Raw genomic sequence first — 57,671 nt, forward strand, 5'->3', positions numbered from 1 at the left:
CTGACCGGCACCGCCTGAGCCTCTGCGCTCAGGCGGTGAGCCGCAGGCCCGCGCCGGGGCCGCCGCTCTCGTCGATCGCACGCAGGATCGACACCAGGTCGGTGACGACGGCGGGGCCGATGCAGGGTGCCACGAGGTAGGCGTTCACCATGCCGACCACGGACGTTCCCCGCACCACCGGCGCACCGGAGTCACCGGCGTTCACGCACACCTGAGCGAACACCTGCTGGGAGTTCAGGACGTCACCGTAGGAGACTCCGCACGTCGCACCGGTCGTACGACCCTGCTTGCACACGGTCTCGGCCAGCCGTGCGGGATCCCCGACAGCCGTGATGGTGGCGCTGCCGACGGAGGCCACCGGGGCCACCCGCTCCGCGTCGAACTCGATGATCGCCGTGTCGTACGCGGGCAGAACCGCGACGACGGAGCCCACATCTCCTGCGGCGGAATCGCTCTCGCTCGCCACGGTGTCGCCGACCCGCCCGCAGTGACCTGCGGTGAGCCCGATGGTGCGCCCGGCGGTGTCCGCACCGATCACGGTGAGACTGCACAGGGTCTCTCGTCCGTCCTGCGTCAGGACCAGCCCGGAACCCCCGCCCAGCTCCACGCGCTCGGCGGCGGAGGCCTGAGCCCCGCCGCCGAGAACGAGCGAGCAGAGGACGGCGAGACCGACCAGAAGTACTCGCATCGGTGTGACTACTTCTTCACTGCGGGCGGCGCCTCGAGCAGCGTGACGAACTGCTGCGCATTGGCCACGGCGGAACCGAGACCACCGATGGCGGTACCGGCGAGCGATCCACCGGCGCCGAGCAGCAGGGCGCCACCGATGCATCCGGCGATCGGGCCCGCACCGAAGAGGAGCGCGACGGGAGCGGAGACGACGCCGGCCGCGGCCGCACCGAGGAGGCAGCCGCCGACGAGACCGGTTGCGGCACCGAGGAATCCACCGACCGTGGCGGTGAGCGACAGGTTGTCCTTGACGCCGGCGACCGCGGCGGGCAGGTCCACCTGGTTCAGGCCCGGAATGTCGTAGACCGGCGCGGCGGGCGCAGCGGCGTCGACCGCGAGGGTCGCGGTGTTGCCCTCGACCTGAGCGGACACGGGATGCGCCAGTCCGTCGACGGCGAGAGCCAGCGGCACCGAATCGACGACGACACCCGAGTCGTCGCGGATGACCAGGTGGTTGTTCTCGTTGCTCAGGGTTCCCGAGTCGGTGGTCACGAGCAGCCCGGTGCCCGCGGCCACGGCGTTCCAGTGCACCTCGGGAGCAGCGGCGGGTGCCGGATCGGCGTACGCGGTCGCGGAGGCGGTGCCCAGCGACACGATCGTCATCGCGGCGACAACCGCGATCTTGTTCATCTTCATGCCCGTCGAGTCCTTTTCGCAGTGGGAGCGAATCCGCGCTGATCGTCGGATCCGTCAAGCGGCGAGTGCCGAGCAGGATTCAACGGTCACGGTGAGACGGTGTCAATCGACGTGCGAGACAACGGAAAGCGAACCGCGAGGGACGGGCCGACACACGGACCGGGCGCGGCCGGGGCACCGAACGCCGGGTCCGATTCGGTGCCGGGCACGACCGGCGCGGCGGCAGGCGAGCGGGCGCCCCCACGGTCCGCGTCGACGACGGCGCAGGTCAGAGCGTGGAAAGCCTTCCCGCGCGGGCGCGGCAGCCGAGCGACCGTGCGTCACGCTTCTTCCGATACGACCGATTCCGTTGTGACGCACACAGACTCGATGGAGGTCCGATTCGTCCGCGCTGTCGCGTGTGGTCGATCGACACGGGCGGGCGTGACAGACACCCCGCGCCCCGGACGGGTCCCGACGCGTCGTCGGGCGTTCACGAAGAGTTCATGCGGTGCGACGAGAGATCTCCCACCGCGAATCGGACATCGCGGTGGGAGATCACAGGAACCGTGGCCGGTCGCCCGGCGGCGGCGTGGGTCAGACGGCCGACTGGTGGTGACGCTGGGTCTCGAAGAACTCGGCCCAGGAGTCCACCTCGGGGTGCTGCTTGATCAGGGCCCGGCGCTGACGCTCGGTCATGCCGCCCCAGACGCCGAACTCGACACGGTTGTCGAGGGCGTCCGCTCCGCACTGCATGAGCACAGGGCAGTGACGGCAGATCGTTGCGGCCTTGCGCTGTGCGGCGCCGCGGACGAACAGTTGATCGGGATCCACTCCCCGGCATCGCGCCTGCGATACCCATGCGATGCGCGCTTCGGCTTCCCCGATGTCGAGCGCTGCATTCGGCGTTCCTGTGTGCATTAGTTGACCCCTTACCGTCGGCGAACACCGTTTCCCTGGCGTTCCGGGCGTCCCACCCGCCGACGCAGCTCACGCTGCACAGCGAACTGAGGAGCACCCCACTAACTGATGTGATTGTTATCTGAATCACATCGTGTCCATCAATGTAGGGGAAAGGCCGCGCGGGAAGCAAGGTGGGGGATCACTTTTCTGGTACGCCCGTGCGATCGGTCACATCGGAGCAGGTCAGCCGTCCACATGTCCGGTACGGGCTGTGTCCCGGAGGAGCCACGTACTCTGTTGTTCGTGCCGATCGCCAAGACTGTCGCCAAACTCGCCGGGTGCTCCGCCCTGGCCGGCGCGCTGCTCGCCGGAGTCATGTTCCCGCTCGCCGGCGGGTTCGGATTCGCGTCCAACCGCGCCGCCGACACCGTGGACAACGTCTCCGCGGAACTCGTCGAGGGAACGGTGCCCGCCGTGTCCACGATGGTGGACTCCGCGGGCAACCCCATCGCGTGGCTCTACGAGCAACGACGCTTCGAGGTGCCGAGCGACCGCATCTCGAACGAGATGAAGCTCGCCATCGTCTCCATCGAGGACCGCCGGTTCGCCGAGCACGAGGGCGTCGACTGGCAGGGCACGGTGCGCGCCTTCCTGACCAACACCACCAGCGGACAGGTGGAGCAGGGCGCGTCCACCCTCGACCAGCAGTACGTGAAGAACTACCAACTGCTCGTCGTCGCCAAGACGGACGCCGAACGCCGCGCCGCCATCGAGACCACTCCCGCGCGTAAGATCCGCGAGATCCGCATGGCGCTGACGCTGGACAAGCAGCTGACCAAGGACGAGATCCTCACGCGCTACCTCAACCTGGTGCCGTTCGGTAACTCGTCCTACGGCATCCAGGACGCGGCACAGACGTACTTCGGCATCGACGCGAGCCAGCTGAGCCTGACGCAGGCGGCGATGCTCGCGGGCATGGTGCAGTCCAGCTCCGCCCTCAACCCGTACACCAACTACGACGGCGTGATGGCGCGACGGAACACCGTTCTCGACACGATGATCCAGAACATCCCGGACCGCGCGGCGGAGATCGAGGCCGCCAAGGCCGAGCCGCTGGGCGTGCTGCCGGAGCCCAACCAGTTGCCGCGCGGCTGCATCGCCGCCGGTGATCGTGGCTTCTTCTGTGACTACGCGCTGCAGTACCTGGCCGACGCCGGCATCAGCAAGGACCAGGTGGACAAGGGCGGTTACCTGATCAAGACCACTCTCGACCCGGCCGTGCAGTCCTCCACGAGCGCCGCCCTGTCCGGGAACAGCAGCCCGGATCTCGACGGTGTAGCGACGGTCATGAACGTCATCGCGCCGGGGCAGGACTCGCACCGCATCCTCGCGATGGGGTCGTCACGGCGCTACGGCCTGAACGGCGACGCCAACGAGACCGTCCAGCCGCAGCCGTACTCCCTGGTGGGCAGCGGTGCCGGGTCGATCTTCAAGATCTTCACCACCGCCGCCGCGATGGAGAAGGGCCTCGGCACGTCCGCGGTCCTGCAGGTGCCCAACCGCGTCGAGGTCAAGGGACTCGGCGACGGCGGTGCGCGCGGGTGCCCTCCCTCGACGTACTGCGTGACCAACGCCGGCAACTACCCGCAGTCACTCTCGGTGACCGACGCGCTGGCACAGTCCCCCAACACCGCCTTCGTGAAGCTGATCGAGTCGGTCGGCGTCACCCCGACGGTCGACATGGCCGTCCGCCTGGGTCTGCGCTCGTACACGCTGCCCGGCACAGCCGGCCAGGGCACCGACCAGAGCCTCGCCGACTACCAGAAGGAGGCGAACCTCGGCTCCTTCACGCTCGGACCGACCTACGTCAATCCGCTGGAACTGTCCAACGTGGCCGCGACCCTCGCGTCCGGCGGCAAGTGGTGCCCGCCCAACCCGATCGACAGCGTCTTCGATCGCAGCGGCAAGCAGATCCCCGTCACGCAGCAGGCGTGCGAGCAGGTCGTGGAGCCGGGACTGGCGAACACACTGGCCAACGCGATGAGCAAGGACGATCAGCCCGGCGGCACGTCGGCGTCCGCCGCGAGCTCGGTGGGCTGGTCGTTGCCGATGTCCGGCAAGACCGGCACCACGGAATCGCACCGGTCCTCGGGATTCCTCGGATTCACGAACCGGTACGCGGCCGCCGCCTACACCTACGGCGATTCCCCGACTCCCAGCGAGATCTGCTCGTTCCCGCTGCGCCCGTGTGGTTCGGGCAACCTGTTCGGCGGTAACGAGCCTGCACGGACCTGGTACGACGCGATGGATCCGGTGGCCACGAACTTCGGCGACGTCGGACTCCCGGCCGTCGACCAGAAGTACGTGCGCGGATCGGCCAACGGCCAGGTTCCCGACGTCACGGGCCTGACGCAGAACTCCGCGACCTCGCAGTTGCAGGCCGCAGGGTTCCGCGTGCAGGTGGCGACCACCGCGTCGTCGGAGGGTCGGGGCACCGTGGTCAGCACGTCACCCTCGGGTTCCGCCATTCCGGGATCGACGGTCACGATCTACATCAGCGACGGGTCCGTCCGGGCGGCACCGGCGGCACCCGCGCCGGGGATCCAGCTCCCGGCGTTGCCGCCCGGGGTCACCCTGCCGGCGATCCCCGGGCTGACGGCACCGCCGCGCTAGCTGCGGCAGTGCCGTGCGGCGGCGAGTGCCCTACAGCCGAGCCTTGACCGCGGCCGAGATGCGGGAGCCGTCGGCCTTGCCGGCGGCGATCGCCGTGGCGGCCTTCATGACCTGTCCCATCTGTCGCATCGCCGGGCGCTCACCGAGTTCCTCGGCCACCTGCGCGATGGCCGTGTCGGCGACGTCGGCCAGTTCGGCGTCGGTCAGCGGCGTCGGCAGGTACTCGTCGATGATCTGCGCCTCGGCACGCTCGGTGGCGGCGAGTTCACCGCGCCCGTTCTGGGTGTAGATCTCGGCGGACTCGCCGCGCTTCTTCGATTCCTTGGCCAGCACGCGCAGCACGTCCTCGTCGGTGAGCTCGTGTGCTTCCTTACCCGACACCTTCTCGGTCTGTACCGCCGACAGCAGCATTCGCAGAGTCGCCGTCCGGAGCTTGTCCTTCGCCTTCATCGATGTCGTCAGATCCGCCCGCAGGCGCTTTTCCATGTCACAGTTCTCGGCCATGTCGGAAACGGTACTGTCGATGAGGTGTCCGGTACATCAGCGTTCCCCCGTCGCTCGGCGCACTCGCTTCCGAGTCTGCAGTCGGCCGCGCGTTCTCTCGCCACTCCCGGAGGGATCGCGGCTCTCGCCGCGGGATCGGCGGCGGTGGGGTTGACCTACGCCACGGCCATCGAGCGGAACGCCTTCGCGCTGCGGGAGACCACCATGCCGGTGCTCGCCCCGGGGTCGTCGACGCTGCGTGTCCTGCACATCAGCGACCTGCACATGATGCCGGACCAGAAACTCAAGCAGAACTGGGTGCGTGAGCTCGATCGGCTCGAACCCGATCTCGTCGTGAACACCGGCGACAACCTGTCCCACCAGCGGTCGGTGCCGGCCGTGGTGCAGTCGCTCGGGTCGCTCCTCGGTCGGCCAGGGCTGTTCGTGTTCGGCTCGAACGACTACTTCGCGCCCGTGCCCAAGAACCCCCTGAAGTACTTCTCGAAGAATCACAAGAAGGTGTTCGGGAACCCGCTGCCGTGGCAGGACCTGCGGGCGGCCTTCACCGAGCGCGGGTGGATGGACGTCACCCACGTCCGCCGCGAGCTCGAGGTGTCCGGCGTCCGGATCGCGACGGCCGGGGTGGACGATCCGCACCTGAAGCGTGATCGCTACGACACCATCGCCGGCGCGCCGAACCCCATCGCCGACGTGAGCATCGGCATCACCCACTCTCCCGAACCGCGCGTGCTCGATCGCTTCGCGGCGGACGGATACGACCTGGTGCTCGCGGGACACACCCACGGCGGCCAACTGTGCCTCCCGTTCTACGGCGCACTGGTGACCAACTGCGAGCTCGACCGCTCTCGCGTCAAGGGACCCTCGCGCTGGGGTGCCCACACCCGACTGCACGTCTCGGCCGGACTCGGGACGTCGCCGTATGCGCCGTACCGCTTCTGCTGCCGTCCCGAGGCAACCCTGATCACCCTCGTTCCGGCGAAGCGTCCGCCCAGGACCTCACCCGAACAGGGCGTTTCGCGTTCCGAAGCCATGGTGCGATAGAGTTGCAGAGCTGCCCTGACGGGGAGTGAACGGCCACGGGGTGTGGCGCAGCTTGGTAGCGCGCTTCGTTCGGGACGAAGAGGTCGTGGGTTCGAATCCCGCCACCCCGACTCGTGGTTGAGACACGAAAGAAAGCCCCGACCGGGGAAACCTGGTCGGGGCTTTCGTGCTTCTGCGCAGCGGTTCAGCGAGCGCTGCCCCGAGCGACCGTGCTCTCCGTCGCGTCGTCCGGACCGGGTAGTTCGGCATCGATGTCATCGTGCGCGACGGGATGGGCAGGCAGAAAAATGAGGGTGAGAACGGCAGCAGCGGCAGTCACGCCTCCCGCGACCATGCATCCGAGCGACATTCCGTCGACGAAGCCCACCCTTGCGACCTCTGTCAGTCGTGCGCCTACATCGGCACCGGCCTGACCGAACAGTTCCGCCGCCCTGTCGGCAGCGAAGAGTGCCGCGCCGACCGATTCGCTCGCGGGCTCCCGCAGCGGCTCGGGAAAGGATCCGACATCGAGATGATCGCGATACGCGGACAGTGCGACCGATCCGATCACCGCGACGCCGAGGGTGCCGCCGAGCTCACGCGTGGCGTCGTTGACCGCCGACCCCATGCCGGCCTTGTCCGGTGACACCACACCCATGATCGCTTCGGTTGCCGGCGTGCCGGTCAGTCCGATGCCGCCACCCAACAGGAGCATCTGAAGCAGGATGACCCAGTAGTCGGCGTCGGCAGAGAGAGTCGACGCCCACACGAATGCGACGCTGAGAGAGAACAATCCGAAAGCGACGACCACTTTCGTGCCGATTGCGACAGCGATCCGAGGCCCGACGAGCGCTGCCACCGCGATCGAGCCCGCGACCGGCAGGATTCGGACGCCGGTCTCCAGAGCGCCGTACCCGCGCACGAACTGGAAGTACTGGGTGACCAGGAAGATGAAGCCGAACAGGGCGAAGAATCCGCCGGTGACCGCTCCACTTGCGGCGGTGAACCGCATGTTCGCGAACAACCTGATATCGAGCATGGGATGGTCGCTCCGGATCTCGTGGATGACGAACACCGTCGACACCACCGCAGCCACCACGAAGCCGATCACGGTAGGTGGCGAGCCCCATCCGCGGTCGGGTGCCTCGATGATCGAGTACACGAGCGTGCCGAGTGCGACGGTCGACAGTACGAGGCCGACGTAGTCGAGCGGCGGCGTAGCGGGGTCGCGCGACTCGGGGATGAAGCGCGCGGCGAAGAACAGCGTGAACGCCGCAGCTATGCCGTTGAAGACGAGAATCGATCCCCACCAGAAGTGCTCGATCAGGGCACCACCGACGACCGGACCGGTGGCCACCGCAAGGCCGGTGGCCGCTCCCCACAACCCGAGAGCTTTCACCCGTTCGGTCCGATCGGTGAACACGTTGGCGAGGATCGACAGCGTTACCGGATAAACCAGTGCAGCGGCGACACCGGCGAGTGTGCGCCAGGCGACGAGTACGCCGGGGCTGCCGCTGAGCGCTCCGCCTGCGGATGCCGCGACGAAGATGACGAGTCCGAGCAGCAGGAGCCGACGACGACCGAATCGATCGCTGAGCGATCCACCCGCCAGCACCAGCGCGGCGAACGCAAGATTGAACGCGTCGACGATCCAGAGCAGGTCCCGGGTGCTGGCCCCCAGCTCCCTGACCAGGGTCGGCAAAGCAATGTTGACGACGGTCGTCGACACGTTGACCACGAATACCGCTAGACAGAGCGTCGCGAGGACGGCCGACTTGTTGACGGAGCGCGTCGGGTACGGGCGGGTGAGGGGCATAATGAAGTTATAGCAGACACTGTCTGCCGCGCACCCTGCAACGGTCCCCTGTGCCGTCGGCGGGATGTCCCGCCGCAATGTGAAACGATCGACTCATGGCATCCGCTCACACGTCCCTCGTCGGGAGCGTCGACGACGAACCCGTCCGCGAGCGGCTCATCCGCTCGGCGATGGAGTTGCTGGCCGATGCCGGTCCGAGCGAGTTGAAGGTGCGGACGATCACCGATCGCGCCGGCGTCTCGACGATCACCATCTATCACCACTTCGGCGGATTGCAGGAACTGTTGCGGGAGGTCGTCATCCGCGGATACGCCGACCTTCGTACATCGCTGCTCGCCGCATCAGCGGCACGAATGAACCCGGGCGCACGGTTGTTCGCAATGGCACTGACCACCCACGAGGTTGCCCGACGCAACGCCCATCTCTACGACATGATGTTCGGCCTGTCCACGCGAGGCACGTACCGATACGTCGCATCGACGGATCGGATGTCGAGCGAAGGGTTCGGGCCCGCATATGCCGTCCTGGCCGCGACATGCGAAGACCTGGCTCGCACAGGGGTGTCGCCGATCGCCGGAGAGCAGATGGCGGCAGAACTGTGGAGTCTCGTGCACGGTTTCGTCACGCTCGAAATCAGCGGGCAGTTCGCGGATTTCACAGATCCCGTGGCCACGATCTTGCAACCGATGGCGGTCAACCACTTCGTCGGGATGGGATACCCCCGCGATCTCTCCGTGGCCGGCGCGAAGCAAGCCGTGCGATGGTGGAAGCGACGACAGCAGTCACAACCCTAGCGAGCATCCGGCGTGGTCGACCGTCACGAACGTCGGCGGGCGGACACTTTGTCGGGTTCGGCGGCGGCGAGCATGTCGTCACGCTCGACGACCTTGATGCGTTCGCGGCCCTCGGCCCGGCCCAGTGAACGTTCGTGTTCGTCGAGTCGGTGCCAGCCGTCCCAGGTGGTGAACTGCACGTCGCGCGATTCCAGGAGCTCGAGAACGGCGGATTCCTGCGGTGTGTCCGGGGTGTTCAGCGACTCGGCCCTCATGTCGTCGAGAATGCACTCGACGGTCTCGTTGGCGTCGCCCTTGGTGTGCCCGATCAGGCCGATGGGTCCGCGCTTGACCCAGCCCGTCGTGTAGAGCCCGGTCAGGTGGGCGCCCTCGTCGACGACCCGTCCGGCCTCGTTGGGGATGACCCCGGCCAGGGTGTCGAACGGGATTCCCGGCAGATCGTCCGACAGATACCCGACCGCGCGATAGACCGCACCGACCTCCCAGTCGGTGAACGCGCCGGTCGGCGTCACGTTGCCGCTCCCGTCCAGTCGGGTGCGTTCGGTGCGCAGACCGATGACCTTGCCGTCGGCGCCGAGGATCTCCACGGGTGATTCGAAGAAGTGCAGAAACAGCTTGTGCGGACGGTCACCGGGTTCGCGGATCGCGTAGTTCTCGATGATCGTGGCAACCTGATCGGTGATCTTGGAGGCGCGTCGCGCGACCGCGGACCCCTCGTCGTACTCGATGTCCTCGGGGTCGACGATCACCTCGATCGTCGGGGAGTGGTCCAGCTCTTTCAACTCGAGCGGCGTGAACTTGGCCTGGGCCGGGCCGCGACGCCCGAACACGTGCACCTCGACGGCTCTGTTGGCCGCGAGCCCGTCGTAGACGTTCGGCGGGATCTCCGTGGGCAGCAGCTCGTCGGCGGTCTTGGCGAGCACCCGCGCGACGTCCAACGCCACATTGCCGACGCCGATGACGGCAACCTTCTCCGCCCCCAGAGGCCAGGTACGAGAGAAGTCGGGGTGTCCGTCGTACCAGGCCACGAACTGCGCGGCACCGAAGGATCCGTCGAGATCGATGCCGGGGACGTCCATCGCGCGGTCCTCGGTTGCACCGGTGGAGAAGATCACCGCGTCGTACAGCGACCGGAGATCATCCACGGTGATGTCGGTGCCGAAGTCGACGTTGCCCAGCAGTCGGACCTGCGGCTTGTCGAGGACCTTGTGCAGGGCGGTGATGATGCCCTTGATGCGCGGGTGATCCGGTGCCACGCCGTAGCGAATCAATCCGAACGGCGCGGGCATCCGCTCGAACAGATCGATCGACACGCCACGCTCCGAGGCCGTGTCGGACTTCATCAGCGCGTCCGCAGCATAGATCCCGGCCGGTCCCGCTCCCACGATGGCGACTCGGAGGGGACGCAAATTTATAATGAGGTTATGCATCTGGTCATCGTACCCATCGTCCGCACGTCTTGTCGGTCGGATCTCCGATCGGATCCCCCCGTACATGACTTTGTTATGTACGATCGCTCACACGACGCGAAGGGATCACCCGACATGACGCAGGACGCGACACCAGCCGACTGGCAGAAGACCGCATGCATTCTGTGCGAGTGCAATTGTGGCATCGAGGTACTGCTCGAGGGCCGGGCGCTGACCAAGATCCGAGGCGACAAGGACCATCCCAACTCACAGGGATACAGCTGCGAGAAGCCGCTACGCCTCGATCGCTATCAGAACGGCGCTCACCGGATCGACAGCCCGCTGCGCCGACGTCCCGACGGCACGTTCGAGGAGATCAGTTGGGACACAGCCCTCGACGAGATCGCCGCTCGCCTGGCTGCCGTGCGGGACGAACACGGCGGTGAGCGAATCTTCTTCTACGGTGGCGGTGGTCAGGGCAACCACCTCGGTGGCGGATACGGCCGCGCGCTGTTCAACGGCGTGGGCGGCAAGTACATGTCGAACGCCCTCGGCCAGGAGAAGACCAGCGAAGCGTACGTCGACAAGCACCTGTACGGCGCCCACACGGCGGGCGACTTCGAGAACTCCGAAGTTGCCGTGTTCATCGGCAAGAACCCGTGGCAGTCGCACGGCATGGCCCGGGCCCGACCCACCTTGAAGGAATTGGCGCGGGACCCCGACCGGGCGATCATCGTGATCGATCCCCGGAAGAGCGAGACCGCAGCGATGGCGGACCATCACCTGCAGATCAAGCCCGGGACCGACGTCTGGTGTCTCGGCGCCCTAGACGCCACCCTCGTACAGGAAAACCTGATCGCGTCGGAGTGGCTGAACACCCATGCGGTCGGGGTCGACGAAGTTCTGCAGCTGTTCCGCGACATCGACATCACCGACTACGCCCGACGATGCGGCGTGCCCGAGGACGACATTCGTGCAGCCGCCCGCCGCATCGCGCGAGCGAAGAGTGTCGCCACGTACGAGGATCTGGGTATCCAGCAGTCCCCCAACAGCACCGTATGCTCTTATCTGCAGAAGATGCTCTGGGTGTTGACCGGCAACTTCGCCAAGCCCGGCGGCATGCACATCCACTCGTGGATCTTTCCGCTCGCAGGGCCGTGGTTCCCCATCGAACGGGACGAGCCGGTGCGGTTCTCCGGGGCGCGACGCGCTGTCGGACTCCAGTCGATGCGTCACGGCGCTGCCGCGATGCGCGCGGTCTTCTCTCGCCTCGACGGGCATGCGACCTCCGGGAAGGTGGCCGAGAACGTTGCCCGATCCGCGTTGCACTTCTTCTTCCCGTCGGTGTCGGTGGCAGCGGCCGATCCGATAGCACGACTCGCCGGCAACGTGGACCGTGATGCCGGAGTGACCCCGGTGACCGGCGCGCGCATCATGGCCGGCTTGATCCCGGCCAACTCCATCGCGGACGAGATTCTGACCGATCACCCGGATCGGTTTCGTGCGATGTTCATCGAATCGTCGAATCCCTTGCATTCGTTGGCCGATTCGGAGCGCTTCCGGCAGGCGATGCGCAGCCTCGACCTCACCGTCGTCATCGATGTCGCCCTGACCGAGACCGCCAGGGCTGCGGACTACGTGCTGCCAGCAGCCAGTCAGTTCGAGAAGTACGAGGCGTCACTGTTCACTTTGCACTTCCCGCACAACACCTTTCAGATGCGTCACCCCTTGATGCCGCCGATGCCGGGCACCCGATCGGAGCCGGAGATCTACGCCGCTCTGATGGACAGGCTCGACCTCGTGGATCCGGGCATCATCGCGTCGTTGACGGCGTCCGCGCGGGTGGGTCGATCCGCCTACAGCCTCGCGCTGTTCTCGACGATCGAGCAGAAGCCCGAACTCGCCGGAATCGTGCCGTACCTCGTCTACCGCACATTGGGCGCAACATTCGCTCCGGGAGACGAGGCACAATCACTCGTCTGGAGTTTTGCCCATCTCGCAGCCATTGCACAGCCCGACGCGGTACGGCGGGCTGGGTTCACCCACGACGGTGAAGGACAGGGCGAAAAGCTGTTCGAAGCGATCCGTGATCGCCGCGAGGGCGTGATCTTCACCGAGGATCGCTACTCCGACGCCTGGTCCTACATTCGCCACGAGGACAAGAAGATCCACGTCGCGATCCCGGAGCTCATGGACGAGCTACGCCTGCTCGACGCCGAGGAACCGTGCTACACCAGCGAGGAGTTTCCGTTCATCCTGTCGGCGGGTGAGCGACGGGCATTCACTGCGAACGTCATCATTCGCGACCCCGAGTGGCGTCGACGCGACAAAGATGGGGCGCTGCGCATGAGCCCGCAGGACGCCGCTGATCTCGCTGTCGATACAGGTGATGTCGTGCGTCTGATCACCGAGACGGGCATCGCGACAACGACGGTGGAGATCAGCGACATGATGCAACCCGGACACGTGTCGTTGCCCAACGGCATGGGTGTCTCCTACCCGGGAGAGAACGGAGACACCGTGGTCGGGGTGCCGCTCAACACGCTGACCACGGTCACGCGACGTGACAAGTTCTTCGGAAATCCGTGGCACAAGAATGTCCCGGTACGCATCGAACTCGTGGACTCGAGCGTGACAGCCGACAGCTGAAAATACGCACCACGGCGAGATCAGCCCGGAGGATCGACAACCACCGAACTCGCCCGCGAGGGGGCGGGCGAGTTCGGTGTGCGAGTCGCACCTTGGAATCGAACCGACCCACAGGAGAAAGCATGCCGCTCTGGAACATCAGGACCGCGAAGAATGTGTACACCGCCGACGACAAGAAGGCGTTCGCCGACAGCATCACGTCGTTCTACCTGGACGTCGTCGGGTTGCCGAAGTTCTACACCAGCGTCGTCTTCCATGAATTCGATCCCGAGAACTTCTTCCTCGGGGGTGAACCGACAGACGATTTCGTCCTGATCGAGGTGGTTCATGTCGCCCGCAACATGCACGAGCTGTCCGAGAAGCTCGGCACGACGATGACCGAGGACGACCTGTATTCGTTGATGCGAGAGAGCTTCGCCGGGATCGTCCGACCGTTCGTCGACGATCGTGGGCTGCGCTGGGAGACAGCGGTTGTGGAAGGACTCTTCAAGAGCTGGATGATCGACGGCATGACACCACCGCCGCCGTTCTCGGACGCGGAGAAGACGTGGGCGCGGCAGAACAAGCCGTCGCCGTACGACACAGCGTCGGCCTGACTCTCGGACCGGACATCGACGGCGACGTCGTCGGCATCCTGCGTGCGCTGCTGCGCCGCGATGGATGCCGACGACGTCGTCACTCGTCGGTCGGTCGTCCCGCCACCGCCGTTCCGCGATAGTCGGCTCGGACGCCGTCGAGTCCGCGTTCCAGCGAACTCTCCAACAGTCGGAATCCGCCCTCTTCGGCGATACGGCGCACTCCCGGGAGCCTCGTCACCGAACTCACTGCTCGTAGCGCGCCCGCCCCCAGTCGCACCACCGCCTCCGCCGTGGGCCGTGGCTCGAGGCCCAACGCGTCCCGAGCATCGCCACCGGGGAACGTGGCTATCATCGACGGTTGCAGAACCTGCCGCGCCACCGCGTGGTTCAGCCATGTCGACTTTCCGAAAGCGGCCATCGATGCTGTGCCCTCGACAACGTCGCGCATCAAGGTCTTCGTCTTGTCACTCTCACTGAACAGGGTGTCGTGGATTCGCATCTGGATCGCCATCTCCTCGGCGTGGTCTCGCCCGAGCAGCTGATTGTTCGCACCCTCGATGCGCGACACCCAGCGCCACATCAGCGCGAAGCCGTCGCGTTCGTCGGGGGTCACCTTTCCCCCGAAATACTCCATGATGTTGACCCGGTACTGCCCGAAGATGTACGTCGCACCGGCAGTGGCCATCTGGCTGATCGGCGTTCCCGATTCGTATCGGGGCCACCTCGCGCTGCGATGGATTCCCAGCCGGATCATGGTGTGCATGAACCTGATTCGTATCCACATGATCCACCGATCGCCACCCGGCAACATCCCGTCCACGTCGAGTGCTCCGACGAAACCGGTTGCCGTCTCCCAGAAACGGCGTCGGAAATCGCCTCCGCCGGCCAGGCGACCGGTCGACGACATCACCTCCGCGGTGGCCGGATCCAGGTAGGTCATGGGCAAGGCCCCGTGGATCCCGAACAACATGCCCAGCGGATTGCGGCGTCCCATCCGCGCACCCATCCTGAGGGAATCGACATCGAGCCAGCTCGGAATGGCCTCGACGTCGGCGAAGAAGGCGGTGGCCTCCGAATTGCCCCCTCGTTCGAGTTCTCTGGCGTTCGCGTAGATGTCGCCACCCATCAGTTTGCGTTCGCGCATCACGTGGATCAGCGCCTCGCACAGCGGGTCACCCACGTGATTCCACGACCTGTAGTCGATGTCCCCGGGTGCGAGATACGATTCCGCGCCCGGGATACTCGCCAACGCGATCAGCGCGTCGACGCTCGGACCGTGCGGGGCGAACTCACTGCGTGTTTCGCTGAACATGTGGCGCCTTCCGTCGAGGAACGACCGAGCACTCCGAGCACGCGCCTCGACCCGAGCGAGATGCATGACCGGTGATCGAGGCGTGGTGCACGAGCCGTCGCGAGGTACAGAACCTCGTTATAGATAGTTCTATCACGTCCGCTCGAGGTCGGCACAGAGGCGACGTCGACGATGCCGGAACGCGGGTGCAGGCCCACGACACGACGGGGTCGTGGGTCCGGCGTCAGACCGGTGATGCCACGAGCAGCCGGACCGTCCCGATCGGTCCGTCGTCCTGCAGCCGACGCTTCGCGCGCTGGTACGCCACGCGCAGTCGCACGCTCGTCGTCAGGTCCCCGAAGACGTCGGGTTGGGCCAGGAACGCACCGGGGCTGTCGTGGTCGGCCCGCGCCAGTGCGCGGAGCTGATCCGCCGCCCGGTCGGGCAGCGCCACTCCTCCTTCGATGCATGCGCACCACGCCGCGAGCATCAGGGCCGCGTGATCGATCGACCGGTCGTCGCGCAGTCTGTCCCGCACGACGGGCAGGACGAACTTCGGGATGCGCGACGTCGCGTCGACCACCTGACGCGCCACCGTGTCCTGCACGGCCGGGCTGCCGAAGCGTGCGAGCAGATCGTCGATGTACGTGTCGAGGTCCACGCCGGGAACGAGTCCCACGGTGGGCGCCGCCTCGTGGCGCATGTAGGAGGCCACGAAGGCCCCGAGGTCGGGGTCGGCCATCACCTCGTGCACGAACGTCTTCCCGGCCAGCACACCGAGGTACCCGAGCATCTGATGGGAGGCGTTGAGGAGTCGGAGCTTCATCCGCTCGAACGGCGCGACGTCCGTGACCACCTGGACGCCCACGTCCTCGAACGGTGGCCGCCCGTCGGAGAAGTCGTCCTCGAGGGCCCACTGCGCGAACGATTCGGACCGCACCGGCCAGGCGTCGTCGATGCCCGTCCGGCGGCGCACCGAGTCGATCACGGCCGGCGACGTCGCAGGGGTGATCCGGTCCACCATCGAGTTCGGGAATGCGACGGAGTCGTCGATCCAGTCGGCGAGCGCGCCGTCGTGGTGACGGGCGAACGACACCAGCGCGGCACGGGCCACGGCACCGTTTCCGACGATGTTGTCGCACGACATGACGGTGAACGGCGCGGTGCCCTCGTCGCGGCGACGGCGGAGTGCCACCGTGAGGAACCCGAGGACGCTGACCGGCGCGTCGAGAGACATGAGGTCGTGGCGCGTGGCGTCGTCCCGGGGATCGAAGGCACCGGTCGCGTCGTCGATGCCGTAGCCCGACTCGGTGATGGTGAGCGAGACGATGTGCGTGGTGGGTGCCGCGAGCGTCGCGACGACGAGATCCGGGTCGTCCGGCGCGTAGAGGTAGCGGGCGATGGACCCCACGATGCGGGTGTCCTCCGCGCCGTCCGGATGCACCGTGCTGAGGGTGAAGAGCTGGTCCTGGGCAGCGGCGGTGTCACGCGCCGCCGCGTCGGCGGGCATGACACCGACACCGCAGATCGCCCAGCCGAGGTGCCCCGCGGCGAGCAACCGGTCGACGTACATCGCCTCGTGCGCTCGATGGAAGGCGCCGACACCGATGTGGACGATGCCGCACACCAGGGTCGAGCCGTCCACTCGATGACGCGGAACCGTCACACCCGCAGGCGGTGCGGTGAGGGCGTCCTGGATCGAGATGGTCACGGCAGCGGTGCCTTTCGAGTGGTACGACGTGGAACGCGGTGGCGCTCCCGTTCACCGGGATCGAGCCGGTGAGACAGAAGAGCGCCACCGCAGCTGGGGACGGCCGGTCAGCAGGCCGACTTGTACACGTACTGCGCGCCGTCGCCGTCGATCGTGTCCGCGGTGATGACGTGGAATCCGGTGGAGATGTCCTTCTCGGTGGGCTTGTCCTCGAGCGAGGCGACGGCCTGCTCGACGCCGTCGGTGCCGATGGTGGCCGGCTGCTGGGCGATGAGCGCCTGGACCGTTCCCTCGCGGAGCTGCTTCACCTGGGCGGGGCCGGCGTCGAAGCCGACGATCTTGACCTGCTCCTGCTTCCCGGTCTGGCGGACGCCGGTCGCGGTGCCCTCCGCGGCGAAGGTGTTGGTGGCGAAGACACCGACGATGTCGGGATCCTTGGCGATGGCGGCGGAGATCAGACGAGCGGCCTCGGCCGGATCGTTGTGGCTGTACTGCACTCCGAGGTACTGGAAGGCCGAGTTGCCCGCGGCCGCATCTTCGAATCCCTTGACGCGGGCGTCGGTGGTGGAGACGCCGGGGTCGGTGGAGATGACGATGACCTTGCCGCCGTTCGGGTTCAACCCCTCGATCGCGTTGAACGCTTCGGCGCCGCCGCCCTCGTTGTCCGACGAGATGGCCGACACGGCCTTCGACGGATCCTCGAGCGTCGTGTCGACGAGGACGACCTTGATTCCGGCCTGCGCGGCGGCGTCGAGCGGTGCCTGCATCGCGGACACGTCGGTGGGGGCGATGAGAATCGCGGCGGGACGAGAGGCGACGACCGAATCGACGATCGGCTTCTGCAGGGTCGGGTCGAACTTGGCGGGACCCTGGACGTCGACCGTGTAACCGGCGGCCTGAGCGGCGTCCTGGATGCCGCACTGCATGCTGATGTAGAACTCGTCGCCGCTGACGCCCTGGATGAACGCGAGCTTCTTCTCACCGCCGCCCGAGTCGGACGAACAGCCGGCGAGCACGAAGGTGGAGAGTGACGCGGCTGCCAGCGCAGCGGCGGCGACGGTCCGGGATGTACGCATGGGTGAGTGATCTTTCCGGTAGGCCGAGCGTGGTGAGTGGAGTGTGCGATGAGGCCGAGCGACGGTGGTACGTCAGGGGTTTCGAGCCCACAGTCGTTTCAGTGAGGACGTCGACGCCCCGCGGGTGGCGGCGGCTCGGCGGCGTTGATCGAAGTACACGGCGGCGATGAGCACGGCACCGACGGCGACCTGCTGCCAGAAGGGCTGCACACCGACGATGACGAAGCCGTTCTGGAGCACGGCGGGAATGAAGAGTCCGATGACGGTGCCGAACATGGTGCCCACACCGCCGAAGAGGCTGGTGCCGCCGATGACGACCGCGGCGATGACGTTGAGGTTGGTCTGCGACTGGCCGGCGATGGCCGTGGTGCCGTACTGCGAGAGCGACAGGATGCCCGCGAGACCGGCGAGCGTGCCGGACAGCGCGTAGACCTTGATCAGGTGCAGGTCGACCTTGATGCCGACGCGCCGGGCGGACTGCTCCTTGGACCCGACAGCGAAGGTGTGCAGGCCGAACCTTGTGCGGTGCAGCACGATACCGAACACGATGACGAACACCAGGGCGATGAAGGAGATGAGCGGGATGGTGGTCGCGGGCACGTTGCCGTAGCCGATCGTGTCGACCAGCACCGGCGGCACGTCGCGGATGTCGACACCACCGGTGATGACCTGGGCGAGACCCAGTGCGCCGCCGAGCGTCCCCAGCGTCGCGATCAACGGAGGCACCTTCGCGATACCGATGAGGAACCCGTTGAGCAGCCCCCACGCCAGCCCGCAGGCGACGGCCACGAGGATGCCGATGACGGCCACACTCCAGCCCTCGCCGCCGACGGCCCGCATCACCTTCGCGGCGACGACGCCGGAGAAGACCAGGACAGAGCCGATGGAGAGATCGATACCGCTGGTGACGATGACGAACGTCATCCCGATGCCGAGGACGGCGAGGATCGAGACGTTCTGGATGATCTGCCGGATGTTGCCCCACTCGGGGAAACTGTTCGGCGCGAGAATCGAGAACAGGATGCTGATCGCCAGCAGCACGATGACGATCTGGAACACCTGGACACGGGCGAGGCCGGCGAGGCTGCTCCGCAGATCGAACGAGCTGCCGCTCGACGACGGTTCGGGGGCCGAGGATCCCGCTGATTTCGGCAAGGTCTGATTGCTCATCTCGCGGCTCCCACCGTCGCGCCGGTCATCGCGCCGACGAGTGCTTCCATGGTCGTGTTCTTGGCATCGAGCGTCGCGACGCGCTTGCCCAGGCGCAATACCTGGACGCGGTCGGCGACCTCCATGACGTGCGGCATCGAGTGGCTGATGAACACCACGGCGACGCCCTTGTCGGCCACTCGACGAATGGTGTCGAGCACGTTGCGGGTCTGGACCACGCCGAGTGCGGCGGTGGGTTCGTCGAGGAACACCACACCCTTGGCCCAGGCCACGGCGCGGGCGATGGCGATGGCCTGCTGCTGGCCACCGGACATGGCTCCGACCGGATCGGTGAGGCTGCGGACGGTGGCCCCCAGTTCGTCGAGCGCCGCACGCGACTGCGTGCGCATCTCGGCCGTGTTCAGGAAGCCGAGCTTGCCCAGCAGGCCCGCCGCGGGAATCTCGCGCCCCAGGAACATGTTCTGGGCCGCGTTGAGGTGCGGAGCGAGCGCCAGGTCCTGGAACACCGTCTCGATGCCCAGATCTGCTGCTGCGGTGGGGTTGTCCAGGTCGACGGTCACGCCGTCGTAGAGGATCTCGCCGGAGTCCAGCGCCAGGCTGCCGGACAGCGCCTTGACCATCGTCGACTTGCCGGCGCCGTTGTCGCCGATGAGTGCGACCACCTCGCCCGCGTAGATGTCGAAATCGGCGTCGTCGAGCGCGCGCACGTTCCCGAAGCTGCGGGAGAGCCCGCGTGCCTCGAGGACGGGCGTGGCGCCGTCGGGGTGGTTGCTCATGAGAGCTCCTCGGATGAGTCGGTGTCGCGTGATGAGTCGGTGTCGTGAGCGGGTGCGAGAAGCGGGTCGTTCGGCACCTCGATGATCAGGTCGGCGCGGCGGGCCGCCGCGGCCACGATCTCCGCGTTGCGGAGGTCGACGTCGCGGGTCCACTGCTCGGCGTCCGCACGCGACTTGCCGTGGTGTCGGTGTCGGGCCACGAGTCGTTCCGCGCGCACCGTCGTCGGAACGTCGAGGTACCAGACCTCGTCGAGCTCCGAGCGCACCGCGTCCCACCCGCCGTCGTCGAGCAGGAGGTAATTGCCCTCGGTGATCACCATCGCGGTGTCGCGCTGCACGGGGACGGCGCCGGCGATCGCGGCCTCGATCGACCGCTCGAACCGCGGTGCATAGATCGTCTCCGCCGTCTGGTTCCGCAGGCGGCGCAGGAGCGCGACGTATCCGTCGACGTCGAAGGTGTCGGGCGCACCCTTGCGTCCACGGCGCCCGAGCCGGATCAGCTCCTCGTCGGCGAGGTGGAACGCGTCCATCCCCACCAGCGTGGAGTCGGTACCGAGTTCCGCCTGAAGCAGTGCGCAGAAGGTCGACTTGCCCGCGCCCGGTGCACCGGTGACACCCAGCAGCCGGCGACCGCCGGATCCGTCGCGCAGCACGGACGCCAGGTGGCTCACCATCTCGGTGAGATCGGCCGGCGCGTAGCGCCGACGGTCCTCGCGGCCGTCCGGCGTGCCGGCGTCGTTCGAAGCTGCGTACATGTCCGTCCCTCGTCGAATCGCGGAACTCGATCGACCCGACCATCGTGGGGGCGGGTCGTCGTGCGGCCCGAGCCGCATCGCGATGCGGATCAGTGTGACCCACGCAACTCGCCGTGTCACGCGTTTCGCGAAAATTCATGTCACCGGTGACATGGGCACCGATCGGTCGAGCCTCCCCGATTCGTGGAGGTCACTCCCGAGAGAAGGATCAGCGCAGTTCAGCGATGTTTCTCGGCAATCGGGCGCAGAATTGCACACGGTGACGTACGGTCCGTGTCATCGATGTCATGGACCACCGCAACGGAGGTCATGACATCGATGACATCGCATCACCGCCACACCCACGACTCCCCAGAAGGCAGAACCGACATGTCGCAGAGTTCCCCGTCGAAGTTCAGCGGCCGCACGATCCTCGTCACCGGGGCCAGCGGCGGTATCGGCGCCGCCACAGTGCGGCGCCTCGTCGCCGACGGCGCCGACGTCATCGCGTCCGGACGGAACGAGGCCGCGCTCGCTGCTCTGCAGGAGGAGACCGGCGCACGTCCGCTGCCGTTCGACCTCACGTCGGAGGACAGCATCCGTGAGGCCCTGTCGGGCCTCGAGCTCTACGGCGTGGTCAACTGCGGCGGCTTCGGCGGCGAGATCGCCACCCCCCAGGACACCGACATCGACATCTTCGACAAGGTCATCTCCATCAACGCGCGCGGCAGCCTCCTCGTCATCAAGTACGCGGCTCCCGCGATGATCGCCGCCGGAGCCGGGGCCATCGTCAACGTCTCGAGCCAGGCATCGCTCGCAGCGCTCCCCGGACACATCTCGTACGGATCCTCGAAAGCGGCCCTGGACAACATCACTCGCGTCGCGGCACTCGAACTCGGGAAGCACGGCATCCGGGTCAACAGCGTCAATCCCACCGTCGTCATGACGGAGATGTCCGCCTTCTACTGGGGGCGCCCGGAGATCGAGGGCCCGTTCCTGTCGCAGATGCCGCTCGGTCGGTGGGCCACCGAGGCCGAGATCGCGGCCCCCATCGCGTTCCTGCTCAGCGACGACGCCTCGATGATCACCGGGGTGTCTCTTCCGGTCGACGGCGGGTACACCAGCCGCTGACCCGTCATACTGTCCCGGCACGTACGAAGAAGGTGGCCCGATGACCACGATGCAGGATGTCGCGACACTGGCCAACGTCAGCGCGAAGACGGTGTCCCGTGTCTACAACGACGATCCGCACGTCGATCCCGAGACTCGCGCTCGGGTCAACGCGGCGCTCGAATCGTTGAACTACGTTCCCAACACCATCGCGACGTCGTTCCGCGCCGGCCACACCGGTGCCATCGGGGTCGCCGTTCCGGACATCGACGATCCCTTCTTCGCGTCGATCGCGCGTGCGGTGGAGAACCGAGCCCGGCTGCACGACATGGCCGTCATCATGACCAGCCTCGGTCACGACGCGTCCCTCGAGAGCTCACTGGTGGAATCGCTCCTGCGCAGACAACTCAGCGGCCTGGTGATCGCGCCCATCGGTACCGATCACGCTTATCTCAAGCGGTGGGCCGAGCGCACCCCCACCGTGTTCGTGGACCGCGCGCCCTCCGGGCTCACCGCCGACACGTTCGTCGACGACGATCACGGCGGTGCCTGGACGGCCACCACCCATCTTCTCGATCGGGGCCACCGGCGCATCGCTCTGGTCGGCGACGACATCTCCATCAGCACCGCGTTCAACCGCCTCTCCGGGTATCGAGATGCGCTGGAGAGCAACGGGATCGAGTACGACGACACGTTGGTCGTCACCGGAGTCCTCGGCCGCGATCAGGCACGGGAGGCGATGCGCACACTGCTCGACTCCTCCGCGCCGCCCACGGCGCTGTTCCTGTCCAACGCCCGCACCGCGATGGCGTGCGTGCCCGAACTGCAGAAGCGCGGAGCGACGCGCCCCGCGTACGTCGGCTTCGGCGACTTCCCGCTGGCCGACGCTCTGTGCCCGCCCGTCACCGTGATCGACCAGAACCCAGCCGAACTCGGGCTCCAAGCGATCGATCGCATTCTCGGACGCATCGAGAACCCGCGCCGGCGTTACCGCCGCCGTAACGTGCTCGGAGTCGAGCTGATCGAGAGGGAATCGTGCACGCTCCCCGACGGCGCCGCGTCACCGCAGTGACACGGTGACGCCTCCCTCGGCGAGGGTGACCGTCAGCTGATCCAGGGTGTCGACCTGCAGGTCCGCGTCCAGGTCGGCTCGGTCGTGCGTGCCTCCCACACCGATCACCGTGCAGCCCGCGGCCCGTGCCGACAGCACTCCGGCGGGCGCGTCCTCGACGACCAGGCAGCGACTCGGATCGATCCCGAGCGTGCGCGCCGCGAGGAGATAGGGCTCCGGGTCCGGCTTGCCGTGTGCCACGTCCGCAGAGGTCACCATCGCGGTGGGTGCGGCCAGACCCGCCGCTGCGAGACGGGCGTGCGCCACGGGGGGTGCACCCGACGTCACGATCGCCACCCGCGAGGCGGGCAGTGCCGAGAACAACTCCAGCGCACCGGGAGTGGGGACCACGTCGGCCACGTCGCGGGTTTCCAGATCACCGAGCCGCAGCGCCGCTGCCGGCCCCTCCACGTCGCCGAGAAGCAGCGCCATCGACTCCGCCGCCGTCATTCCGTGCGCGATGTCCGCGACCGCGAATCCGTACTCGCCGCCGACCTCGGCCCAGCACCGCGCGACGGCCGCCGTGGAGTCGACGAGAGTGCCGTCGAGGTCGAACAGCATCGCGTCGAACATCCGCCCGACGACACCACCCCGGTCCGCGGGCGGGGACACCAGTCCCAGCGCCCGGCGGACACGGAACAGTTGCTGCGCGGTGGTCAGAGACGCGTCGACGCGCAGATGCGGGACCGTGGGGCTCGAGTGCGGCGTGTCGGCGCGGTGGCGATCCCGGTCCAGACCGCGGTCCGCGCGGCGCCGGGCGAGCAACGCCTCGCTGCCGTCGACATGGACGACGACCACCGGCGCAGGGGCCACGGACTCGAGAAGAGCCGCCCACTCGTCACCACCCTGCAGTTCGCGGGTGAACGGCGCGACCATCACGGACCGCACGCCCACCGACGTCAGTTCTCCTGCGACGGAACGCATCACGGAATATCGACCGGCACGGATCAGGGGCGCCGCGTCGCCGGAGTCGTTCCAGTGTCCACTGCCCAGCAGCGGACTCAGCACGTCGAGCAGCGGCGCCGTCAGGGTGTCGAGGTCGAGCAACGGCGCTGCGAGATCACGGGCGACCGCTGCTCCGAGGGTCGACTTGCCACTGCCGGCGACCCCGGCGATCACCACGTGCGGGCCGCTGTTCCACGCGATCTCTTGACAGGAGGTGTGCACGATGACGATCATAGAAGACAACGTTGTCTCGCAGCAATGCCGGACCGCCACCCACCCTCTATCGAGAGTTCTCCCGTGACCCACCGCGCCAGCATCAAGGACGTCGCCGCACTGGCAGGCGTCAGCTTCAAGACTGTCTCGCGCGTGGTCAACGGTGTCGACACGGTGCTCCCCGAGCTGCGCGAGCGCGTCGAAGCGGCGGTGGCGGAACTGAACTACGTTCCCAACTCCGCCGCACGATCACTGAAGTCCGGATCCGGCACCACCATCGGCATCGTGGTCGACTCCATCGACGACATCTTCTTCGCCTCCCTGGTACGCGCGATCGAGGAGCGTGCGCTCGATCGCGGCATGGGAGTCATGGTCGGCAGCACCGGGTTCGATCCCGAGCGCGAACTGTCGCAACTCACCCGCCTCGCCGGTCAACACGTGCGCGGCATCGTGCTCGCCCCCGTCGGCGATCACTCGTCGTTCCTCACCCCGCGCCGCCACACCCTGCCGGTGGTGACCGTCGACCGCTCGATCCCGGGTTTCGACTCCGTCACCGTCGACGACTACTCGGCGGCTCGACGCGCCGTCCGGGTGCTGGTCGACGCGGGGCACCGGCGGATCGCCCTCGTCGGTCACGATGCGCGACTGCAGACGGCGCAACGTCGACGCGACGCGTACGTCGACGTCCTCACCGAGCACGGTCTCAGCGCCCCGGGCGACGGCATTCCCGAAGTGGCGCCGTCACCGGACGCGGTGCGCCCGGTGGTGCTCGACCTGCTCGCCCTCCCTGAACCCCCCACGGCGCTGTTCGTCTCCAACGCCCGCCACGCCAGTGCCGTCGTGTCGGTCCTGCACGAGATCCACCGCACGGACGTGGCCATGGTGTCGTTCGGCAGCTTCGCTCTCGCCGACGCCGTCGATCCGCCCGTCACCTGCATCGACCAGAACCCGTACGAGATCGGAGCCGCGGCGTTCGACCGTCTGCTGCTGCGCTTCGACGATCCCACCCTCGACGCCGTGGCCGGCCTCTCCGACACGACTCTCGTCGAGCGCAGCTCGCATCTCGCTCCCCCGAATCGACAGTCCCCCAGCGCTGGAAAGCGGTACCGCCCGTGAGCATGTCCCTCGTCGCCGGTCTCGACCTCGGCAGCACCGGAATCAAGATCCTCGTCAGCGACTCCTCGGGTTCCGAGGTCCTGATCGAGCAACTCGCCACTCCCTGGACGCACGGGGCCGGCGGTACCACCGACATGGCGGCGGACGATCTCCTCGACACCGTGCGTCACCTGGTGGAGATCGTCGCGCGCCGACTGCCGGACGTCACCGGTGATCCGAACGCCCGGCTCGATGCCGTCGCCGTCTCGGGCATGGGCGAGACGGGCTTCCTCGTCGACGCAGGGCTGGAGGTCGTGGCGCCGTCGTTCGCGTGGTTCGACCCGCGCGGCGGGGAGCAGGTCGCCGCCCTGCCCGAGCCGCTGCGGGTCGCGTTCGCAGCGACCACGGGAATCCCTCTCGGGGTGCAGGTCTCGGTGGCGAAGATCCTGCATCTGCAGTCCGGCGGACTGGACCTCACCGGACTCCGATGGCTGGATCTGCCCGCGTTCGTCGTCGCCGCTCTCGGCGGACGGGCTGTCAGCGAGTACTCGCTGGCGTCGCGAACGGGGCTGCTCGACCAGGACACCGGCGCCCCCTGGCGGGACATGCTGGCGCACCTCGGTGTCGACGACACCTTCCTCCCGCCCCTCGTCGCTGCCGGCACCGAACTCGGATTCGCCTCGGCTCCATGGCTTCCCGAGCTCGTACGCGGGGCCGCCCTCACGGTCGCGGGCCACGACCACCTCGTGTCCGCGGTGTCCGGCGGCGACATCGCCGACGACACCTACCTCGTCTCGATGGGTACCGCGGAGGTGTTGTTGCGCGTCCTGGACACGCCACCGTCCGCGGCCAGTCGCGCGCGACTGGCCGAGCACCTGATCAACTCGGTCCGCCACGTCGTGCCCGGCAAGTACGTGCTGGTGGCCGGTGTGAAGTCGGGACTGCTCATGCGCCGCGCACTGCAGTTGTGCGACATCACCGATCGCGCCGGGCGGGACGGGCTGGACCAGCGCGTGCAGGCACTGCCGTCCGCGGGATCCGTCGCCGAGGGTGGTGTCACCGTCTCCGGTGCACGCAACGACGACGGTGTGCTCGCACTGACCATCCGGACCGACGGGGTGGACGCCGCCGAACTCTTCCGCGCCGTGCTGCTCCACGGGAACGACGAGGTGGCCCTGCTGGTCGCCGCGCTCGACCGTGAGGTCCCGCCCGCACGGCGCAGCATCCTCACCGGTGGCTGGGCGAGCATGGCCTGCGTCCGCGACGCCCGCGCCGCCGTCCTGCCCGACATCACCACCTCCGGCCGAACACAGGACACCGCCTACGGCGCAGCCCTGTTCGCCTCCAGACTGCTCGACTCGAGCGACCGAACCCCACCTCGCACCACCGACAGGAGCTCCGACATGAACGACCTCACCACACTGGAACGACGCGGCATGGCCGCCATCTCCACTGCGAACGGCAACATGCTGATCGTGGCCGGCGACCAGCGCAACGGCATGAAGGCCGTCATGAACGACGCCCTGGACGGTCCGGACTCCATCTCGAAGGACCAACTCGCCGATGCCAAGGGCGATCTCGTGAAGTACCTCGGCAACCACGCTCCCGCCATCCTGCTCGACCCGGAGGTGGCGCTCCCCCGCGTCGTCGACGAAGGCACGTTGTCGCGGGACACCGCGCTCGTGGTCGGGATGGACGCCTCGGGATTCGAGACCGTGGACGGCCTGAAGTTCACCCGCTTCGTCGACGGCGTCACCCCGCGCGTGGTGCGCGATCTGGGCGGCGATGTCGCGAAGATGTTGTGGTACATGCGCCCCGACCGTCAGACGGCGGACTCGCGGGTCGGCCAGGAGATCGCCGAACTGGTGAAGGCGTGCTCGGCCGAGGGTCTGCTGCTGATCGTCGAGATCCTCACGTACCGGCTCGAGGGCGAATCGGCCGTCGACTACGCGGAGCGCTTCCCGTCCCTCGTGGCCGAGTCCGCCCGCATCTCCGTCGAGTGCGGTGCCAAGGTGCTCAAGCTGCAGTACCCCGGATCGGCCGAAGCCTGTGCCGCCGTGACCGCCGCCGCGAACGGCGTGCCGTGGGCCGTCCTGTCCGCCGGTGTGGATCACGAGACGTTCATCGAGCAGGTGCGCACCGCCGTGGCGAACGGCGCCGGCGGCGCGATGGCGGGTCGCTCCCTCTGGAAGGACAGCATGGCCGTCTCGGCCGACACCCGCGAGCAGCTGCTGACGGACCGCGCGCTGCCGCGCCTGCGCGAGCTGGCCGAGGCCGTCGACAACCGCTGACCCACACGCGACACGCGATACCGGACCGTCGAGTCTGCCTATCATGACGGCATGACACGGTTCCGGTTCGCGGTCGCGTTCATCGCGGTGACAGCAGTGCTCGGTCTCGCCGGTTGCTCCGACAGCTCCGGTGCCACACAGTTCGACGGGCTCACGGTCGGCCAACGCGTGTACGACCGCACCGGGGACTCGCTGGGTCCGGCCGACGTCGAGGCGCTGGAGCAGCGACTCGACGCGCTCCGCGCCGAGACCGGGGCCGACGTCGTCGCGTACGTCCGCGAGCTGGACGCCGACTCGGACGACACCCTCGATCAGGTGGAGGCACTCCAGCGGGCGTGGGTGTCGACGGCGGACGTCGATCAGGACGTCGCCGGCGCCATCCTGATCAACCGCGAGCCCGGTACCGACGACGAGGCTCGGGCCGGGATCTTCCTCGGTTCCACCTTCGACGACGGCAATGTTCCCCGCGACGAGCAGGAAGCGATCATCGAGGACGCCCTGGTGCCGCCGCTGCGCGACGGTGACGTCGCGGGCAGTCTGACGAACGGCATCGACCGGCTCGAGTCCTCCATCCTGGTCGGGCCACCGGTGACGGCGCTCGACGAGTTCGCCGCCGGGCCGGGGTCGACGTGGCTCCCGTGGACCGGTCTCGCCGTCGTGCTGGTCGGCTCCGCGGGCGCGGCGCAGATCTACCGTCGCCGTTCGCGGCCCACGGTGTCGGCGCAGCCTCCGACGACCTACCGACCCGATCACACCACCGATCCCGCGATCGTCACGGCTCTGGTCCATCGGAGCGCGCAGGCGAGTGCGGTGCCGGCCACGCTGCTGGCGCTCGCGGCGGCCGACGCAGTGGCTCTCGAGTCCGAGCCGGGTTCCGGGTCGAAGAAACGTGGCAAGGACACGCTCCGAGTCCGACTGCTCGACCGCGGCAAGGTACGCGGCGACGTGCAGGACGCCGTCTGGACCATGCTGTCCGAGAAGGCCGAGGTCGACGTGGTGGACAGCGCCGCGCTCACGAAGCTCGCGCAGGGTCACGGCGCGACGAAGGCCGTCGTCGACGCGCACCTCGAGGCGAACGGGTGGGTGCGCCACGGTACGGCCGGACCACGCTGGGGTCTGGTCGGACTGGCACTTCTCGGCGGTGCAGTCATGGTGGGCGCAGGCGTGGTCGCTGCTTCCGGGGCCCCGATCATGCTGGTCGCCGCGATTCCCGGCGGGATCCTGCTGATCGCCGGCCTCGTCATGACGGTCGCCTACTCACGATTCTCGGCTGCCGGTCTCGACGCCGCTCGTCCCTGGGAGGCCTACCGTGACGGGTTGAAGCAGTCGGGAAAGGACCACGACTCCTCGCTCGATCTGGACGACGCACTGCCCGACATCGTCGCGCTGGGGCTCGGCTCCACGTTCACGAAGCGCCTCGAGGCGGCCACGGACGCGGACGGCGGAACGACGCTGCGTGCCTTCGCCTCACCGTCCGGATCACTGCACGCCTCGGACCCGGCACTGCTGAACTGGGTCGTCTTCTCCTCGGTGTTCACCTCGACCAACAGCAGCGCCGGCACGGTGTCCGGGGCCGGCGCGGGTGGCGGTGGCGGCGCTGCGGGGAGCACCTGAGACCATTCCGGGTGTGACCGACACTCCGTCATCACGTCCCGCGTATCGCAACGGCGCGGGCAGCAGCGCGCTGGTCGCGGGCATCGTCGCGCTGGTCTGCGCGTTCGTGCCCTTCGTGGGAGACATCGTCGCGGTGCCCACCGGCATCCTCGCGGTGGTGTGCGGATGGGTCGGTATCGGCCGGGACGAGGACGGCACGGCCACCAACGGCCGCGAGGCGATGATCGGAGCCGCGCTGGGCGGCGCCGCACTGTTCGTCGTCTTCGTGTCCTTCGCCGCCACCACCCTCTGAGCCGACGGAGTGCCGCCGTAACGGCGCGGAAACCGAGAAGACCGACGAACGACACGGGCAGGGCCGACACTGTGTCCCATGGTGTCGTTGTCGAGGTTCACTCGCGGTCGGGCGGGCACGCATCCGGTCGACCACATTCCCCCGCTGTCGGTGCTGGCTCCACTCGGCTTGCAGCACGTGCTCGCGATGTACGCGGGCGCGGTCGCCGTCCCTCTCATCGTCGGCAGCGCCCTGGTCGCTGCGGGGGAACTGCAGTCGAGCGACCTGCCGTACCTCATCACGGCCGACCTGTTCGTCGCCGGGATCGCGACACTGATCCAGGCGGTCGGGTTCTGGCGCTTCGGGGTACGACTACCGCTGATGCAGGGCTGCACGTTCGCCGCGGTGACGCCGATGATCGCCATCGGCTCGCAGTACGGCGTCACCGCCATCTACGGTTCCGTGATCGCGTCCGGCGTGTTCATGATGGCGCTGGCGCCGGTGTTCGCGAAGCTGCTCCACCTGTTCCCGCCTCTGGTCACGGGCACGGTCATCCTGATCATCGGCCTGTCGCTGATGCCGGTGGCGGCCGGATGGTTCGGCGGCGGAACGGGATCCGAGGACTTCGGTGATCCGAAGTACATCGGGATGGGCGCACTCACGTTGCTGATCATCCTGCTGATCGAACGGTTTGCTCCCCCGCCCGCCAAGCGACTGAGCATCCTGCTCGGACTCGTCGCCGGCACCGTCATCGCGATCCCGCTGGGCATGACCGACTTCAGTGGTGTGCGGGAACAGGACTGGGTCGGCGTGACCACGCCGTTCCACTTCGGATTCCCGACGTTCGAGGTCAGCGCGATCATCACCATGTGCATCGTCGCGCTGGTCATCATGACCGAGACCACGGGCGACATCATCGCTGTCGGCGAGATCGTCGACAAGAAGGTCCCGCCTCGCCGTCTGGCCGACGGTCTGCGCGCCGACGGCCTGTCGACGATGCTCGGTGGCATCTTCAACACGTTCCCGTACACGGCGTTCGCGCAGAACGTGGGGCTGGTGGCGATCACGGGCGTCAAGACCCGCCATGTGGCCACGTTCGCCGGCGGCATCCTCATCCTGCTGGGGTTGCTGCCGAAACTCGGTGCCGTGGTGGAGGGTGTGCCGCTTCCCGTGCTCGGTGGCGCGGGCATCGCACTGTTCGGCATGGTGGCCGCGAGTGGCGTCCGCACGCTCGCGCAGGTGTCGTTCAACAACACGAACATCCTGGTGGTCGCCGTCGCGGTGGGCGTCGGACTGTTGCCCACGGTGTCGCCGGACCTCTACGACCGGTTCCCCGACTGGTTCCAGACCATCTTCCACTCCGGCATCAGCGCGGGTGCGCTGTGCGCGGTGGTCCTGAACATGCTGCTGAATTCGGAGTCGTTGCGCGACAAGCTGTCCACCGACACGGATCCGCCGGCCCACGACGCTGTGCGTGGACCGGCGCTCTGATCGATCCGTCGGTCAGGAGGACGCTGCGCGGAGCTTCTCGAGCAGTGGCCCGGCGGCCTCGGCAAGGAAGCGCTCCTGGGTCTCGTCACCGACCTGCACGAGTGCGATGTCGGTGAAACCGGCCTCCCAGTAGGGCGCCACCTTCTCGACGATCGCATCGAGATCCGGTCCGCAGGGGATGGTTCCGGCCACGTCCTCCGGCCGGACGAACTGTGTCGCACCCGCGAAACCGGCCGTCGTCGGCAGGTCCGCGTTCACGGCCCACCCGCCCGCGAACCAGCGGAACTGGTCGTGCGCGAGCTCGGTGGCCGCCTTCTCGTCCGGACCCCAGCAGATGGGGATCTGGCCGATCTTCTTCGACTCCCGGTTCAGGCCCGTGCCGATGTGCCTGGCCTTGTCCCAGCCCTCGACCAGCTCGGACTTCGGCTCCGTCGAGATCATGTGGTCGCCGAGCGGCGCGAACCGCTCGATCGACTTCGACCCCGAGACCGCGATGCCGATCTCGAGCGGGTGTTCGGGGGTGTCCCACAGGCGCGCCGAGTCGACGCGGTAGTGCTCGCCCTGCCACGTGATCAGTTCACCCGACTGAAGTTGCCGGATGATCTTGACCGCTTCCTCGAACATGTCCTGACGCTTGTCCACCGAGGGCCAACCCTCGCCGACGACGTGCTCGTTCAGGTTCTCGCCGCTTCCCAGGCCCAGCGTGAAACGGCCGTCGGCGAGGATCTGCAGCGTTGCCGCCTTCTGCGCGACGATCGCCGGGTGGTACCTGATGATGGGGCAGGTCACGTACGTGTAGAGGCCGACTCGGGACGTCGCCTGCGCCACCGCGCCGAGCATCGTCCAGGCGTAGGAAGCGTGTCCCTGCGACGACAACCAGGGTGAGTAGTGATCGCTGGACACCTCGAAGTCGAACCCGACGTCCTCCGCCTTCACGGCGTAGTCGACGAGCTGCTTCGGTCCGCTCTGCTCGGTCATGAGGGTGTAGCCGAAACTTGTCATGGGCGTGGGTCCTCTCTAGATGGTCGCGACGGAACCGGAGTCGACGCGGTAGTTCGAGCCGTTGACGAAGCTGGCGCGCTCCGAGCACAGGAACGTGATCACCGACGCCACTTCCTCCGGGGTACCCCGTCGGCCGAGTTCCATGAACGGCCGGTCCTCCTTCAGGAAGCTCTCGATGGCCTCGTTTCGGTCGGTGCCACGCTCGTCGGCTCGCTTGTCCATCATCGCGTCCGTCATCGGGGTGTGGATGAAGGCAGGAGACACCGCGTTCACCAGGACACCCTCGGACGCGTACGTCTTCGACAGTCCCTTGACCAGCGAGAGGATGCCGGCCTTGGCCGCACAGTAGGGCAGCTCGTCGATGTAGGGCTGCTCCGCGTCCTCGGACGCGAGCAACACGATGCGTCCCCATCCGCCCGCGCGGAGTTCGGGAAGGAAGGCGCGCACGACGCGCACCGGCCCGAGAAGGTCGACCTCGATCGTCGTCGACCACCCGTCGTCGTCGATCTCGTGGAACATGCCCTGTGCGCCGGTGATGCCGGCGCTCTGCACCAGGATGTCCACGGTGCCGAGCGCCTCGACCGCCTTCGCGTGCATCGCCTCGACGTCGGCGGGCCTCGTCACGTCCGCGGCGAACGCCGTGACGGCACCCTCCGGTCCGGTGAGCTCGGCAGCGCCGGCGGCCAGCTTGTCCTGGTCCTTGTCCGTGACGAAGACCCGGACACCCTCGTCGAGCAGCATCTGCGCCGTGCACCACCCGATTCCCGAGTCCGCGCCGGTGACGACAGCAGTTCTGCCCGTGATTCCGAGGTCCATGTGGTCCTACTTTCCTGTGTCGGAGGTCGTGTGGTCGTGGCCGCTGGCGAGCGTGAGCGCAGCGTTGATGAGAGCGAGATGGGAGAGCCCCTGCGGGAAGTTGCCCAGAAAGGTCGACGGCTCGTCCTCGGCCGATCGGTCGGGATCGATCATCTCGGCGAAGAGGCCGACGTCGTTGCCGCTGGTGACCAGTCGATCCATGAGTGCGCTGGCCTCGTCGTCGCGGCCGAGCTTGGCGAGGGCGCCGACGACCCAGAACGAGCAGGCGACGAACGTACCCTCGACCATCTGCATGCCGGAGTAGCGATAGAGGTGGTCGCCGGAACCGAGTTCGTCGCGCAGAGCGTCGACGGTTCTCGACATCCGCTCGTCGTCGACGCACCGACTGCCCGCGTGCAGCAACACGGAGGCGTCGAGCTCATCCGTGCCCGGGTACCAGACGTAGGCGCCGCGCGACTCGGACCAGCAGTTGTCGTCGATCCACTGAGCGATGTGATCGCGCTCGGTCACCCACCTGTCCGCGATGCCGGGAATCATGCCCTGCTCGGAGAGGTGCACTGCACGGTCGAGCGCGTGCCAGCAGCCCATCTTGGAGGACGTGTAGTGCCGGATCGTGGGCAGCTCCCACATCCCGGCGTCCTTGCGGCGCCAGATGTCACACGTCGTGTCGGCGATCTCCGCGAGAAGTCGACCGGTGGGCGCATCGAGTACGTTGCCCGCGTCGACGTAGAGGGACACGATGTCGAACAGGTCACCGAAGATCCCCTGCTGCAGCTGAGTTGCCGCCTCGTTTCCGTTGATCACCGGGCCGACCCCGCGCCACCCCGGCACGTCGGGATATGTCGAGCCGCCCGGGATCTCACCGTTCAGGGTGTAGAACACCTGCGTGATCTGCTCGTTGCTGCGGATGATGCGCAGCAGCCACGCCACCGCGGCGTGGACCTCCTCGCGCAGACCGAAGCGGATCAGCGCCTTGATCGTGTACGCGGTGTCACGCACCCACGCGTAGCGGTAGTCCCAGTTCTTGGCGCCGGCCCACCGCTCCGGAAGCGACGTCGTCGCAGCGGCCGCGATGGCGCCGGACGGGCTGTACAACAACAACTTCAAGGCGAGCGCGCTGCGATGGACCTCGTCGTGCCAGGGGCCCTCGTACCGGAACTCCTCGGACCACATCTGCCAGTTGGCGATCGTGCGATCGATGCCCGAGTCGACGTCCTCCGGCACCGGGAGATACAGCGGTTCCACCTCGGTACCGACCACGGCCACGAGGGAGCGCGAACCGACCGCGGTGGTGAATCGACCACTGATGGAGCGAGATTCGAGCTCGATGTCGTCGGCATTGAGAGTGCGCACGCCCAGAGTGACACCGTCGACGCGCAGCACCGTCCCGTGCACCGTCTCGTACGACCACGGCGACGCCGTTCCCAGACACGTCCCCGGAGCGACGGACCACTCCATTTCGACACTGCCCTCGACGCCCTCGACGCGCCGTGCGAGCTCGGTCCACGGAAGGCGTCCTGCCACACCGGTGTTCAGGGAGTCCGTGACGTTCACGACGCCCGACTCCGTCGTGAATGTCGTGACCAGGACATTGGTGCCGTCGGCGTACCGACGCGTGGTCGTGAACTCCTCCGCCGGGCGCATCGAAATGTAGCCGCCGGACTCGGCGTCGAGCAGTGCTGCGAACACCGGCGCGGTGTCGAGATTGGGAACGGGAAACCAGTCGATTCGCCCGTCGTCCGCGATGAGCGCGACGGTGCGGCCGTCGCCGATCGCCGCGTAGTTCTCGATCGGTGCGTAGCCGTTCTCTCTCATTCGAGGCGCGCGATCGTCGAACTGTCGATGTGCGCCAACAGGTTTGCAGGATCGTCGTACACCGCGGTGGCGCCGGCCTCGGTCAACTCCGCACTCGAGACGCCGCCACTGCGCACTCCGATACACGGAACGCCCGCTGTGACGGATGCCTTCACGTCCCACACGGAATCCCCGACGAAGACGGCGCGCTCGGCACCGACGCCGGCACGGTCCAGCGCGATGTCGACGATGCGCGGCTCCGGCTTCGCCGTCTCGACGTCCTCCGACGACGTCAACTCCGAGACGATCTCCTCGACCCCGAGAAGTCCGCGAAGGATCGCGAGTTCGTTCTCCGGTGCCGAGGTGGCCAGCACCACCTGCAGCCCGCGGTCTGCTACCGCGCCGAGCAGGTCGAGCGCACCGGGCAGCGGCGACAGCAGGGAGGACATCTCCTCGTAGTACTGCGTGTGTAGTTCCTTCGCGCGTTCCGCCGCGTCCTCGGGTGCGTCACCCGCCAACGACGAGAGCAGCTTCGCGCCGTCCATGCCGATCGAGCGGTGAATCCGCCACGAGTCCACAGCGATACCGGCGTCGGAGAAGGCACGAGCCCAGGCGTGGACATGGGCGTAGTTCGAATCGACGAGTGTGCCGTCGATGTCGAACAGAACGGCGGGAGAAGTCACTCTCCTCGACTACCCGGGGGTGGGGGACGACAAACGGCGGGAGGGCAGCGTCACGACCGGGTGGCCGCCTCCACCGGCACCGTCTCCCCCGTGAGCGTCCTCGGCGACCAGAGCCCGTCGGTCGTGGCAGCGGCGATGCCAGGTGGCGACAGCGCCACCGGAGTGAAGACGAGGGTGCTGCCGTCCGAACACGTGAAGGTGACCGCATCAGGACCGACGGAGCATTCGAGCCCGTCGGATGTCGTGATCGACGTGATGGGCCCCGCCCCGGAGAACACCGTGGCGGAGGCTGCAGCGGGAGTGGTGGTGGTGGTCGGCGCCGGAGACGTCGTGGTCGTTGCGGCGGTGCTCGACGATGCAGGAATCGTCGTCGCGTCGGTCGGTGACACCACCGAGGACGCCGACGGCTGAGCGCTGGTCGTCGCGGCCGCTGTCGTCGCGGCCGCTGTCGTCGCGGCCGCTGTCGTCGTGACCGGTGTCGTCGTGACCGGTGTCGTCGTGACCGGTGTCGTCGTGACCGGTGTCGTCGCAGCCGGTGGTTCCGCTGCGGCTACTCGCGCAGATGCGGCGGTGATCGACACGGGCCCGGTCGGTCCGCCTCCGCACGCCGCGTCGACCAGCACCAGGGTGAACCTGATGTCGAGAAGGATGCCCCCGAGCAGTCCCAGCCTCAGGATCCGGCCGTTCTCCAGCACGAGGCTCGAGCGCGCAGACGACGAGTTGTCGACGACACTGCGAAGTGTTCCCGACACGCCAGGCACCACGACGGTGGACCCGCTCTGGGGGAAATCGAACGACACCGTGCCGCCCGCAGGCGGAATCGCGACGGTGTTTCCGCCTCGAACGGTGATCGAACCCCGAGGGTTCAGCGTCGTCACGTTTGCCGCACTCGGAGGGGTTGCCGTGTAGGTCGGCCCGGAGGTGGTCAGGTCACAGGATGCGGCCGATGTCACAGGCGACGGCACCGAGACCACGTCTGTCGACCCCAGGCCGAGAAGCGACAACAGTGACGCGTACAGCGTGTAGGACGACAGAGTTGCGCGCGCGTTCACTCTCTGCGACGGGACCGTCGTGCACGGTGCCGGCGTGTTCGGCGCCCATCCGTAGGCCGCGCACGACGAGCCTTGAATCGGTGTTCCCGGAGCAGCGCCTCGCGAAGTCAGCTCGTTGGCCAACCCGAGTACCCCGGCGCTGCTGTACGGCCCGGCCGTGGTGCTGGTGACTGTTCCCGGAGCCGCTTGCGATCGCGTCGCTGCCGGTCCGGGCCACGGCGGGTTCGTTCCGCCCGCGAGCAGATCGAATGCGAGACCCGACGCTGAACCGACGCGTCCGATCTCCGCGTACGCGCTTCCGGCGCTGGGCCATGATCCGATCGACACGGTGGCCGCTGCGTGGTCCCGCCCCTGCCAGGCGGCAACGGTGCCATCGGTGTTCGAGACCACCGACACGACCGTCAGCACAGCAGCGATCAGGACCAGTGCCACCGAGCGCGGGCGGCTCACGGTACCGGCCGCTTCGGCGTTCTCGGCCAGAACATCGCCACGACGAGAGCCGCCATCGAGAGGGTCAGAAGCGCCAGAACCAGGGGACTCGAGAACCACACCACCACCTTCGCGAGGCCGGGCACCGACCACAGCACCTTGCGCACCTCGGTGACGTCGTATCCGGCCGGATCTTCGTACTCGTTGGCATCGCCCTTCAGCTCGAGGAACGTTGCGCCGTCGCGGCCGGGCGAGGTCTCGACCACACGGTGCGTGACAGGCAGCTCGCCGACCCGTGCGATCGTCACGACATCCCCGGGAACGACGGAGTCCGCAGGTACCTCCCGCACCACCGCGAGTGACCCCGTCGGCATCGTCGGTGCCATCGATCCCGTCTTGAACATGATCAACGAGATGTTCAGGGTGAACGACAGAACCACCAGCACGATGCAGACGACACCGCCGAGCGCGAGAACGTTGAGAACGGCGTCACCCAGGCGGGAGAAGGCCGAACGACGCCGAGGGGGCGCTGCGTGACGAGTCGACATGGTGTGAGCACTTTCTGGTGGCGCGAAGGGGTGATCGGACACGTGGACTCAGGCGGTACCGAGGAAGGTCCACGTGGCCCGAAGGGTCGACGACGCGGCCCCGGCGGTCCACACCGCGAGGGTGTCGGGCAGCGTCATCCTGAAGCACAGAGGCACAACGGTTCCCGTGGTCGTCGGCGATCCTGCCGGGAGTACGACGGCCCCGCTCGCCGAATCGGCGGACAACGGGACACCGCCCGTGACCGAGCCGACGACGAACGATGCCGTCGAGGCGAACGAGGTGCTGTCGCACGTGGGCGATCGAACGACTGCGTACTGCAACAACGATGCGAGGCCCGAGGGCACCGACGCCGTGCCGTCGACGGTCACGGCCACCGCCGGCGACCCGGCAACCGAACGCAACGAGATCGCGCCGTAGACCGACTGACCCGGGAGCAGCGGCGCAGCCGGAAGCAGAGAGAGCACGGCAGGCGCGGCCTCCGAGTGGGTCGCGAAGGGCGCCCCGAGCGTCGCCGACTCGAAGCCGAACGGTGTTGTGCTGAATGCCGATCCGCCCAGGACCCGGTCGGTCCACGACGCCGCGACGTCGGTGGCCGAGAGTGCCGCGACGGCGAGTCCTACGACCAGACCGATCACGGCACCGAGCCGAGCCCGTCGTCCGACGACGGCGTCGTGCGTCCGCGGTTCCGCCGCAGTGTGCCGAGATGGTGCGTGACGAGACATGGGGTGACGAGGAGCAGCCGATTACGGCGTCGGCACCACGGCCTCGGCCTGGAACTGCCAGGTGACCGTATTGGTGGTCTTACCGGCCGCCTGGTCCGCGCTCACGGTCGCAGGCAGGGTCACGGCGAAGCACAGAGGAAGAGCGGTGCCGGTCTTCGGCAGCGTGATGGCCTTGGAGGCGCTTCCCGTGCCGAGGGCACTGCCGACGGGGACGACACTCGCGCCTCCGGTGATCGTTCCGGCCGCGCAGTTCGCCGCGGTGACGCCGCTGACGACCTGATAGGTGAGAAGGGGTGTCAGCGCCCCAGTCGTCGGCGTGGCCCCTCGGAGGGTCACGGCCGCGTCGTATGCGCCGCCTGCACTGGTTCCCAAGCCGACGCGCAGGGCAACCGGCGCGTACACCGTCGTGCCGGGGCTCAGCGCGGAGAAGCCCGTCGTGTAGTTGAAAGTGCCCGCAGTCTCGGCGGTGTTGTATTCCTGCCACGCCCCACTGCCGGCGGCCGAGAAGTCACCCTGCACGTTCCAGTTCTCCGCTGTGAACTGCGCGGTGCCGAACACGTTGTCGCTCCATGCAGCCAATGTCACCGCCGCTCCCACGCCGAGAACCAGCCCGCCCGCGAGGAGCGCTCGAACCTTGCGGCGACGGACATCGCGCTGGTCACGCTCTGTCTCGACGGTGAGATCGGTGGTCATGGCAGGTCCCCGTTTCGCTTCGACGAGCCATTACCGCAATGGCTGCGAGCGAACTGTAGATCTATTCTCGAAACCACACATACCGAACGTTCTTCAATTTCCGCGAACCATTGATAGGTACTCGAGGTAACACAGACCGATCGGGCGATACGACGAGGCCGTTCGATGAACCGGGCCGGGACGTGAGCCTGTCGGCGTTGCCACCGCCGCTTCGGTGCCCGAAGCAGCGAGCCGGCAGAGGATTCTGACCACCCGTTTCAAACGTGATCTACATCACACACGGCAACGCCCGCCGCACCCGCTGAGGGTGCGACGGGCGGCGTCGGAAATCGGAGCGGATCAGACCTTCGCGGCCTCGTCGGCCGGGTCGTCCACCGCGCCGGCGCCGGTCGTGGGGGCGGTCTCGCCCTGTCCGGAGCGCACACCTTCCTCGACCTTCTTGCCGATCTCGGGGTCGACGTTGCTCCAGTACTGGAACACCCGCTGCAGCACAGGCTCGGTGACACCGTTCAGCGCGTGGCCGACGATGTTGCCCACGAGACGCTCGCGGGCGTCGTCGTCCATGATCTCGCGCACGAGAATGCCGGCCTGGACGAAGTCGCCGTCCTCGGGATGCTGCACGTACCCGGTGCGCACGAATCGGGGCTCGAAGTCCCAGGCACCGTCGTCGCCGTACGCGTTCGTGTCGGCGGCGGGACCACCGTACGAGTTCGGGGCGTACACGGGCGTCTCCGCGGAGTTGTAGTGGATGTTCATCGCACCCTCCTTGGAGTAGGAGTTGATCTCCGCCTTCGCCCGATTGACCGGCAGCTGCGCGTAATTGGTGCCAATGCGGTACCGGTGCGCGTCCGCGTAGCTGAAGATGCGTCCGAGCAACATCTTGTCCGGGCTCGCACCGATGCCCGGAACGAGGTTGGACGGCTCGAACGAGCTCTGCTCGATCTGGGCGTGGAAGTTCTCCGGGTTCTTGTTCAAGGTCATCGTGCCGACCTCGATCAACGGGTAGTCCTTCTGCGACCAGACCTTGGTCAGATCGAACGGGTTGTACCTGTACGTCTCGGCATCGTCGTACGGCATGATCTGCACCTTGACGGTCCAGCTCGGGAAGTCGCCGTTGCGGATCGATCCGAACAGGTCCTGACGATGATGATCGGGCGACGTGCCCGCCAGCTCGTCGGCCTTGTCCTGTGTCAGGTAGTCGATGCCCTGATCCGTCTTGAAGTGGAACTTGACCCACGACTTGGTGCCGTCGGCAGCGATGAACTGGTACGTGTGCGAACCGAAACCGTCCATGTGGCGGAACGACTTCGGGATTCCGCGGTCACCCATCAGCCAGGTCACCTGGTGCGCCGACTCGGGCGACAGGGTCCAGAAGTCCCACTGCATGTCGTTGTCTCGGAGACCGGAGTCGGGCATGCGCTTCTGGCTGCGGATGAAGTCCTGGAACTTCAACGGATCGCGCACGAAGAACACCGGCGTGTTGTTGCCGACCATGTCCCAGTTGCCTTCGGTGGTGTAGAACTTCAGCGCGAAACCGCGGGGGTCGCGCCACGTGTCGGGGCTGCCCTGCTCGCCCGCGACGGTGGAGAAGCGCGCCAGCATCTCGGTCTTCGCGCCGGGCTGGAACACCGCCGCCCGCGTGTACTGCGAGATGTCACCGGTGACCTCGAACGTGCCGAAGGCGCCTGCACCCTTGGCGTGCACCACACGCTCCGGGACCCGCTCACGGTTGAACTGCGCCATCTTCTCGATGAGGTAGTGATCGTGCAGCAGGATCGGTCCCTGCGCACCCGCAGTGAGGGAGTGCTCGTCGCTGGGAACCGGGATACCGGCGTTGTTGGTCGTGGGCCTCGGCTGTGTCATGAGTCCAGTGCCTCCTGTTCGTGGCAGACGCGAAGCGTCGCGGTGTGACGCAGAACGTCCGTCGTACCCGCATACCCGGGCATCGACTCGCGCACACGCAGAATGTCGATCCGTTCCAGTATGACCCCTTTTCTGGAATCAGTCCAGTTACGTTCGTGGTGTCAGGGCGTCGGGTACAGGAGGGGCAGTCCCCGCTCCCCCACGCCCAACTCCTGGATCGACCACTCGCGGGGGTCGATCGCGTACTGGGAATGGTTGGTCGCCAACACCGACGTGCCGCGGAAGGCCAACGATGCGGGAGTGACGAGAGGCACCGCCAGCGCCGCCCTCGCTTCGGGGGACGGGAGCGCGCCGACGACGCCACGTCCGGGCTCCACGATCTCGACGTCGTTGATGATCGGGTTCGCGACCGCCACGTAGACGCGGCCCGACTCCCCGATGGCGATGCCGTCACCCTGTGACGTCGTGGCGATCTCCTCGCGAGTACCCGGACCACCGTTCCCGTCGACGCCGAGGCGGAACAGCTTCCCGCGGAAGATCGACGGGTCCGCTGTCAGGGAGATCGTGACCACGAAGACGAGGCGGCCCTGCGCGTCGAACTGCATGCCGTTGACGCTGTACAGCGACACGAAATCTGGACTCTGGTACCAGATCCGAGCCTCACCGCCGCCGGCCGGCACCTTCCAGATGGTGGCCTGGTTCAGATCGCTCACGTACAGATTGCCCGCCGCGTCGAACACCGGGTAGTTGGGCCACGCGGGTCGATCGACAGGGCTCGGCTCGCACGGGACGATCCCCCGACCACAGGACGGCAGATCGGGGAACGTCGCGTAGACCGACTGGGCTCCCGATGCAGGATCGAGTCGTACCGCACGCGCACCCGACCAGTCGAGCGCGTACACCCGGCCCGCACCGTCCAGCGCGATGCCGTTGACCCCGTGCTCGGCGTCCGGGGAATGCCCTACGAGATCGTAGGTGCCGATCAGTGCACCGGATCCGTCGTGATGCCAGACCGTTCCCGTCGATCGGGGCCGATTCGATCCCGTCCACACGCTGCCGTCGGACGGATCGACGGCGATGCCCTCCGGCTGTCCGGGCAGCGGAAGCTCGGAGAACGTTCGTGCGCCACCGGGCGCCGGCGACGGTGGTACGGCGGGATCCGCACTCCCCGTGGCACTCCCGAACACGGTCATGGCGGCCACTGCCACCACGGTGACCATGACTCTGGTCAGAGAGAACGTCGACACGTCAGGAGCCCCCCGGCACGAATTGCGCAGCACTGTGCTGCTCCGGTGGACACTACGGTCAGTCCGACCGTCCCCTCGTGTCCACTCGTCCAGGGCCGCGTAGCGGGCATTGTGCCAGGTCACACACATGTCGGAGATGGGGGATTCGTGTGGCACTCTTCGGTCGTCGAGATGGCAGCAGTTCTGGGGGGAATACAACAATGCACAGTCGTTCGAGCAGATCCGGTCTTCTGCGGCGGGCGGGACTCGTCGCCGCTGCGGCCGTCACCGCGGTCGCCTCCTTCACGGGCACCGCCTCGGCCGACCCGGGACCGGTGGCACCGTCGACCCTTCTCGGATCGATCAGCGACGGCCCCGGCCAGTTCCACGTCTTCCGCACGGTGGACAGCGGCAATCGGCCGACTGCCGAGGACACCGCGCGGTGCAACGCCCAGTACGGCGTTCCGGCCCAGTACCTCCTCGTCGAACGTCTCGACGCCCGTATGTACACGTTCCAGTCGGACCCCGCGTCCGGCGTGCTGACCGCCGAGACGGCGCGCAACGTCGGACCTATCTACGTGTGCGACGGGCTGGGGCTCGACGGAACCCAGATCCTCGACCAGTGGGGCACTCTCGACGCTCCCGGCCTCGGCCGTCTCGACATGCGCGGACCGTGCGGCTTCGAGCTCTACCCCGGATCGCCCGGACGCGGCGCCGTCGATTGCGTTCTCCGCATCCAGCCCAACGCGTCCGGTGTGAGCGCCGGTGTCGCCACCAGCAACTCGGTGGCCAACCCGTTGCGTCTGCCCGGTGGACGCACCGGATCGGTGTGGACGCTGTACTCGCTCGGCGAGGGCACCGCGCCCGTCGATTCGGCTCCGCCCGCCGGAATCCCGCAGCCGACGGGCCCGATCGCCTACAACGTGACACGCGAGGTGAACTCCCGATCGGTGGGATCGTCGCCGTCCTGTGCGGGAGGCGAGCGCACCACCGAACTGCACGCGGCGAGTGTGGATCCGGCCACGGGCGCGGCCTCGACCTCGCCCAGCGAGATCACGGCCGCGACGGCGCGTGTCTGCTACTCCCCGACGGCGCAGCCCGAATTCGGTGCTGCCCTGACCGTCACGTACGACAACCTGCCCGGTGGCCCGCTGACGGTCGAGGGACGCGGTCAGTGCCGCCAGAACTCGCTGCCCGGCATCGCCGACGTGCAGCAGAGTTGCGGCCTCACCCTCCCGCCGAACCCCGCACGCGGACTGGCCGGCGGACAGGTGACCATCAACGGACTGGTGCCGGCCGGTGACCCGGCAGGGTCCGCCAACTCGGCGATCTGGACCACCTCGCTGCTGGGACCCATCTCCGGCAAGTGACCGAACGGGACAGGCCCCGATCTCCGCGAGGAGGTCGGGGCCTGTGTCGTCTCGGGGTCGAGCCCGCGCGAGTCAGCGGTTCCGACCCACCACGGTGAGCGGGAGTCGCAGTGCGCCGGGTGCTTCGGCGGGAACCACGGGAGCGACGGGGCGGACCGGGGCGAGGGGTTCGTACCCTGTGCCGACCGGCGGACGCTGATCGTTTTCTCCCTTGTTCGGCCACAGGGCCATCGCCCGCTCAGCCTGGGCGGTGATGGTGAGCGACGGATTGACGCCGAGGTTCGCGCTCACGGCCGATCCGTCGACGACGTGCAGACCCTCGTGCCCGAACACCCGGTGGTACGCGTCGATGACGCCCCGTTCCGGCGTCGCACCGATGACACAACCACCGAGGAAGTGCGCGGTCATGGGAATGTCGAACACGTCCGCGAACGAGCCACCCGGGTCGCCACCGATCTTGTCCGCGGCCTTCCTGATCGCGATGTGCCCCTCCGGAATCCACTTCGGCGGCGGGCTGCCACCTCCCGGGCGAGAGGTCAGACGCCGACCGAATCGACCTTTCCTGGAACCGAGTTCCAGCGAGTTGTCGTCGGTCTGCATGACGAGCGCGATGACGGTGCGTTCCGACCAGTTCTTCACCGACAGGCTGCGCACGGTGGCGGCCGGGTGGCGCAGCGCGACGCCCAGCGTCTTCAGCGGTCGCGGCAGCCTGCCGCCGCCGTCACTGAGAACGGTCTGCAACAGTCCGATGGCGTTGCTGCCCTTGCCGTATCGCACCGGCTCGATGTGCGTGTGATCGTTGGGGTGGAACGACGAGGTGATCGCCACGCCCTCCGTGTAGTCGATCTGCCGGTCACGCGCCGTCGCGGCCAGCACCGCTTCGGAGTTGGTGCGCACCACGGACCCGAGCTTGTCCGACAGGTGGGGCAGATTTCCGGTCTCCTTCATCGCCAGCATCAACTTCTGGGTCCCGTAGGTGCCGGCGGCGAAGACGACGTGGTCGGCCGTCATCACGGTCTCCTTGCGCCGCAGCTTCGCACCGGTGCGACGCGTCCGCACCTCGTATCCACCGCCCTCGCGGGGACGCACCGAGGTGACCGTGGTCAGCGGATGCACCATGGCACCGGCCTTCTCGGCGAGGTAGAGGTAGTTCTTCACCAGGGTGTTCTTGGCGCCGACACGGCAGCCCGTCATGCACGCACCGCACTCGGTGCAGCCTGTCCGGGTGGGTCCGACGCCACCGAAGAACGGGTCCGGGACGTCGCGACCCTTCTGCCCCGGCTGACCGAAGAACACGCCGACCGGTGTGGTGCTGAACGTGTCACCGACGCCCATCTCCTCGGCGATGTCGCGCATGACCTTGTCCGCGGGGGTGATGGTCGGGTTGTCCTCGACGCCCAGCATCCGACGCGCCTGCTTGTAGTACGGCGTCATCTCCGCTTCCCAGTCGGTGATGTCACCCCACTGCGGATCCTCGAAGAAGCGGCTCGGGGGCTGGTACAGAGTGTTCGCGTAGTTCAGCGATCCGCCGCCGACACCGGCTCCGGCCATCACCAGGACATTGGGGAGCAGGTGGATCCGCTGCAGTCCGTAGCACCCGATCATGGGCGCCCACAGATACTTCCGCAGTCGCCAGCTCGTCTTGGGCAGCTCGTCGTCCTCGAAACGACGACCGGATTCCAGGACACCGACTCGGTATCCCTTCTCGGTCAGACGCAGGGCGGAGACGCTGCCGCCGAAACCCGATCCGACGACGATGACGTCGTAGGTGTTCTTCATATTGCTGCCTTCTCCGACGGTGTACTTCCCACAGTTCGGCCGACGTCCGGCCCTCCGCGCGCCCGCATCGTGCGGTAGTTCTCGATGTCGAACGCGGCGGTCGCCTTGCGGAACTTCCACGTGAAGGTCGGCCACATGGCCGAGTTCCGTCCACTCGCGTCCAGGTACCAACTCGAACACCCACCGGTGTTCCACACCGTGCCGGCCAGGTCGGCGTCGAGAGACGCGTTCCACTCGTCGACCGCGGACGGACTCACGTCGACGGCATCGACGCTGCGACGCGTCATCTCGCGCAGAGCGGATTCGACGTACGCCGACTGGGACTCGAGCATGTAGACGATCGAGCTGTGTCCCAGGTTGGTGTTCGGCCCGTACATGAGGAAGAGATTCGGGAAGCCGGCCATCGTCGTACCTCGGTAGGCGCGCGGGCTGCCGCCCCACCGCTCGGCGAGAGTTCGACCGTCGCTGCCGCGCAACAGATGTGCGACGGGCGGCTCGGTGGGGGTGAAGCCGGTACCGAAGACGATGGCGTCGACCTCGCGCTCGCGTCCCGCGGCGTCCACCACACCTGTCGGCGTGATCGAGGCCAGACCGCTGTCCACCAGTTCGACGTCCGGTCGCTGCAACGTGTCGTACCAGTCGTTGGACAACAGCATGCGCTTGCAGCCGATGGTGTAGCCCGGCGTGAGGCGCTTCCGGAGTCCGCCGTCGCGCACCTTCAGTCGGAGGAAACCCGTGGCTATCGTGTGCGCGATCGACAGAAGCTTGGGCCGCTTGGCCATCATCTCGACGTACATCTCGCGGTAGGCGTAGATCGCACCGCGCTGCGCCTCGAGTGTCCACGGCGCGCGGCGGTAGAACCATCGCTCGATCGGACCGCGCGTGCGGTCCATGCGCGGGATCACCCACGCCGGGGTGCGCTGGAAGACGTGCAGTTGCGACGTGACCGGGGCGATCTCGGGAACGAACTGGATGGCCGACGCACCGGTGCCCACGACGGCGACACGCTTGCCGCGCAGGTCGTAGTCGTGGTCCCACGTCGCGGAGTGGAAGGTGTGGCCGGCGAATGTGTCGAGGCCCGGCACAGCGGGCAGCTTCGGCGTCGAGAGCGTTCCCGTGGCCGCGACCAACACTCGGCAGGTCAGATCACCCTTCTCCGTGGTGACGTCCCAGACGCAGCGTTCCTCGTCCCACTGCGCCCCGAGCAGCGCGCAACCCGTGACGAGACGGTCTCGGATCCCGAAGTCGTCGGCCACCCCGCGCAGGTACCGATGGATCTCCGGTCCACGAGCGAAGGTGTGGCTCCAGTCGGAGTGCGGGGCGAAGGAGAACGAGTACAGCGACGTCGGAACATCGCACGCGACACCGGGATACGTGTTGTCGCGCCAGGTCCCACCGACGTCGTCGGCACGCTCGATCACGAGCACGTCGGCGGACGGGTCCTCGCGGAGCACCCGCGCCGTCACACCCATACCGGCGAATCCCGATCCGACGACGAGAACATCGACGTGCGCGGGCAGTGTGGTCGTCACAGCTCCGTCACCGCCCGCTCCCACTCCGGCAACAATCGTGCACGCATCGCGTGTTCCTCCTCGGGGGTTCGGAAGATGGCCGACACGGCCATCCCTCGTGCGAGTTCGATACTCAGGTCGAAGGCAGCGGGAGACATGCTGTCCCCGTAGAGCTCTCGGCCGCCTTCCTGCAACACCTCGGTCACTCGACGCTCGAGTGGTTCCACCGCGGCGTGCAGTGCCGCATCCGTGCGGGCGGCGACCCACAGTTCGAGCGCCGCGTGGAACAACGGGCCGGAGAAGGCGTCGAGCAGGAGCGCCGGGCCGACGGGCCCACCGCGGTGGACCCCGACCAGCTCGTCGAGGCGTCGCTCGACGAGCCGCTCGACGGCCGCCACGACGAGCGCTTCCTTCGTCGGGAAGTGGTGGAGCTGAGCACCGCGGGACACACCGGCCCGACGTGCGATCTCCTGGGTGCTGGCGCGGGAGTACCCGACGTCCACCAACGTGTCGATGGCGGCGTCGAGAAGCTTGGCCCGCGTGCCGGCGGTGCGCTCGGCCTGCGTCCGGCGGGCGGGCTGGGCAGCCGGCTCGGTCACGGCGGTGGTCTCGGTCACATCTGCGACCATATCGGCTTTCTTACAAACAGTCCAGACTGAATGTAAGTGAGTTCGCCGGAGTTCAGGGCGGGCCGACCGTCACCGCCCGGACAGGACCCCGAGCATCGATTCCACCGCCGTCGGCCAGCCGTACTGCTCCGCCCTCGCCCTGGCCGTGGGCCGTCCGCCCGAGGGGAGCGCCAGGGTCGCGGCGATGCCCTCGGCGAAGTCGCGAGAGCGATTGGCCACTGCTGCGCCGCAGTCCGGGGTGACGATCTCGGCCAGCGCGGACGTTCCCGAGACCACCGCGGGTGTGCCCGACGCCAGTGCCTCCAGCGCCGCCAGCCCGAACGTCTCGTGCGGTCCGGGAGCGACCGCCACGTCCGCCTCGGCGAGCAACCGTGCGACGCGCTCGCGGTCGGAGACGAACCCGGCGAAGTGCACGGGCAGACCCTCGGCGCGCCGCTCGAGCGCGGACCGCCGCGGACCGTCGCCCACCACCACCAGGCGTGCGTCGATGCCCTCGCGGCGCAGGTGTGCCAGGGCGTCGACGCTCCGCTCGGCATGCTTCTCCACCGACAGCCGTCCACAGTGCACGAGCCGGATCATCCGTCCCTCGTTGCGATGGCGACGCGACGGGTGGAACAACTCGAGGTCCACCCCGAGTGCGATGCGGTGCGCGTCTGCGCCGATCCGGTCGAACTCCTCCTGCGCGAACGCGGTGGTGCACACCACCGCGTCGTGACCGAGGACGGACCGCCTGTTGGCGACGTCCGCCGCCGCGCGCGCCACCGGGACGGGCAACACCTGTCCGAGCAGTCGGTCCAGCCTCTCGTGGGAGATCATCACGCTGCGAATCCCCCTGTGGCGCGCCCACGTTCCGAGGCCACGCAGGGTCAGACGGTCCGAGATCTCGAGCACGTCCGGTCGCAGACTCGCCGCGACATCGGCCGTCACGGACGGCCTCGCCACCCGGTAGCCACCGGTCATCGGGAGCCGGGTGGACGGGACGGTGATGCGATGCACCCCGGTGGCAGACATCGTCTCGGAGTGGACGTCGCCGGGCACGATGACCGTCACCTCGTGGCCGCGAGCGACATAGCCGGCTCCGAGTTGGTCCACGGCCGTCCGCAGACCGCCCGAACGAGGTCCGTAGAAGTTGGCCACCTGCACGATGCGCATGCGGCCCAGTGTCGAGGTGAGCCGTGTACGGACGAGGACCGCGCCGAGAACGTCGCACGAACACTCACGTCGAGCATTCACCGTCGTCGCACGACGGCGGCACGGGAACCCGGCACCGGCGCCGCACGTTGCCGTGGTGTCCGACCCGCGACGACACGTCACCGACGAAGAAGAGGTCCCACGATGACCAGCCCGGCCCGCAGGCTCACCCGTTCACGTCAGAGCAAGCTCATCGCCGGAGTGTGCGGCGGTCTCGCCGAGCGCTTCGGTCTGAGCGCAGGACTCGTGCGCCTGCTGTTCGTCCTCTCGTGCATCCTTCCGGGACCGCAGTTCGTGATCTACCTGGTCCTGTGGATCGCGATCCCCAAGTCGTCCTACTGATCGTTCGATCAGTTCGAGAGTGAGTGCACATCGGGCGCCGTTCCCGTGGCGGGTTCGTATTCCGATCACCGACAACATCTTTGACCAACGGTTGGACAGGGTCTACTTGCGGCACGACTGACCTGCACCTACTGTCGAAGTCGATTCGTCGCACGTGCGGTGTCGTCACCTCGTCCACCGTGCGCTCACGTCGAAGTGCGAGGCGTTCGAGCCCCGGGGCGCCCGGCACCACACGGCCACTCTCGAGCAGGCTGTTCGCCACCACCCTGGCGCGCGGCCGGCAAGGACACGATGTCTTACCACGGCGGTTTCCCGCACCACGGTGATCCTTCGGGCCGCGGCGCTCGACCTCGTCCGGGCACTCTCCCCGGTCCCGATCGCGCCCGCGGTCGCTACACGTGGCGCTATCTCGACACCGACGACGCCGCCCGCCTGTGGGACGAGGTGACCGACTGGGTGTGGTGGCTGCGTGACCGCTACGAGCTGACCGAGCGCATCCCCCGCTGCTGGTACCGGCACGGACCGGTGGTCGAGGAGTTCACCGCCGTGTTCGCGTCCTGGAGCGAGGCCTACGGCGGCGAGAGCGGACTGTCCCGCTGGCATTCGCAGGACCTGTGGCCACTGATCGAGCGGCTCGAGGTGATCGCCGGATTCGAACAGTGTCAGGCCGACGGGTGCTCGCACGACTCCGGCTTCCTCCACGCTCCCGAGGGCACCGAGGCGGTCATGGAGCCGCTGGTCGACTCGTCGGGCCGCGATGCCGACGAGCCGGTGTCCACGGTCGATGCGATGGTGGTCGGTGTCGTCGACGAGAGCGTGATGCTCTCGGCCGTGGTCAGCGGCGAGGCGACAGCGCTCGACGCCGGTCTCCCCCACGGGCGCTACCGACTCGACGGACGCCTGTGGACCTGGAGTTCGATCCTGGGTGGGTACGTGCCGTCACGCGACACGCACCGCACCCTGCGCGCCCTCGAGAGCTGAGCGCGCGGGACCGAATCCGACCGGCCTCCGGCCTTCTCGCCTGATCCGACCGGCCTCCGGCCTTCCCGCCGAACCCGACCGGCCTCCGGCCTTCCCGCCTGATCCGACCGGCCTCCGGCCTTCCCGCCTGATCCGACCGGCCTCCGGCCTTCCCGCACTACCGAACGAAGAGTTCGGCGATCTGGATCGTGTTGAGGGCAGCACCCTTGCGCAGGTTGTCGCCGGACACGAACAGCGCGAGTCCGCGACCGTCCGGCACACCGGGATCCTGCCGGATGCGTCCGACGAGCGACTCGTCGGCGCCGGCCGCCTGCAGAGGCGTCGGCACGGCCACCACGCGCACGCCGGGAGCCGACGACAACAGTTCCGTCGCCCGTTCCACGGGCAGCGGGTTCGCGAACTCCGCGTTGATCGACAGCGAGTGGCCGGTGAACACGGGAACGCGGACGCACGTGCCGCTCACCAGCAGGTCCGGCAGACCCAGGATCTTGCGGGACTCGTTGCGCAGCTTCTGGTCCTCGTCCGTCTCGCCGCTTCCGTCGTCGACGAGAGAGCCCGCGAGCGGCAGGACGTTGAACGCGATCGGCGCGGTGTAGACCGTCGGATCGGGGTACGCGACGGCGCTGCCGTCGTGCACCAGCTTCTCGGCGTCGGCCACCACGGCGCGCGCCTGCGTCGCCAGTTCCTCGACACCGGCGAGACCGCTGCCGGACACTGCCTGGTAGCTCGAGACGATGAGCCGCTGCAGCCCGGCCTCGTCGTGCAGCACCTTGAGCACCGGCATCGCCGCCATGGTGGTGCAGTTGGGGTTCGCGATGATGCCCTTGACGAGATTCTTCGTCGCCTCGGGGTTCACCTCGCTGACCACGAGCGGGACGTCGGGATCCTTGCGCCACGCGGAGGAGTTGTCGATGACGGTGACGCCGGCGGCGGCGAAGCGCGGCGCCTGCTCGCGGGACATGGTGGCGCCGGCCGAGAACAGCGCGATGTCGAGCCCGGTGGGATCCGCGGTGGACGCGTCCTCCACGGTGATCTCGCCGTCGCCCCACGGCAGGGTCTTGCCGGCGGACCGGGCGGACGCGAAGAAACGGATCGAGGCGACGGGAAACTTACGCTCCGCCAACAAGGTTCGCATGACGGCGCCGACCTGGCCGGTCGCGCCGACGACTCCGATGTGGAGGCCGGTGGAATTCGTGGTCATGGTGCTCCTACCTTCCGGTTCCGCCGTGCACGACGGCGATCTCGTCGCCGCCGAGGCCGAAGGCGGCGTGCAGCACGCGCACGGCCTCGTCGAGCTCGGAGTCCTTGGTCAGCACGGAGATACGGATCTCCGAGGTGCTGATGAGGTCGATGTTGATGCCCGCGTCGGCGAGCGCTTCACAGAACGTCGCGGTGACGCCGGGGTGCGACTTCATGCCGGCGCCGATGAGCGAGACCTTGCCGATGTGGTCGTCGTAGAGCACCTTGGTGAAGCCGATCTCGCCCTGCAGCTTGGTCAGCTTCTCCACCGCGGTGGGTCCGTCGGCCTTGGGGCACGTGAACGTGATGTCGGTCTTGCCGGTGTCGATGCGCGAGACGTTCTGCAGCACCATGTCGATGTTGATCTCGGCGTCCGCGACGGCCCGGAAGACCTTGGCGGCGAAGCCCGGCTGATCGGACAGGCCGACGACCGTGACCTTCGCTTCGCTCCGGTCGTGCGCGACACCGGTCAGAATGGCTTCTTCCACTGGAATGTCCTCCATGGATCCGGACACGATGGTCCCTGGCTTGGTGGTGTACGACGAGCGGACGTGGACGGGAACGTTGTAGCGGCGGGCGTATTCCACGCACCGCAGCATCAAGACCTTGGCGCCGCACGCCGCCATCTCGAGCATCTCCTCGAACGAGACCTTCTCGAGGTGACGGGCGTCGGGAACGATGCGTGGGTCGGCGGTGAAGATGCCGTCGACGTCGGTGTAGATCTCGCAGACGTCGGCGTTCAGTGCTGCCGCGAGCGCGACGGCGGTGGTGTCGGAGCCACCGCGCCCGAGCGTCGTCACGTCCTTGCTGTCCTGGCTGACGCCCTGGAAACCGGCGACGAGGACGATCGAGCCCTCGTCGAGTGCGTCGCGGACGCGCCCGGGCGTCACGTCGATGATCTTGGCGTTGCCGTGCACGCTGGTGGTGACGACGCCGGCCTGCGATCCCGTGAAGGACCGGGCCTCGGCGCCGAGGGAGTGGATGGCCATGGCGACGAGCGCGTTGGAGATGCGTTCGCCCGACGTGAGCAGCATGTCCATCTCCCGCGCGGGCGGCGCGGGGCACACCTGCTGCGCGAGGTCGAGCAGTTCGTCGGTGGTGTCTCCCATCGCGGAGACGACCACGACCACGTCGTGGCCCTTGCGCTTGGTCTCGACGATCCGTTCAGCGACGCGCCGGATCCGCTCGGCGGTCGCCACCGAGGATCCTCCGTACTTCTGAACGACGAGTGCCACGCTGGTGCTACCTCCCGAGTCGAGAACGTCCCGCTGGACATCCACTGGTGCGACGGGTGCCGCCGGAACGGTCAGCAGCCTACCGACCTGCGGAGGTCCGGGGGGAATCGCGTGCCTACCATCAGGTGGTGACAGCCCCGGACCCGTCCGCTCTACCGCCTCGTCCTCGGCGCCGACGACTCTTCGTCGCGGTGCCGTCGGTGGAGCCGCGCTGGCCCGGCGGCCTCCGCGCCGCGCTCGCGTTCGGTGTTCCGGCACTCGCGCTGCTCGCGCTCGGTTTTCCCACCGAGGCCCTGCTGACCGCGGCAGGCGGGTTCGCCGTCGTCTACGGCGAGGGCCGGCCGTTCCGGTCCCGCTGGTCGGTCGTCCTGTGGGCCGGTCTCGCGCTCGTGCTGTCCGCCACCGTCGGCGGCCTCGTGGGCCAGTACGGCGACCCGCGGAACTCCGTGGTGGGCGCCGTCCTCGTCGTCGTGGTGCTCACCGTCCTGGGCACCGTCGCGACCTTCGTGGTGGATGCGCTCCGTCTCGGACCGCCCGGTGCCTTCTTCTTCGTCCTGACCTGCGCGATCGCCACCATCGTCCCGCAGAGCGGGGTGACGGCGTGGGTCAACTCCGCCTGCGTCGCGCTCGGAGCGCTGTGGGCCCTGGTCGTGTCGATGGCACCGGCGCTGCGCGACGCGTCGAAACCGGAACGTGACGCCGTGGCGGCCGCCGAGCGGAGCGTGACCGTCTTCGGTGAGGCGCGCACCGCGGGCGATCCCGCGGTCGGTGCCCGGCACCGCGCCGCCGTCGCGGTCGATCGCGCCTGGGCCGCGCTGCACGACGCCGGGATACCGGCTCGCCGGATCGACGATCCGCTGGTCCTGCGACTACGGAGAGTCCACCTCGACTTCGCGCGCATCATCGGCGACGCACCGCTCGATCCCGAGCACGCGTCGGACACCGTGCACGTCACTCCGGATCACACGCCCTCCGTCCCGATGTCGCGCCCGACGATCAAGTTCCGGCTGGTCCGGGCCCTGCACGTCGATTCCCACGCCACCACCACGGCGCTCCGCGTCTTCTGCGCATCAGCGGCCTCGGGCGCGATCGCCGTCGTCGCCGGGCTCGGGCGGCCCGACTGGGCTGTCATCGGCGCGGTCCTCGTGCTGCAACAGGGCCTCGACCGACCACGAGGTACCGTCCGCGCCCTGCACCGCCTGGTGGGCACGGCCGTCGGAGTGGTGCTCTTCGCCATCGTCTTCTCACTGTCACCGAGCGGGTTCGTGCTGGTCCTGCTGCTGATGGCACTGCAGTTCCTCATCGAACTGGTCATCGCTCGGAACTACGGCATCGCCGTCATGTTCATCACGCCCCTGGCGCTGCTCATCGGCGGCGCGTCCCATCCGGGTGCGCAGGCGTGGCCGCTCGCGACCGAACGTCTCGTCGAGACGTGCATCGGTGTGGTGTGCGCGCTGGCGTCGATGTGGGTGGTCGCTCGTCACGCTCATCGGCGGTGCCTGCTGTGGTGCGACGGGCGCGTTCTCGACGCCTGTCGCCGGACGGCGGATCTGCTGCGCACCGTGACACCCACCCATCCGGACGCCATGACCGCGCGGCGAGACGTGCAGTTCGAGCTCGTCGGGGCCGCCTTCGCCGCCGAGCACGCCGTCAGCGACGACCGGGAGTGGACGTCGGCGAGGTGGGAGTCGCACCTGCGAGTCGACGCGGCCGGGTACGACCTCCTGTCCGCCTGCTGGCGCACCGCAGACGGCGCCATGCTGGCGGAACCGGAGCGGTGGGCGGACGTGGCACCGCGCCCGTGAGACGTGCCGGTGTCGTCCGCGCGGGCGACGGAGTAGGGTGACCCGCATGTTCGGCGCCGGGTTCGCCCTCCTCCTTCGTCGCCGCGACGGGGTCTGATTCACAGACCGGCTCCCTGTCGCGGGTCTTTTCGGCGCCGGTCGTCCCCTTCCTCACAACGGAGATCATCGATGTCACCCGCCGACGCTTTCGTATCCGGCTCACGCACGGTCACCACCCCCACCAAGCCTGCGCCCGCCGATCAGCCCTCGTGGAACACCCAGAAGAACTCGTCGATGCCGACGTTCCGGTACCGGTCGTTCGCCGAGGAGGTCGAACCGCTCACCCTCCCCGACCGCACCTGGCCGGACAAGGTCATCGATCGCGCACCCCAGTGGTGCGCCGTGGACCTGCGTGACGGCAACCAGGCACTCATCGACCCGATGAGCCCCGCGCGCAAGCGCCGCATGTTCGAACTGCTGGTTCGTATGGGCTACAAGGAGATCGAGGTCGGTTTCCCGTCCGCGAGCCAGACCGACTTCGACTTCGTCCGCGAGATCATCGAGGACGGTGCGATTCCCGACGACGTCACCATCCAGGTGCTCACCCAGTGCCGACCGGAACTGATCGAGCGCACGTTCGTCGCGTGCGAGGGCGCCCGCAGCGTCATCGTCCACTTCTACAACTCCACGTCGATCCTGCAGCGCCGCGTGGTCTTCCGCGCGGACCGCGACGCCATCGAGAAGATCGCGACCGACGGTGCCCGCAAGGTGCTCGAGGAGGCGACGAAGTTCCCCGACACGCACTGGCGCTACGAGTACTCGCCCGAGTCCTACACCGGCACGGAGCTCGAGTACGCCAAGAAGGTCTGTGACGCGGTCACCGAGATCATCGCTCCCACACCGGAGAACCCGATGATCCTGAACCTGCCCGCGACCGTCGAGATGGCGACCCCCAACGTCTACGCCGACTCCATCGAGTGGATGCACCGCAATCTCGAACGTCGCGACTCGATCGTGCTGAGCCTGCACCCGCACAACGACCGCGGGACCGGCGTCGCCGCAGCCGAACTGGGCTACCAGGCCGGCGCCGACCGCATCGAGGGTTGCCTCTTCGGCAACGGTGAGCGCACCGGCAACGTCTGCCTGGTCACGCTGGGCCTGAATCTCTTCACTCGCGGAGTCGACCCGCAGATCGACTTCTCCAACATCGACGAGATCCGGCGCACCGTCGAGTACTGCAACCAGCTGCCCGTCCACGAGCGCCACCCGTACGGCGGCGACCTGGTCTACACCGCGTTCTCCGGCAGCCACCAGGACGCCGTGAACAAGGGCCTCGACGCGATGAAAGTGTCTGCGGACGAACAGGATCAGGACGTCGACGACGTGCTGTGGCAGGTTCCGTACCTGCCCGTCGACCCCAAGGACGTCGGCCGCACGTACGAGGCCGTGATCCGCGTCAACTCGCAGTCCGGCAAGGGCGGCGTCGCTTACATCATGAAGTCGGACCACGGGCTGGTGCTGCCGCGTCGACTGCAGATCGAGTTCTCCTCGGCCGTGCAGCGCGTCACCGACGGCGAGGGCGGCGAGGTGTCGCCCAAGGCCATGTGGGACGTGTTCTCCGAGGAGTACCTGGCCCCGATCGTTCCTCTCGAGCGCATCCGGCAGCGCGTCACCGCGGCCGAGGAGGACGGCGGAATCGACTCGATCTCCGCGATCGTCAAGGTCGACGGCGCCGAGCAGGAGATCACGGGCGACGGCAACGGTCCACTCGCCGCCTTCGTCGACGCGCTGGGCTCCATCGGGTACGACGTCAGCGTCCTCGACTACTCCGAGCACGCCATGTCCGCCGGCGACGACGCCCAGGCCGCGGCCTACGTCGAGGCGGCCGTGCGGCTGCCCGGCGGCGGCGAGACCATCGTGTGGGGTGTCGGTATCGCCACCTCCATCACCACGGCATCACTGCGCGCCGTGGTCTCGGCCGTGAACCGGGCGGCACGATCCGGGGCGTAGCCCTCGTGCGCGTTCTGCGCATCCAGGGATACGCAAAAGGCGCACGGGTCACGCAGTGACCTCCGCGACCCGCGCCGCGAACGCGTCCACCACGGCCCGCACGGCCGGACGCTCCGCGGCGCGGGGTCGTGTCGCCAGGTCGTAGATGCGGGCCGCGCGCACCCCGGCCAACCGGCGTTGCGTGACACCCGGGTGCGTCGAGGCGTGGCGCGGCATCAGCGCGATCCCGTGGCCGTGGGCCACCAGCTCCTCCATGAGCCGGAAGTCGTTGATCCGCAGATTGACTCGCGGCGCCACCCCGGTGACCGTCGCGATGGAGAGCAGCACGTCGTCCACCGGGAACCCTCCGCGGACACTGATCCACCGCTCGTCCGCCAGATCCTCGATGTCGACGGCATCACGCTCCGCCAGCGGGTGCCCCGGCGGCAGCACCAGGTCGATGGGCTCGCGCATCAGTGAACGCACCTCCACCCGCTCGGACGCGATGCTCGGTGCGCGCTCGTCCCGATGCGTCAGCACCACGTCGTAGTCCGCGAGCAACGCCGGCACGGCCGACGCGGGCACGTCCTCGTCCCGGGCGTCGACATCCACACCCGCCTCGGTGAGCCGGTCCAGAACCCCCGGCAGCAACAGTGCGGCGCCCGAGGGGAAGAGCGCCAGTCGAACGGTTCCGCGTGCGCTGCCGCGGTACGACGCCATCTCCTCCGACGCCCGGTCGAGGGCGGCGAGCACGTCGTCGGCGTGAGGAAGCAGCGCGCGTCCCGCCGCGGTGAGCCGCACGCGGCGCCCGTCGGGTTCGAGCAGGGCGACTCCCGCCTCCCTCGCCAACACCTTGAGCTGCTGCGACACCGCGGACGGTGTCATCGACAGCGCGTCGGCGGCCGCGGCGACCGTGCCGCGATCCGCCAGCGCCCGCAGGACGCGCAACCGGTCGACATTCATGTAGCAACGCTACAGCTACCGGTCACCACAATTCGATTGTTCTTAGCAGTCGCACCCGGAACACTCGAGGTCATGACCACTCGCGACCGCCTGCTCGGACTGATCGTCGTGGTGGTCTGGGGACTGAACTTCCTCGCCATCCGCGCCGGGCTCGACCAGTTCCCGCCGTTCTTCTTCGCTGCGCTGCGGTTCGCGGTGATCGCCGTTCCGGTCGTCCTCTTCGTCCGCCGACCGACCGTGCCGGTGCGCTGGCTCCTGCTGTACGGCACGGGTTTCGGCCTGCTGCAGTTCGCGTTCCTCTTCGCCGCGATGAACGCCGGCATGCCCACCGGCCTGGCCTCGCTGGTACTCCAGTCGTCGGCGCCGTTCACCGTCGTTCTCGGCGCGCTGCTGCTGCGGGAGAAGGTCGGGCCGCGCCAGTGGATCGGGATCGGCATCGCCGTCGGGGGCATGATTCTCATCGGGTGGGATCGTGCCCACAACGCCACCCTCCTGCCCGTGCTGCTGACGCTGCTGGCAGGCCTCAGCTGGGCCTTCGGCAATCTCGGAAACCGACTGGCGACTCGAGCATCTCGACCGGCCTCCGGCGTTCCCGTCGAGCCGATGCGACTCATGCTGTGGATGACGGTGGTTCCCCCGCTGCCGATGTTCGCGTTGTCGGCCGTCGTCGAGGGTCCGACCACGGGATGGACCGCCATCGGCGACGTGGTGTCGGCCGGGCAGTTCTCCGGGTTGATCGGGCTCGCCTACATCGTGCTCATCGGCACGATCGCCGGCTCGGGACTGTGGACCGTCCTGATCAGCCGCTACCCCGCCGGCGTCGTCGCGCCGTTCTCGTTGCTGGTCCCGGTCGTCGGCATCGGTGCGTCCTGGCTCGTGCTCGACGAGACGCCGAGCGTCCTCTCCCTCGTCGGTGCGGCCGTCGTGATCGGCGGCTGCACGTGGGGTCTGAGCCGCTCGCCGCGATCCGCGACGACCACACCGACCGAGCCCCGGATCGTGACTCCCCCGTCCGGAGCCACCGTCGGTTAGGGTCCCCTCACCATCACTGTGACGGAGGCTCGGCAAGCGTGTTCGGAAGAAGAAGTACTGTCCTGGCGACCCTGCTCGCCGCGACGGCCCTCGTGGCCTCGGCGTGTTCGACCGATGCGACAGCCGAGGACGCCGCGGACAGCACCCGGACCGTGACCCATGCGCGCGGGGACACGGAGGTGCCCTCGTCGCCGTTGCGAGTCGTCAC

General features: G+C 67.9%; 50 protein-coding genes and 1 tRNA gene (2 of these 51 running past the window's edge). 21 read left to right on the plus strand and 30 right to left on the minus strand.

What is annotated here, in order from left to right:
• Positions 1-18: the final stretch of an ArsA family ATPase gene (locus HQ312_RS13995; RefSeq protein ID WP_027506684.1), read on the plus strand. 1,107 nt of this gene lie to the left of the window's left edge; 18 of the gene's 1,125 nt are visible here — the last part of the coding sequence; its start codon lies beyond the left edge, outside the window; it ends in the stop codon at positions 16-18.
• A gap of 10 nt (positions 19-28) precedes the next feature.
• Here the strand turns inward: HQ312_RS13995 and HQ312_RS14000 are convergent, their stop codons facing one another.
• From HQ312_RS14000 to HQ312_RS14010, 3 genes are all read right to left on the minus strand, one after another.
• The gene (locus HQ312_RS14000; RefSeq protein ID WP_222638947.1) at positions 29-688 is read right to left on the minus strand and encodes a S1 family peptidase; all 660 of its coding nucleotides are present in this window, start codon (positions 686-688) and stop codon (positions 29-31) included.
• Between the two features lie 8 nt (positions 689-696).
• Positions 697-1,365 (minus strand): hypothetical protein, encoded by a 669-nt coding sequence (locus HQ312_RS14005; RefSeq protein ID WP_056443346.1) that lies wholly within the window; start codon positions 1,363-1,365, stop codon positions 697-699.
• Between the two features lie 576 nt (positions 1,366-1,941).
• Positions 1,942-2,265, minus strand: coding sequence for a WhiB family transcriptional regulator (locus HQ312_RS14010; protein WP_027506681.1), 324 nt, complete (start codon positions 2,263-2,265; stop codon positions 1,942-1,944).
• A 285-nt stretch (positions 2,266-2,550) separates the two neighbouring features.
• On the opposite strand from HQ312_RS14010, the gene HQ312_RS14015 reads away from it, so the two are divergent.
• On the plus strand, positions 2,551-4,920 hold the full coding sequence (locus HQ312_RS14015; protein ID WP_027506680.1) for a transglycosylase domain-containing protein: 2,370 nt from the start codon (positions 2,551-2,553) through the stop codon (positions 4,918-4,920).
• Between the two features lie 30 nt (positions 4,921-4,950).
• Here HQ312_RS14015 and HQ312_RS14020 read toward each other — a convergent pair whose 3' ends face one another.
• Positions 4,951-5,424, minus strand: coding sequence for a GatB/YqeY domain-containing protein (locus HQ312_RS14020; protein WP_027506679.1), 474 nt, complete (start codon positions 5,422-5,424; stop codon positions 4,951-4,953).
• A 75-nt stretch (positions 5,425-5,499) separates the two neighbouring features.
• Here HQ312_RS14020 and HQ312_RS14025 point away from each other — a divergent pair, with 75 nt between their 5' ends.
• A complete protein-coding gene (locus tag HQ312_RS14025; RefSeq protein ID WP_051613580.1) occupies positions 5,500-6,465 on the plus strand; it encodes a metallophosphoesterase in 966 nt (321 codons plus the stop codon).
• 36 nt (positions 6,466-6,501) lie between these two features.
• A tRNA-Pro gene (locus tag HQ312_RS14030) sits at positions 6,502-6,575 on the plus strand.
• Positions 6,576-6,649: 74 nt separating this feature from the next.
• Here the strand turns inward: HQ312_RS14030 and HQ312_RS14035 are convergent.
• Positions 6,650-8,260 carry an MFS transporter gene (locus HQ312_RS14035; RefSeq protein ID WP_222638948.1) on the minus strand — a complete coding sequence of 537 codons (1,611 nt, stop codon included), beginning with the start codon at positions 8,258-8,260 and terminating at the stop codon, positions 6,650-6,652.
• A gap of 95 nt (positions 8,261-8,355) precedes the next feature.
• On the opposite strand from HQ312_RS14035, the gene HQ312_RS14040 reads away from it, so the two are divergent.
• A complete protein-coding gene (locus tag HQ312_RS14040; RefSeq protein WP_222638949.1) occupies positions 8,356-9,054 on the plus strand; it encodes a TetR/AcrR family transcriptional regulator in 699 nt (232 codons plus the stop codon).
• A gap of 23 nt (positions 9,055-9,077) precedes the next feature.
• Here the strand turns inward: HQ312_RS14040 and HQ312_RS14045 are convergent, their stop codons facing one another.
• On the minus strand, positions 9,078-10,484 hold the full coding sequence (locus HQ312_RS14045) for an FAD-dependent oxidoreductase (RefSeq protein ID WP_222638950.1): 1,407 nt from the start codon (positions 10,482-10,484) through the stop codon (positions 9,078-9,080).
• A gap of 114 nt (positions 10,485-10,598) precedes the next feature.
• Here HQ312_RS14045 and HQ312_RS14050 point away from each other — a divergent pair, with 114 nt between their 5' ends.
• Together HQ312_RS14050 and HQ312_RS14055 are read left to right on the plus strand one after the other, a co-directional pair.
• The gene (locus tag HQ312_RS14050; protein WP_042575296.1) at positions 10,599-13,112 is read left to right on the plus strand and encodes a molybdopterin-dependent oxidoreductase; all 2,514 of its coding nucleotides are present in this window, start codon (positions 10,599-10,601) and stop codon (positions 13,110-13,112) included.
• A gap of 122 nt (positions 13,113-13,234) precedes the next feature.
• Positions 13,235-13,708 (plus strand): tautomerase family protein, encoded by a 474-nt coding sequence (locus HQ312_RS14055; protein WP_222638951.1) that lies wholly within the window; start codon positions 13,235-13,237, stop codon positions 13,706-13,708.
• Between the two features lie 79 nt (positions 13,709-13,787).
• Here the strand turns inward: HQ312_RS14055 and HQ312_RS14060 are convergent, their stop codons facing one another.
• The 6 genes from HQ312_RS14060 to HQ312_RS14085 all read right to left on the minus strand — a co-directional run bounded on the left by HQ312_RS14060 (position 13,788) and on the right by HQ312_RS14085 (position 20,469).
• On the minus strand, positions 13,788-15,002 hold the full coding sequence (locus HQ312_RS14060; RefSeq protein ID WP_222638952.1) for an oxygenase MpaB family protein: 1,215 nt from the start codon (positions 15,000-15,002) through the stop codon (positions 13,788-13,790).
• A gap of 223 nt (positions 15,003-15,225) precedes the next feature.
• Positions 15,226-16,692, minus strand: a complete 1,467-nt coding sequence (locus tag HQ312_RS14065; RefSeq protein WP_222638953.1) for a mannitol dehydrogenase family protein — start codon at positions 16,690-16,692, stop codon at positions 15,226-15,228.
• 107 nt (positions 16,693-16,799) lie between these two features.
• The gene (locus HQ312_RS14070; protein WP_056443334.1) at positions 16,800-17,768 is read right to left on the minus strand and encodes an ABC transporter substrate-binding protein; all 969 of its coding nucleotides are present in this window, start codon (positions 17,766-17,768) and stop codon (positions 16,800-16,802) included.
• Between the two features lie 72 nt (positions 17,769-17,840).
• Complete coding sequence (locus HQ312_RS14075; protein ID WP_222638954.1) at positions 17,841-18,938, minus strand: ABC transporter permease; 1,098 nt, start codon at positions 18,936-18,938, stop codon at positions 17,841-17,843.
• Positions 18,935-19,714, minus strand: coding sequence for an ATP-binding cassette domain-containing protein (locus tag HQ312_RS14080; RefSeq protein WP_027506672.1), 780 nt, complete (start codon positions 19,712-19,714; stop codon positions 18,935-18,937). The genes HQ312_RS14075 and HQ312_RS14080 overlap by 4 nt, the downstream gene beginning before the upstream one ends.
• Positions 19,711-20,469 (minus strand): nucleoside/nucleotide kinase family protein, encoded by a 759-nt coding sequence (locus tag HQ312_RS14085; RefSeq protein WP_222633323.1) that lies wholly within the window; start codon positions 20,467-20,469, stop codon positions 19,711-19,713. Before HQ312_RS14085 ends, HQ312_RS14080 begins: the two co-directional genes overlap by 4 nt.
• Positions 20,470-20,838: 369 nt before the next feature.
• Here HQ312_RS14085 and HQ312_RS14090 point away from each other — a divergent pair, with 369 nt between their 5' ends.
• Together HQ312_RS14090 and HQ312_RS14095 are read left to right on the plus strand one after the other, a co-directional pair.
• A complete protein-coding gene (locus tag HQ312_RS14090) occupies positions 20,839-21,579 on the plus strand; it encodes an SDR family oxidoreductase (protein WP_027506671.1) in 741 nt (246 codons plus the stop codon).
• Positions 21,580-21,619: 40 nt separating this feature from the next.
• Positions 21,620-22,630 carry a LacI family DNA-binding transcriptional regulator gene (locus HQ312_RS14095; RefSeq protein WP_027506670.1) on the plus strand — a complete coding sequence of 337 codons (1,011 nt, stop codon included), beginning with the start codon at positions 21,620-21,622 and terminating at the stop codon, positions 22,628-22,630.
• Here HQ312_RS14095 and HQ312_RS14100 read toward each other — a convergent pair.
• Positions 22,619-23,836: an HAD-IA family hydrolase gene (locus HQ312_RS14100; RefSeq protein WP_222638955.1), complete on the minus strand. Its 1,218-nt coding sequence runs from the start codon at positions 23,834-23,836 to the stop codon at positions 22,619-22,621. The genes HQ312_RS14095 and HQ312_RS14100 overlap by 12 nt on opposite strands.
• 75 nt (positions 23,837-23,911) lie before the next feature.
• Here HQ312_RS14100 and HQ312_RS14105 point away from each other — a divergent pair, with 75 nt between their 5' ends.
• The 5 genes from HQ312_RS14105 (at position 23,912) to HQ312_RS14125 (ending at position 30,589) form a co-directional block, all read left to right on the plus strand.
• Positions 23,912-24,943, plus strand: a complete 1,032-nt coding sequence (locus HQ312_RS14105; RefSeq protein ID WP_222638956.1) for a LacI family DNA-binding transcriptional regulator — start codon at positions 23,912-23,914, stop codon at positions 24,941-24,943.
• 2 nt (positions 24,944-24,945) lie between these two features.
• Entirely contained in the window at positions 24,946-27,213 is a 2,268-nt protein-coding gene (locus tag HQ312_RS14110) for an FGGY family carbohydrate kinase (RefSeq protein ID WP_261782326.1), read from the plus strand.
• A gap of 51 nt (positions 27,214-27,264) precedes the next feature.
• On the plus strand, positions 27,265-28,827 hold the full coding sequence (locus HQ312_RS14115) for a TPM domain-containing protein (protein WP_222638958.1): 1,563 nt from the start codon (positions 27,265-27,267) through the stop codon (positions 28,825-28,827).
• Between the two features lie 13 nt (positions 28,828-28,840).
• Positions 28,841-29,119, plus strand: coding sequence for a hypothetical protein (locus tag HQ312_RS14120; protein ID WP_027506667.1), 279 nt, complete (start codon positions 28,841-28,843; stop codon positions 29,117-29,119).
• Positions 29,120-29,197: 78 nt separating this feature from the next.
• Positions 29,198-30,589, plus strand: coding sequence for a nucleobase:cation symporter-2 family protein (locus HQ312_RS14125; protein ID WP_222638959.1), 1,392 nt, complete (start codon positions 29,198-29,200; stop codon positions 30,587-30,589).
• A 12-nt stretch (positions 30,590-30,601) separates the two neighbouring features.
• On the opposite strand, the gene HQ312_RS14130 is transcribed toward HQ312_RS14125, so the two are convergent.
• The 10 genes from HQ312_RS14130 to HQ312_RS14175 all read right to left on the minus strand — a co-directional run bounded on the left by HQ312_RS14130 (position 30,602) and on the right by HQ312_RS14175 (position 41,439).
• Positions 30,602-31,591 (minus strand): LLM class F420-dependent oxidoreductase, encoded by a 990-nt coding sequence (locus HQ312_RS14130; protein WP_222638960.1) that lies wholly within the window; start codon positions 31,589-31,591, stop codon positions 30,602-30,604.
• 15 nt (positions 31,592-31,606) lie between these two features.
• A complete protein-coding gene (locus tag HQ312_RS14135) occupies positions 31,607-32,407 on the minus strand; it encodes an SDR family NAD(P)-dependent oxidoreductase (RefSeq protein ID WP_222638961.1) in 801 nt (266 codons plus the stop codon).
• Positions 32,408-32,413: 6 nt separating this feature from the next.
• Positions 32,414-34,222, minus strand: a complete 1,809-nt coding sequence (locus HQ312_RS14140) for a glycoside hydrolase family 15 protein (protein ID WP_222638962.1) — start codon at positions 34,220-34,222, stop codon at positions 32,414-32,416.
• Positions 34,219-34,884 (minus strand): HAD family hydrolase, encoded by a 666-nt coding sequence (locus tag HQ312_RS14145; protein ID WP_222638963.1) that lies wholly within the window; start codon positions 34,882-34,884, stop codon positions 34,219-34,221. Before HQ312_RS14145 ends, HQ312_RS14140 begins: the two co-directional genes overlap by 4 nt.
• Positions 34,885-34,934: 50 nt before the next feature.
• Positions 34,935-36,386, minus strand: a complete 1,452-nt coding sequence (locus tag HQ312_RS14150) for a hypothetical protein (protein WP_222638964.1) — start codon at positions 36,384-36,386, stop codon at positions 34,935-34,937.
• On the minus strand, positions 36,383-36,913 hold the full coding sequence (locus HQ312_RS14155) for a signal peptidase I (RefSeq protein ID WP_056443316.1): 531 nt from the start codon (positions 36,911-36,913) through the stop codon (positions 36,383-36,385). Before HQ312_RS14155 ends, HQ312_RS14150 begins: the two co-directional genes overlap by 4 nt.
• 48 nt (positions 36,914-36,961) lie before the next feature.
• Positions 36,962-37,636, minus strand: coding sequence for a hypothetical protein (locus HQ312_RS14160; RefSeq protein WP_222638965.1), 675 nt, complete (start codon positions 37,634-37,636; stop codon positions 36,962-36,964).
• Positions 37,637-37,657: 21 nt separating this feature from the next.
• On the minus strand, positions 37,658-38,329 hold the full coding sequence (locus tag HQ312_RS14165; RefSeq protein ID WP_222638966.1) for a SipW-dependent-type signal peptide-containing protein: 672 nt from the start codon (positions 38,327-38,329) through the stop codon (positions 37,658-37,660).
• A 339-nt stretch (positions 38,330-38,668) separates the two neighbouring features.
• Positions 38,669-40,192, minus strand: coding sequence for a catalase (locus tag HQ312_RS14170; RefSeq protein WP_222638967.1), 1,524 nt, complete (start codon positions 40,190-40,192; stop codon positions 38,669-38,671).
• Positions 40,193-40,353: 161 nt separating this feature from the next.
• Positions 40,354-41,439, minus strand: coding sequence for an SMP-30/gluconolactonase/LRE family protein (locus HQ312_RS14175; RefSeq protein WP_222638968.1), 1,086 nt, complete (start codon positions 41,437-41,439; stop codon positions 40,354-40,356).
• Positions 41,440-41,639: 200 nt separating this feature from the next.
• On the opposite strand from HQ312_RS14175, the gene HQ312_RS14180 reads away from it, so the two are divergent.
• Complete coding sequence (locus HQ312_RS14180; protein ID WP_027506657.1) at positions 41,640-42,788, plus strand: hypothetical protein; 1,149 nt, start codon at positions 41,640-41,642, stop codon at positions 42,786-42,788.
• A 72-nt stretch (positions 42,789-42,860) separates the two neighbouring features.
• Here the strand turns inward: HQ312_RS14180 and HQ312_RS14185 are convergent, their stop codons facing one another.
• The 4 genes from HQ312_RS14185 to HQ312_RS14200 all read right to left on the minus strand — a co-directional run bounded on the left by HQ312_RS14185 (position 42,861) and on the right by HQ312_RS14200 (position 47,859).
• A complete protein-coding gene (locus HQ312_RS14185; RefSeq protein WP_222638969.1) occupies positions 42,861-44,567 on the minus strand; it encodes a GMC oxidoreductase in 1,707 nt (568 codons plus the stop codon).
• Positions 44,564-46,039 (minus strand): NAD(P)/FAD-dependent oxidoreductase, encoded by a 1,476-nt coding sequence (locus HQ312_RS14190; RefSeq protein ID WP_051613577.1) that lies wholly within the window; start codon positions 46,037-46,039, stop codon positions 44,564-44,566. Before HQ312_RS14190 ends, HQ312_RS14185 begins: the two co-directional genes overlap by 4 nt.
• Positions 46,040-46,095: 56 nt before the next feature.
• The gene (locus tag HQ312_RS14195; RefSeq protein WP_056443296.1) at positions 46,096-46,707 is read right to left on the minus strand and encodes a TetR/AcrR family transcriptional regulator; all 612 of its coding nucleotides are present in this window, start codon (positions 46,705-46,707) and stop codon (positions 46,096-46,098) included.
• 69 nt (positions 46,708-46,776) lie between these two features.
• Positions 46,777-47,859, minus strand: a complete 1,083-nt coding sequence (locus tag HQ312_RS14200) for a glycosyltransferase (protein ID WP_222638970.1) — start codon at positions 47,857-47,859, stop codon at positions 46,777-46,779.
• Positions 47,860-48,042: 183 nt separating this feature from the next.
• Here HQ312_RS14200 and HQ312_RS14205 point away from each other — a divergent pair, with 183 nt between their 5' ends.
• Together HQ312_RS14205 and HQ312_RS14210 are read left to right on the plus strand one after the other, a co-directional pair.
• The gene (locus HQ312_RS14205) at positions 48,043-48,240 is read left to right on the plus strand and encodes a PspC domain-containing protein (RefSeq protein WP_027506653.1); all 198 of its coding nucleotides are present in this window, start codon (positions 48,043-48,045) and stop codon (positions 48,238-48,240) included.
• A 291-nt stretch (positions 48,241-48,531) separates the two neighbouring features.
• Complete coding sequence (locus HQ312_RS14210; protein WP_056443289.1) at positions 48,532-49,221, plus strand: hypothetical protein; 690 nt, start codon at positions 48,532-48,534, stop codon at positions 49,219-49,221.
• A gap of 157 nt (positions 49,222-49,378) precedes the next feature.
• Here the strand turns inward: HQ312_RS14210 and HQ312_RS14215 are convergent, their stop codons facing one another.
• Both HQ312_RS14215 and HQ312_RS14220 read right to left on the minus strand, forming a co-directional pair.
• Positions 49,379-50,422 carry an aspartate-semialdehyde dehydrogenase gene (locus HQ312_RS14215; protein WP_222638971.1) on the minus strand — a complete coding sequence of 348 codons (1,044 nt, stop codon included), beginning with the start codon at positions 50,420-50,422 and terminating at the stop codon, positions 49,379-49,381.
• Positions 50,423-50,429: 7 nt separating this feature from the next.
• Entirely contained in the window at positions 50,430-51,695 is a 1,266-nt protein-coding gene (locus HQ312_RS14220) for an aspartate kinase (RefSeq protein WP_027506651.1), read from the minus strand.
• A gap of 128 nt (positions 51,696-51,823) precedes the next feature.
• On the opposite strand from HQ312_RS14220, the gene HQ312_RS22220 reads away from it, so the two are divergent.
• Both HQ312_RS22220 and leuA read left to right on the plus strand, forming a co-directional pair.
• The gene (locus HQ312_RS22220; protein ID WP_222638972.1) at positions 51,824-53,500 is read left to right on the plus strand and encodes an FUSC family protein; all 1,677 of its coding nucleotides are present in this window, start codon (positions 51,824-51,826) and stop codon (positions 53,498-53,500) included.
• 168 nt (positions 53,501-53,668) lie between these two features.
• Positions 53,669-55,489: a 2-isopropylmalate synthase gene (leuA, locus tag HQ312_RS14230; protein ID WP_027506649.1), complete on the plus strand. Its 1,821-nt coding sequence runs from the start codon at positions 53,669-53,671 to the stop codon at positions 55,487-55,489.
• A 48-nt stretch (positions 55,490-55,537) separates the two neighbouring features.
• On the opposite strand, the gene HQ312_RS14235 is transcribed toward leuA, so the two are convergent.
• Positions 55,538-56,431: a LysR family transcriptional regulator gene (locus HQ312_RS14235; protein ID WP_222633309.1), complete on the minus strand. Its 894-nt coding sequence runs from the start codon at positions 56,429-56,431 to the stop codon at positions 55,538-55,540.
• A gap of 72 nt (positions 56,432-56,503) precedes the next feature.
• Between HQ312_RS14235 and HQ312_RS14240 the strand changes: the two genes are divergently transcribed.
• Both HQ312_RS14240 and HQ312_RS14245 read left to right on the plus strand, forming a co-directional pair.
• Positions 56,504-57,463, plus strand: a complete 960-nt coding sequence (locus HQ312_RS14240) for an EamA family transporter (protein WP_222638973.1) — start codon at positions 56,504-56,506, stop codon at positions 57,461-57,463.
• Between the two features lie 38 nt (positions 57,464-57,501).
• A protein-coding gene (locus HQ312_RS14245) for an iron-siderophore ABC transporter substrate-binding protein (protein ID WP_027506646.1) crosses the window boundary here: on the plus strand, positions 57,502-57,671 show its beginning. The gene runs 742 nt beyond the window's last position; 170 of the gene's 912 nt are visible here — the first part of the coding sequence; it begins with the start codon at positions 57,502-57,504; its stop codon lies beyond the right edge, outside the window.

Source organism: Rhodococcus sp. BP-316 (assembly GCF_019836105.1).
In the GTDB taxonomy this organism is placed as follows: Bacteria; Actinomycetota; Actinomycetes; order Mycobacteriales; family Mycobacteriaceae; genus Rhodococcoides.

Coding starts and splice junctions, on each gene's coding strand:
- HQ312_RS14190 (WP_051613577.1), bottom strand. CDS start 46,039: ATGGGTGTGACGGCGCGGGTGCTCCGCGAGGACCCGTCCGCCGACGTG.
- HQ312_RS14045 (WP_222638950.1), bottom strand. CDS start 10,484: ATGCATAACCTCATTATAAATTTGCGTCCCCTCCGAGTCGCCATCGTG.
- HQ312_RS14005 (WP_056443346.1), bottom strand. CDS start 1,365: ATGAAGATGAACAAGATCGCGGTTGTCGCCGCGATGACGATCGTGTCG.
- HQ312_RS14215 (WP_222638971.1), bottom strand. CDS start 50,422: ATGACCACGAATTCCACCGGCCTCCACATCGGAGTCGTCGGCGCGACC.
- HQ312_RS14055 (WP_222638951.1), top strand. CDS start 13,235: ATGCCGCTCTGGAACATCAGGACCGCGAAGAATGTGTACACCGCCGAC.
- HQ312_RS14075 (WP_222638954.1), bottom strand. CDS start 18,938: ATGAGCAATCAGACCTTGCCGAAATCAGCGGGATCCTCGGCCCCCGAA.
- HQ312_RS14155 (WP_056443316.1), bottom strand. CDS start 36,913: ATGTCGACTCGTCACGCAGCGCCCCCTCGGCGTCGTTCGGCCTTCTCC.
- HQ312_RS14185 (WP_222638969.1), bottom strand. CDS start 44,567: ATGAAGAACACCTACGACGTCATCGTCGTCGGATCGGGTTTCGGCGGC.
- HQ312_RS14060 (WP_222638952.1), bottom strand. CDS start 15,002: ATGTTCAGCGAAACACGCAGTGAGTTCGCCCCGCACGGTCCGAGCGTC.
- HQ312_RS14195 (WP_056443296.1), bottom strand. CDS start 46,707: ATGGTCGCAGATGTGACCGAGACCACCGCCGTGACCGAGCCGGCTGCC.
- HQ312_RS14160 (WP_222638965.1), bottom strand. CDS start 37,636: ATGTCTCGTCACGCACCATCTCGGCACACTGCGGCGGAACCGCGGACG.
- HQ312_RS14090 (WP_027506671.1), top strand. CDS start 20,839: ATGTCGCAGAGTTCCCCGTCGAAGTTCAGCGGCCGCACGATCCTCGTC.
- HQ312_RS14040 (WP_222638949.1), top strand. CDS start 8,356: ATGGCATCCGCTCACACGTCCCTCGTCGGGAGCGTCGACGACGAACCC.
- HQ312_RS14135 (WP_222638961.1), bottom strand. CDS start 32,407: ATGGACCTCGGAATCACGGGCAGAACTGCTGTCGTCACCGGCGCGGAC.
- HQ312_RS14130 (WP_222638960.1), bottom strand. CDS start 31,591: ATGACAAGTTTCGGCTACACCCTCATGACCGAGCAGAGCGGACCGAAG.
- HQ312_RS14035 (WP_222638948.1), bottom strand. CDS start 8,260: ATGCCCCTCACCCGCCCGTACCCGACGCGCTCCGTCAACAAGTCGGCC.
- HQ312_RS14180 (WP_027506657.1), top strand. CDS start 41,640: ATGCACAGTCGTTCGAGCAGATCCGGTCTTCTGCGGCGGGCGGGACTC.
- HQ312_RS14200 (WP_222638970.1), bottom strand. CDS start 47,859: ATGCGCATCGTGCAGGTGGCCAACTTCTACGGACCTCGTTCGGGCGGT.
- HQ312_RS14235 (WP_222633309.1), bottom strand. CDS start 56,431: ATGAATGTCGACCGGTTGCGCGTCCTGCGGGCGCTGGCGGATCGCGGC.
- HQ312_RS14095 (WP_027506670.1), top strand. CDS start 21,620: ATGACCACGATGCAGGATGTCGCGACACTGGCCAACGTCAGCGCGAAG.
- HQ312_RS14010 (WP_027506681.1), bottom strand. CDS start 2,265: ATGCACACAGGAACGCCGAATGCAGCGCTCGACATCGGGGAAGCCGAA.
- HQ312_RS14170 (WP_222638967.1), bottom strand. CDS start 40,192: ATGACACAGCCGAGGCCCACGACCAACAACGCCGGTATCCCGGTTCCC.
- HQ312_RS14240 (WP_222638973.1), top strand. CDS start 56,504: ATGACCACTCGCGACCGCCTGCTCGGACTGATCGTCGTGGTGGTCTGG.
- HQ312_RS14070 (WP_056443334.1), bottom strand. CDS start 17,768: ATGCGTACATCCCGGACCGTCGCCGCCGCTGCGCTGGCAGCCGCGTCA.
- HQ312_RS14165 (WP_222638966.1), bottom strand. CDS start 38,329: ATGACCACCGATCTCACCGTCGAGACAGAGCGTGACCAGCGCGATGTC.
- HQ312_RS14080 (WP_027506672.1), bottom strand. CDS start 19,714: ATGAGCAACCACCCCGACGGCGCCACGCCCGTCCTCGAGGCACGCGGG.
- HQ312_RS14210 (WP_056443289.1), top strand. CDS start 48,532: ATGTCTTACCACGGCGGTTTCCCGCACCACGGTGATCCTTCGGGCCGC.
- HQ312_RS14020 (WP_027506679.1), bottom strand. CDS start 5,424: ATGGCCGAGAACTGTGACATGGAAAAGCGCCTGCGGGCGGATCTGACG.
- HQ312_RS14125 (WP_222638959.1), top strand. CDS start 29,198: ATGGTGTCGTTGTCGAGGTTCACTCGCGGTCGGGCGGGCACGCATCCG.
- HQ312_RS14085 (WP_222633323.1), bottom strand. CDS start 20,469: ATGTACGCAGCTTCGAACGACGCCGGCACGCCGGACGGCCGCGAGGAC.
- HQ312_RS14115 (WP_222638958.1), top strand. CDS start 27,265: ATGACACGGTTCCGGTTCGCGGTCGCGTTCATCGCGGTGACAGCAGTG.
- HQ312_RS14000 (WP_222638947.1), bottom strand. CDS start 688: ATGCGAGTACTTCTGGTCGGTCTCGCCGTCCTCTGCTCGCTCGTTCTC.
- HQ312_RS14110 (WP_261782326.1), top strand. CDS start 24,946: ATGTCCCTCGTCGCCGGTCTCGACCTCGGCAGCACCGGAATCAAGATC.
- HQ312_RS14205 (WP_027506653.1), top strand. CDS start 48,043: ATGACCAGCCCGGCCCGCAGGCTCACCCGTTCACGTCAGAGCAAGCTC.
- HQ312_RS14140 (WP_222638962.1), bottom strand. CDS start 34,222: ATGAGAGAGAACGGCTACGCACCGATCGAGAACTACGCGGCGATCGGC.
- HQ312_RS14050 (WP_042575296.1), top strand. CDS start 10,599: ATGACGCAGGACGCGACACCAGCCGACTGGCAGAAGACCGCATGCATT.
- leuA (WP_027506649.1), top strand. CDS start 53,669: ATGTCACCCGCCGACGCTTTCGTATCCGGCTCACGCACGGTCACCACC.